Origin of the sequence: Pseudomonas sp. NY15364 (genome assembly GCF_048068235.1) — a bacterium.
Lineage (GTDB): Bacteria > Pseudomonadota > Gammaproteobacteria > Pseudomonadales > Pseudomonadaceae > Aquipseudomonas > Aquipseudomonas mendocina_D.
Window position 1 is genome coordinate 1 of sequence record NZ_JBLUPX010000011.1, and the last position, 57,671, is coordinate 57,671.

The 57,671-nt window shown below is 62.0% G+C and carries 48 protein-coding genes and 1 tRNA gene (1 of these 49 running past the window's edge); 27 read left to right on the top strand and 22 right to left on the bottom strand.

Features of this window, described 5'->3' with window-relative positions:
- Nucleotides 1–172: 172 nt before the first annotated feature.
- The 16 genes from trpC to ACNFCJ_RS11590 all read right to left on the bottom strand — a co-directional run bounded on the left by trpC (nt 173) and on the right by ACNFCJ_RS11590 (nt 19,729).
- Nucleotides 173–1,012, bottom strand: a complete 840-nt coding sequence (trpC, locus tag ACNFCJ_RS11515; RefSeq protein WP_256835725.1) for an indole-3-glycerol phosphate synthase TrpC — start codon at nt 1,010–1,012, stop codon at nt 173–175.
- Nucleotides 1,009–2,055, bottom strand: a complete 1,047-nt coding sequence (gene trpD / locus ACNFCJ_RS11520) for an anthranilate phosphoribosyltransferase (protein ID WP_416771427.1) — start codon at nt 2,053–2,055, stop codon at nt 1,009–1,011. Before trpD ends, trpC begins: the two co-directional genes overlap by 4 nt.
- A complete protein-coding gene (locus tag ACNFCJ_RS11525) occupies nt 2,052–2,648 on the bottom strand; it encodes an aminodeoxychorismate/anthranilate synthase component II (RefSeq protein WP_416771428.1) in 597 nt (198 codons plus the stop codon). Before ACNFCJ_RS11525 ends, trpD begins: the two co-directional genes overlap by 4 nt.
- Nucleotides 2,649–2,661: 13 nt before the next feature.
- A complete protein-coding gene (gene trpE / locus ACNFCJ_RS11530) occupies nt 2,662–4,152 on the bottom strand; it encodes an anthranilate synthase component I (RefSeq protein WP_416771429.1) in 1,491 nt (496 codons plus the stop codon).
- 207 nt (nt 4,153–4,359) lie between these two features.
- Nucleotides 4,360–5,040: a phosphoglycolate phosphatase gene (locus ACNFCJ_RS11535; protein ID WP_416771431.1), complete on the bottom strand. Its 681-nt coding sequence runs from the start codon at nt 5,038–5,040 to the stop codon at nt 4,360–4,362.
- Entirely contained in the window at nt 5,037–5,711 is a 675-nt protein-coding gene (rpe, locus tag ACNFCJ_RS11540; protein ID WP_070886142.1) for a ribulose-phosphate 3-epimerase, read from the bottom strand. The genes ACNFCJ_RS11535 and rpe overlap by 4 nt, the downstream gene beginning before the upstream one ends.
- Before the next feature lie 370 nt (nt 5,712–6,081).
- Complete coding sequence (gene gabD / locus ACNFCJ_RS11545; RefSeq protein WP_416771433.1) at nt 6,082–7,542, bottom strand: NADP-dependent succinate-semialdehyde dehydrogenase; 1,461 nt, start codon at nt 7,540–7,542, stop codon at nt 6,082–6,084.
- A 62-nt stretch (nt 7,543–7,604) separates the two neighbouring features.
- Nucleotides 7,605–8,984, bottom strand: a complete 1,380-nt coding sequence (locus ACNFCJ_RS11550) for a hypothetical protein (protein ID WP_106733187.1) — start codon at nt 8,982–8,984, stop codon at nt 7,605–7,607.
- A 77-nt stretch (nt 8,985–9,061) separates the two neighbouring features.
- Nucleotides 9,062–10,210 (bottom strand): iron-containing alcohol dehydrogenase, encoded by a 1,149-nt coding sequence (locus ACNFCJ_RS11555; protein WP_416771435.1) that lies wholly within the window; start codon nt 10,208–10,210, stop codon nt 9,062–9,064.
- 177 nt (nt 10,211–10,387) lie between these two features.
- On the bottom strand, nt 10,388–11,752 hold the full coding sequence (locus tag ACNFCJ_RS11560; RefSeq protein WP_416771437.1) for a sigma-54 interaction domain-containing protein: 1,365 nt from the start codon (nt 11,750–11,752) through the stop codon (nt 10,388–10,390).
- 103 nt (nt 11,753–11,855) lie between these two features.
- A complete protein-coding gene (locus ACNFCJ_RS11565; protein WP_108234882.1) occupies nt 11,856–12,683 on the bottom strand; it encodes an ABC transporter permease in 828 nt (275 codons plus the stop codon).
- A gap of 203 nt (nt 12,684–12,886) precedes the next feature.
- The gene (locus ACNFCJ_RS11570; protein WP_416771438.1) at nt 12,887–14,134 is read right to left on the bottom strand and encodes an ABC transporter permease; all 1,248 of its coding nucleotides are present in this window, start codon (nt 14,132–14,134) and stop codon (nt 12,887–12,889) included.
- Nucleotides 14,135–14,253: 119 nt separating this feature from the next.
- Nucleotides 14,254–15,285, bottom strand: coding sequence for an ABC transporter substrate-binding protein (locus ACNFCJ_RS11575; RefSeq protein WP_416771439.1), 1,032 nt, complete (start codon nt 15,283–15,285; stop codon nt 14,254–14,256).
- A 53-nt stretch (nt 15,286–15,338) separates the two neighbouring features.
- Nucleotides 15,339–16,436 carry an ABC transporter ATP-binding protein gene (locus ACNFCJ_RS11580; RefSeq protein ID WP_106733191.1) on the bottom strand — a complete coding sequence of 366 codons (1,098 nt, stop codon included), beginning with the start codon at nt 16,434–16,436 and terminating at the stop codon, nt 15,339–15,341.
- A 261-nt stretch (nt 16,437–16,697) separates the two neighbouring features.
- Nucleotides 16,698–17,327, bottom strand: coding sequence for a response regulator transcription factor (locus ACNFCJ_RS11585; RefSeq protein WP_072425039.1), 630 nt, complete (start codon nt 17,325–17,327; stop codon nt 16,698–16,700).
- Complete coding sequence (locus tag ACNFCJ_RS11590; RefSeq protein ID WP_416771440.1) at nt 17,324–19,729, bottom strand: PAS domain S-box protein; 2,406 nt, start codon at nt 19,727–19,729, stop codon at nt 17,324–17,326. The genes ACNFCJ_RS11585 and ACNFCJ_RS11590 overlap by 4 nt, the downstream gene beginning before the upstream one ends.
- 113 nt (nt 19,730–19,842) lie before the next feature.
- Here ACNFCJ_RS11590 and ACNFCJ_RS11595 point away from each other — a divergent pair, with 113 nt between their 5' ends.
- Nucleotides 19,843–20,841 carry an alpha/beta hydrolase family protein gene (locus ACNFCJ_RS11595; RefSeq protein ID WP_416771442.1) on the top strand — a complete coding sequence of 333 codons (999 nt, stop codon included), beginning with the start codon at nt 19,843–19,845 and terminating at the stop codon, nt 20,839–20,841.
- Here ACNFCJ_RS11595 and ACNFCJ_RS11600 read toward each other — a convergent pair.
- From ACNFCJ_RS11600 to ACNFCJ_RS11610, 3 genes are read right to left on the bottom strand one after another with little or no spacing between them, the layout of a single operon-like run.
- Entirely contained in the window at nt 20,838–21,599 is a 762-nt protein-coding gene (locus tag ACNFCJ_RS11600) for a DnaJ domain-containing protein (protein WP_416644486.1), read from the bottom strand. The genes ACNFCJ_RS11595 and ACNFCJ_RS11600 overlap by 4 nt on opposite strands.
- A complete protein-coding gene (gene murU / locus ACNFCJ_RS11605) occupies nt 21,600–22,271 on the bottom strand; it encodes an N-acetylmuramate alpha-1-phosphate uridylyltransferase MurU (RefSeq protein WP_416771444.1) in 672 nt (223 codons plus the stop codon).
- Nucleotides 22,268–23,293, bottom strand: a complete 1,026-nt coding sequence (locus tag ACNFCJ_RS11610; RefSeq protein ID WP_416771446.1) for an aminoglycoside phosphotransferase family protein — start codon at nt 23,291–23,293, stop codon at nt 22,268–22,270. Before ACNFCJ_RS11610 ends, murU begins: the two co-directional genes overlap by 4 nt.
- Nucleotides 23,294–23,417: 124 nt before the next feature.
- Between ACNFCJ_RS11610 and ACNFCJ_RS11615 the strand changes: the two genes are divergently transcribed.
- The 11 genes from ACNFCJ_RS11615 (at nt 23,418) to ACNFCJ_RS11665 (ending at nt 37,580) form a co-directional block, all read left to right on the top strand.
- Nucleotides 23,418–26,219: an LPS-assembly protein LptD gene (locus ACNFCJ_RS11615; RefSeq protein ID WP_416771447.1), complete on the top strand. Its 2,802-nt coding sequence runs from the start codon at nt 23,418–23,420 to the stop codon at nt 26,217–26,219.
- Entirely contained in the window at nt 26,200–27,492 is a 1,293-nt protein-coding gene (locus ACNFCJ_RS11620) for a peptidylprolyl isomerase (RefSeq protein ID WP_280085262.1), read from the top strand. Before ACNFCJ_RS11615 ends, ACNFCJ_RS11620 begins: the two co-directional genes overlap by 20 nt.
- Nucleotides 27,493–27,591: 99 nt before the next feature.
- Nucleotides 27,592–28,587, top strand: coding sequence for a 4-hydroxythreonine-4-phosphate dehydrogenase PdxA (gene pdxA, locus ACNFCJ_RS11625; protein WP_416771449.1), 996 nt, complete (start codon nt 27,592–27,594; stop codon nt 28,585–28,587).
- 113 nt (nt 28,588–28,700) lie between these two features.
- Nucleotides 28,701–29,510: a 16S rRNA (adenine(1518)-N(6)/adenine(1519)-N(6))-dimethyltransferase RsmA gene (rsmA, locus tag ACNFCJ_RS11630; protein WP_416771451.1), complete on the top strand. Its 810-nt coding sequence runs from the start codon at nt 28,701–28,703 to the stop codon at nt 29,508–29,510.
- 29 nt (nt 29,511–29,539) lie between these two features.
- On the top strand, nt 29,540–29,920 hold the full coding sequence (gene apaG, locus ACNFCJ_RS11635) for a Co2+/Mg2+ efflux protein ApaG (protein WP_416771452.1): 381 nt from the start codon (nt 29,540–29,542) through the stop codon (nt 29,918–29,920).
- On the top strand, nt 29,920–30,738 hold the full coding sequence (locus ACNFCJ_RS11640) for a symmetrical bis(5'-nucleosyl)-tetraphosphatase (RefSeq protein WP_416771453.1): 819 nt from the start codon (nt 29,920–29,922) through the stop codon (nt 30,736–30,738). Before apaG ends, ACNFCJ_RS11640 begins: the two co-directional genes overlap by 1 nt.
- A 32-nt stretch (nt 30,739–30,770) precedes the next feature.
- Nucleotides 30,771–31,100, top strand: coding sequence for a thiosulfate sulfurtransferase GlpE (gene glpE / locus ACNFCJ_RS11645; protein ID WP_416771455.1), 330 nt, complete (start codon nt 30,771–30,773; stop codon nt 31,098–31,100).
- 284 nt (nt 31,101–31,384) lie between these two features.
- Nucleotides 31,385–33,307, top strand: coding sequence for a PrkA family serine protein kinase (locus tag ACNFCJ_RS11650; RefSeq protein ID WP_416771457.1), 1,923 nt, complete (start codon nt 31,385–31,387; stop codon nt 33,305–33,307).
- An 83-nt stretch (nt 33,308–33,390) separates the two neighbouring features.
- Nucleotides 33,391–34,662, top strand: coding sequence for a YeaH/YhbH family protein (locus ACNFCJ_RS11655; RefSeq protein WP_416771459.1), 1,272 nt, complete (start codon nt 33,391–33,393; stop codon nt 34,660–34,662).
- A 10-nt stretch (nt 34,663–34,672) separates the two neighbouring features.
- Nucleotides 34,673–36,238, top strand: a complete 1,566-nt coding sequence (locus ACNFCJ_RS11660) for a SpoVR family protein (RefSeq protein ID WP_416771461.1) — start codon at nt 34,673–34,675, stop codon at nt 36,236–36,238.
- Nucleotides 36,239–36,359: 121 nt separating this feature from the next.
- On the top strand, nt 36,360–37,580 hold the full coding sequence (locus ACNFCJ_RS11665; protein ID WP_416771463.1) for a multifunctional CCA addition/repair protein: 1,221 nt from the start codon (nt 36,360–36,362) through the stop codon (nt 37,578–37,580).
- A gap of 108 nt (nt 37,581–37,688) precedes the next feature.
- Here ACNFCJ_RS11665 and folK read toward each other — a convergent pair whose 3' ends face one another.
- Nucleotides 37,689–38,216 (bottom strand): 2-amino-4-hydroxy-6-hydroxymethyldihydropteridine diphosphokinase, encoded by a 528-nt coding sequence (gene folK / locus ACNFCJ_RS11670; protein WP_416771464.1) that lies wholly within the window; start codon nt 38,214–38,216, stop codon nt 37,689–37,691.
- Complete coding sequence (folB, locus tag ACNFCJ_RS11675) at nt 38,207–38,563, bottom strand: dihydroneopterin aldolase (protein ID WP_037000169.1); 357 nt, start codon at nt 38,561–38,563, stop codon at nt 38,207–38,209. Before folB ends, folK begins: the two co-directional genes overlap by 10 nt.
- Before the next feature lie 74 nt (nt 38,564–38,637).
- On the opposite strand from folB, the gene plsY reads away from it, so the two are divergent.
- A complete protein-coding gene (gene plsY, locus ACNFCJ_RS11680; RefSeq protein WP_099525840.1) occupies nt 38,638–39,207 on the top strand; it encodes a glycerol-3-phosphate 1-O-acyltransferase PlsY in 570 nt (189 codons plus the stop codon).
- 54 nt (nt 39,208–39,261) lie between these two features.
- On the opposite strand, the gene tsaD is transcribed toward plsY, so the two are convergent.
- Nucleotides 39,262–40,287: a tRNA (adenosine(37)-N6)-threonylcarbamoyltransferase complex transferase subunit TsaD gene (gene tsaD / locus ACNFCJ_RS11685; protein ID WP_416771466.1), complete on the bottom strand. Its 1,026-nt coding sequence runs from the start codon at nt 40,285–40,287 to the stop codon at nt 39,262–39,264.
- 203 nt (nt 40,288–40,490) lie between these two features.
- Here tsaD and rpsU point away from each other — a divergent pair, with 203 nt between their 5' ends.
- The 14 genes from rpsU to ACNFCJ_RS11755 all read left to right on the top strand — a co-directional run.
- Nucleotides 40,491–40,706: a 30S ribosomal protein S21 gene (gene rpsU / locus ACNFCJ_RS11690; protein WP_003290642.1), complete on the top strand. Its 216-nt coding sequence runs from the start codon at nt 40,491–40,493 to the stop codon at nt 40,704–40,706.
- A gap of 146 nt (nt 40,707–40,852) precedes the next feature.
- Complete coding sequence (dnaG, locus tag ACNFCJ_RS11695) at nt 40,853–42,829, top strand: DNA primase (protein WP_416771468.1); 1,977 nt, start codon at nt 40,853–40,855, stop codon at nt 42,827–42,829.
- Nucleotides 42,830–42,923: 94 nt separating this feature from the next.
- A complete protein-coding gene (rpoD, locus tag ACNFCJ_RS11700) occupies nt 42,924–44,771 on the top strand; it encodes an RNA polymerase sigma factor RpoD (protein ID WP_106733212.1) in 1,848 nt (615 codons plus the stop codon).
- Between the two features lie 156 nt (nt 44,772–44,927).
- On the top strand, nt 44,928–48,662 hold the full coding sequence (locus tag ACNFCJ_RS11705; RefSeq protein WP_416771469.1) for a bifunctional diguanylate cyclase/phosphodiesterase: 3,735 nt from the start codon (nt 44,928–44,930) through the stop codon (nt 48,660–48,662).
- A 16-nt stretch (nt 48,663–48,678) separates the two neighbouring features.
- A tRNA-Ile gene (locus ACNFCJ_RS11710) sits at nt 48,679–48,755 on the top strand.
- A 127-nt stretch (nt 48,756–48,882) separates the two neighbouring features.
- On the top strand, nt 48,883–49,941 hold the full coding sequence (locus ACNFCJ_RS11715; RefSeq protein WP_416771471.1) for a tyrosine-type recombinase/integrase: 1,059 nt from the start codon (nt 48,883–48,885) through the stop codon (nt 49,939–49,941).
- A gap of 409 nt (nt 49,942–50,350) precedes the next feature.
- Nucleotides 50,351–50,560: a DNA-binding protein gene (locus tag ACNFCJ_RS11720; protein ID WP_416771472.1), complete on the top strand. Its 210-nt coding sequence runs from the start codon at nt 50,351–50,353 to the stop codon at nt 50,558–50,560.
- Between the two features lie 12 nt (nt 50,561–50,572).
- Entirely contained in the window at nt 50,573–51,406 is an 834-nt protein-coding gene (locus tag ACNFCJ_RS11725) for a hypothetical protein (protein ID WP_416771474.1), read from the top strand.
- A 559-nt stretch (nt 51,407–51,965) separates the two neighbouring features.
- Nucleotides 51,966–52,304, top strand: a complete 339-nt coding sequence (locus ACNFCJ_RS11730) for a hypothetical protein (protein WP_037025588.1) — start codon at nt 51,966–51,968, stop codon at nt 52,302–52,304.
- Between the two features lie 164 nt (nt 52,305–52,468).
- The gene (locus ACNFCJ_RS11735) at nt 52,469–53,941 is read left to right on the top strand and encodes a type I restriction-modification enzyme R subunit C-terminal domain-containing protein (protein ID WP_416771476.1); all 1,473 of its coding nucleotides are present in this window, start codon (nt 52,469–52,471) and stop codon (nt 53,939–53,941) included.
- A 21-nt stretch (nt 53,942–53,962) separates the two neighbouring features.
- Nucleotides 53,963–54,622 (top strand): hypothetical protein, encoded by a 660-nt coding sequence (locus tag ACNFCJ_RS11740; RefSeq protein WP_416771478.1) that lies wholly within the window; start codon nt 53,963–53,965, stop codon nt 54,620–54,622.
- A 249-nt stretch (nt 54,623–54,871) separates the two neighbouring features.
- Nucleotides 54,872–56,059, top strand: coding sequence for an AAA family ATPase (locus ACNFCJ_RS11745; RefSeq protein WP_416771480.1), 1,188 nt, complete (start codon nt 54,872–54,874; stop codon nt 56,057–56,059).
- Nucleotides 56,056–56,589: a hypothetical protein gene (locus tag ACNFCJ_RS11750; protein WP_416771481.1), complete on the top strand. Its 534-nt coding sequence runs from the start codon at nt 56,056–56,058 to the stop codon at nt 56,587–56,589. Before ACNFCJ_RS11745 ends, ACNFCJ_RS11750 begins: the two co-directional genes overlap by 4 nt.
- 133 nt (nt 56,590–56,722) lie before the next feature.
- Nucleotides 56,723–57,671, top strand: the 5' portion of a protein-coding gene (locus tag ACNFCJ_RS11755) for an N-6 DNA methylase (protein WP_416771483.1). 599 nt of this gene lie beyond the right edge of the window; only the first 949 of its 1,548 coding nucleotides appear in the window; it begins with the start codon at nt 56,723–56,725; the stop codon falls past the right edge of the window.

Below are 57,671 nucleotides of genomic sequence, written 5' to 3' on the forward strand. Positions count from 1 at the left end.
AACCAGCTCTTCCAATGTCGGCGGAAACAGGCTGCTTTGTTGCCGATCTTCACCTTGGATATAGCCCATAAACGACAATGCCCCTATCGACCGATAGAGGCATTGTCTTCAGCTTGCTCTCAGACTGCTAGGTTTTCACACAGTCTGTTGATTGCCGGCTTTTTCATACGTGCTATTCGGGGTCAGTGCCGATCACGGCTGGCCGTCCGCGCTCGGGAAAGAACAGGCACTGCAATTCGCTGCCGGGATTTTCCGCGCGCATGAAGGCTTCGCCGACGAGGAAGGCGTAGACCTCGTTGATCTCCATCAGCTCGACATCGGCGCGATTGAGAATACCACTCTCGGTTACCACCAGGCGATCACGCGGAATACGCGGCAGCAGGTCGAGAGTGGTTTCCAGGCTGACATCGAAGGTGTGCAGGTTGCGGTTGTTGATCCCCACCAATGGTGTGTCCAACGTATTCAGCGCCCGCTCCAGTTCGGCGCCGTCATGCACCTCGACCAGCACGTCGAGGCCGACATCCTTGGCAACAGAGGCCAGCTCGGCCATGCGCACGTCATCTAGGCAGGACACGATCAGCAGCACGCAGTCGGCGCCCAGCGCGCGGGCTTCGACGATCTGGTACGGATCGACCATGAAGTCCTTGCGAATCACCGGCAGCGCACAGGCGGTGCGGGCCTGTTGCAAGTACTGGTCGGCGCCCTGAAAGAAATCGATATCGGTCAGCACCGACAGGCAGGTCGCGCCTCCCGCCTCGTAGCTGCGGGCGATATCCGCCGGGACGAAGTCGGCGCGCAGCACGCCCTTGCTCGGCGAAGCCTTCTTGATCTCGGCGATCACCGCCGGCTGCTTGCGCGCCGCCTGCTCGAGCAGCGCGCGGGCGAAGCCTCGCGGAGCATCGGCGCTGCGCGCAGCGGCTTCGACCTCGGCCAGGCTGACCTGGGCACGGCGCGCGGCCACTTCCTCGAACTTACGGGCGACGATCTTCTCCAGTACGGTTGGTACGCTCACCCTTCGTTCTCCTGTTTGAATACCGCGGTAAAGGACACCAGCTCCTCCAGTTTCTCGCGCGCCAGGCCGGTGTGCAGGGCGTCGTGCGCCAGTTGCATGCCTTCACGCAGGCTGCTGGCATGATCCGCAGCGTAGAGAGCCGCGCCAGCGTTGAGCACGATCATGTCGGCAGCCTTCTGGCCATTATCGGTCTTGCGCCGGCCGAGGGCGTCGCGGATCAGTTCCAGCGATTGCTCGGCATTGTCGACGGTCAGCCCGATCAGGCTCTGGCTCTTGATGCCGAAATCTTCGGGCTGGATACGGTACTCGCTGACCACGCCATTCTTCAGCTCGGCGACAAAGGTCGGCGCGGCCAGGCTGATTTCGTCCAGGCCATCCTGCGCATGCACCACCAGCACGTGCTCGCTGCCCAGGCGCTGCAGCACTTCGGCCATCGGCCGGCACAGCGCCTGGCTGAAAACACCGATGACCTGATGCTTGGCGCCAGCCGGATTGGTCATCGGGCCGAGCATGTTGAAGATGGTGCGCAGGCCCAGCTCGCGACGCGGGCCAATGGCGTGCTTCATCGCGCCGTGATGAGACGGGGCGAACATGAAGCCGACGCCAACGCTCTCGACGCAACGCGCCACCTGCTCGGGCTTGAGCCCCAAGTAGACGCCAGCCGCCTCCAGCAGGTCGGCGCTGCCGCTCTTGCCGGAGACCGCGCGGTTGCCATGCTTGGCCACCTTGCCGCCAGCCGCAGCGACGACGAAGGCCGCCGCGGTGGAGACGTTGAAGATGTTCATGCCGTCGCCGCCGGTGCCGCAGGTATCGACCAGGCGCTCGGCGTCGATTTCCACTGGTGAGGCCAGCTCACGCATGACGCTGGCGGCACCCACGATTTCGTCGATGGTCTCGCTCTTCATGCGCATGCCCATGAGGAAGGCGCCGATCTGCGCCTCGGTGCACTGGCCGGTCATGATCTCGCGCATGACCGCCTGCATTTCCTCGGTGGTCAGGTCGAGCTGGGCGACGATGCGGTTGAGGGCTTCCTTGATATTCATGCGCGCACGCCTCCGGTCTGCTTGAGGAAGTTGGCGAACAGTTCGTGGCCCTGCTCGGTGAGGATGGACTCAGGGTGGAACTGCACACCTTCGATGTTCAGGGTCTTGTGGCGCAGACCCATGATCTCGTCGACCGAGCCGTCTTCATGTTGGGTCCAGGCAGTGATTTCCAGGCAATCCGGCAGGGTTTCGCGCTTGACCACCAAAGAATGATAGCGGGTCACGGTGAGCGGATTGTTGAGGCTGGCGAACACGCCCTTGTCTTCGTGGAACACCGGGCTGGTCTTGCCATGCATCACCTGGCGCGCGCGCACCACGTCGCCGCCATAGGCCTGGCCGATGCTCTGATGGCCAAGGCAGACGCCGAGGATCGGCAGCTTGCCGGCGAAATGCAGGATGGACTCGATGGATACCCCTGCTTCGGTCGGCGTGCACGGACCGGGCGAGACGACGATGCGCTCGGGCTTGAGCGCTTCGATTTCGGCGATGCTCAGTTCGTCGTTGCGAATCACGTGCACATCGGCGCCCAGCTCACCCAGGTACTGCACGACGTTGTAGGTGAAGGAGTCGTAGTTATCGATCATCAAAAGCATGGTACGGCTCCTCTTATTCCTGGGCCTGGACGGCAGTCTGTTCGGCGAGCGCCACGGCCTTGAACATGGCGCGGCGCTTGTTGAGGGTTTCTTCCCATTCCAGCGCAGGCACCGAGTCGGCGACGATGCCGGCGCCGGCCTGCACGTGCAGTTCGCCGTCCTTGATCACCGCGGTGCGGATGGCGATGGCGGTGTCCATGTTGCCGTTCCAGGCGTAGTAGCCGACCGCACCGCCGTAGACGCCGCGTTTGACCGGCTCCAGCTCGTCGATGATTTCCATGGCACGGATCTTCGGTGCCCCCGACAGCGTGCCGGCCGGCAGGATGGCGCGCAGGGCGTCCATCGAAGTCAGGCCCTGCTTCAGCTCGCCGGTCACGTTGGAGACGATGTGCATGACGTTGGAATAACGCTCGATAACCATTTTCTCGGTCAGTTTCACCGAGCCGATTTCCGAGACGCGGCCGGTATCGTTGCGGCCCAGGTCAATGAGCATCAGGTGCTCGGCGACTTCCTTGGCGTCGGCCAGCAGATCCTCTTCCAGCGCCAGGTCCTGTTCCTCGGTGGCGCCGCGCGGGCGGGTGCCGGCGATGGGCCGCACGGTGACCAGGTTGTCCTCGACACGCACCAGCACTTCCGGCGACGAGCCGACCACGTGGAAATCGCCGAAGTTGAAGAAGTACATGTACGGCGTCGGGTTGATGCAGCGTAGCGCGCGGTACAAATCGATGGGTGCCGCCTTGAACGGAATCGACATGCGCTGGGAAATCACCACCTGCATGCAGTCGCCAGCGAGGATGTAATCCTTGATGGCGCTGACCGAGCGTTCGTAGTCCTCGCGGCTGAAGCTGGAGCGGAACGCCGGCTCCGCGCCTGCCGGCTTGTTCAGATCCACACCCAGACGCGGTGTGAACGGCTGACGCAGCTTATGCAGGATTTCCTGCAGTTGCGCCTGGCCAAGCTCGAAGGCGTCCGCCTCGGCCGGGTCAGCCAGCACGATGGCGTGCATCTTGCCCGCCAGGTTGTCGAACACCACCACGGCATCGGAGACGTTGAGCAGAATGTCCGGCGTGCCCAGCGCATCGGGGTTCCCCCCGGCAGCCAGCTTGGGCTCCACGTAACGCACGCTGTCGTAGGCGAAGTAACCGACCAGGCCGCCATTGAAGCGCGGCAAGCCGGCGATGGTCGGCACCCGGTAACGGGCCTTGAAATCCTCGACGAAGGCCAGCGGGTCGGCACATTTGTGACGCTCGACTTCGACGCCGTCGGTGGTGATCACCACTTCGTGACCGTGCACGCGCAGCACGGTGCGCGCCGGCAGGCCGATGATCGAGTAACGACCCCATTTCTCGCCGCCCTGCACGGACTCCAGCAGGTAGGAGTTGGGCGCATCGGCCAGTTTCAGGTAGATCGACAGCGGCGTGTCGAAGTCGGCGATGGTTTCGCAGGCAAGCGGAATGCGGTTGTAGCCTTCAGCGGCTAAACGCAGAAATTCTTCATGGGTCATGATCAGCCTCATGGCTCGGGGTAAACGGTCGGGTGCAAACGGGCCGCGCAGCGGCGGCAGGACGAAATCAGGCGCGCCAGCGCCAACGGGCCAGAGCCTTGATCACTTTCATCCAGAGTTTGCAGCTAACCACCACGGTGCGATCTCGACAGGCGCGGGAATAAGGAGAGCGGCCACGGTAGCGCAGCCGCTCGGGCTAAGCAACTATCAGAGCAGTTCGGCGAGACTATCGACTACCAGCCTCGGTTTTTCTTCGGCAATCGGCCGGCCATGGTTATAGCCGTAGCTCACTGCGATGCACGGTACGCCCGCAGCGCGCGCGGCCAGCACGTCATTGCGCGAATCGCCGATGAACAACGACTGCGCCGCCTCGACCCCAGCCAGGTGCATCACCTGCAGTAGCGCCGCAGGGTCCGGCTTCTGCTGCGGCAGGGTATCGCCGCCAATGATCCAGCGGAAATAACCGCCGAGACCCACCTGCTCCAGCAACGGCGCGACGAAACGCTCCGGCTTGTTGGTCACCACCGCCAGTTCCACGGCTGCAGTGCTGAGCGCCTCGAGCAACTCGTGCACACCGGGATAGAGTGCGGTCAGGTTATGACAGTCGGCGTAGATATCGAGAAAGCGCGCCAGCGCGTCTTCCGTCTCGACCTCAGTCACTGCCGAGTGATCTAGGCTACCGGCGAGGGCGCGACGCACCAACACACGTGCGCCATTGCCAACCCAGTCTCGGACTTTTTCCACGCCAGCCGGCGGGCGCTCCAGCTCTGCTAGCATGCGGTCAACGGCTTCAGCCAGATCCGGCACCGAGTCGATCAGCGTGCCGTCCAGGTCGAACATCACCAGGCGCGGCAGCTCGCCGCCGCACAGCGCGCGCAGCGGTTTCATCCACGCACCTGGGCCAGTTCGGCACGCATGGCATCGATCACCGCCTTGTAGTCCGGCTGATTGAAGATCGCCGAGCCGGCGACGAAAGTGTCGGCGCCCGCCTCGGCGATCTCGCGGATGTTCTGCACGTTGACGCCCCCGTCGATCTCCAGGCGGATCTCGCGACCGCTGGCGTCGATCAGCGCGCGGGCCTCACGCAGCTTGTCGAGGGTGCCGGGAATGAACTTCTGCCCGCCGAAACCGGGGTTGACGCTCATCAGCAGGATCATGTCGACCTTGTCCATCACGTACTTGAGCACGTCCAGCGGGGTGGCCGGATTGAACACCAGGCCCGCCTTGGCGCCGCCCGCCTTGATCAGTTGCAGCGAGCGGTCGACGTGCTCGGAGGCCTCCGGGTGGAACGTGATGTAGCTGGCGCCAGCTTCAATGAAGTCGCCAATGATGCGATCCACCGGCTTGACCATCAGGTGCGCGTCGATGGGCGCGGTGATGCCGTACTTGCGCAGCGCCGAGCAGACCATCGGGCCGATGGTCAGGTTGGGCACGTAGTGGTTGTCCATGACATCGAAATGGACGATGTCCGCACCGGCGGCGAGTACGTTGTCCACTTCTTCACCCAGGCGGGCGAAGTCAGCGGAAAGGATCGACGGGGCGATGGCGAAGGGTTGCATGGCGCACCTCTGAGAACCGATTTGGGATCTCGCGAGCTAGAGCCGGGCTAGGCAAAAACTGGCGAGAACGTAACGAAGTGAAGTAACAGCCGCAGGCTGGCCCGTAGGGGGAGCGCAGCGAATCAAGCGGAGTTTACTGAAGTAAATGAGCATTCCGAGCCTGTTTTTAACGACGGCTGGCCGACGCGCAGCAGATCGCAAACGGTTCGTAGTGCTGGATCACGGTAGCGCGCATTGTAACGGCTGTGGCGCCCTTGATCGACAAGCGCAGAAGACAGGACAGGGACCGTGGGAGGGGCTTTAGCGGCGAGCGTCTGGCTTTGTGCCAAGCCGGTCGCGGCTAAAGCCCCTCCCACAATAGCGACCTGATTCAGATACCGCCGAGGCAGAGGTACTTGATCTCCAGGTATTCATCCAGGCCGTACTTGGAGCCTTCGCGGCCCAGTCCTGAAGCCTTCATACCGCCAAATGGCGCCACTTCGTTGGAGATCAGCCCGGTATTGATACCGACCATCCCGTACTCCAGCGCTTCAGCTACGCGGAAGGTGCGACCCAGATCGCGGGTGTAGAAGTAGCCGGCCAGGCCGAACTCGGTGTCGTTGGCTTGGCGCACTACCTCGGCTTCGTCGCTGAAGCGGAACAGTGGCGCCAGCGGGCCGAAGGTCTCCTCACGGGCCACACGCATATCAGGGGTGACGTCGGTGATGACCGTCGGCTCGAAAAAGTGCCCACCCAGCTCATGCGCCTTGCCGCCCTGCAGCACCTTGGCGCCCTTCTCCAGCGCATCGGTCAGATGAGCCTGCACCTTGGCCACGGCATTGCCGTCGATCAACGGACCAATGACGACACCTGCTTCATCACCCGGGCCAACCCGCAGTTTGGCCACGGCCGCGGCCAGCTTTTCGGCAAAGGCTTCGTAGACGGCATCGTGTACATACAGGCGGTTGGCGCAGACGCAGGTCTGCCCAGCATTGCGGTACTTGGCCACCAGCGCGCCTTCGACCGCTGCGTCGAGATCGGCATCCTCGAAGACGATGAACGGCGCATTGCCGCCCAGCTCCAGCGAAAGTTTTTTCAGGGTCGGAGCGCATTGCTCCATCAGCTTGATGCCAACGCCGGTGGAGCCGGTGAACGACAACTTGCGCACGATGGGGTTAGCGCACAGCTCGGCGCCGACTTCGCGAGAACGCTCGGCATCGGCCGGCAGTACGCTGAACAGCCCGGCCGGGATGCCCGCGCGCTCGGCCAGCACCGCCAGCGCCAGGGCACTGAACGGTGTCTGCGGCGCCGGCTTGAGCACCATGGCGCAGCCAGCGGCCAATGCCGGACCGACCTTGCGGGTGATCATCGCCGCCGGGAAGTTCCAGGGCGTGATCGCCGCGGTCACGCCAATGGGTTCCTTGGTCACGATCAGTCGCTTGTCCGGCTGATGGCCGGGAATGGTGTCGCCGTAGACGCGCTTGGCCTCTTCCGCGAACCACTCGATGAAGGATGCCGCGTAAAGCACTTCGCCACGGGCCTCGGTCAGCGGCTTGCCCTGCTCGGCCGTCATGATCCGCGCCAGATCTTCCTGGTTGGCCAGCATCAGCTCGTACCATTTGCGCAGCCGCGCCGCGCGCTCCTTGGCCGTCAACGCACGCCAGGCGGGCTGAGCAGCCTGCGCCGCCTCGATGGCCTGACGGGTCTGCACGCCACCGATGTTTGGCACGACACCCAGCGACTCGCCGTTGGCAGGGTTGAAGATTTCAGTCACATCGCCATTGCTGGCATCGCACCACTGGCCGTCGATATAGGCCTGATGGCGCAGCAGATCGGGATCATTCAGTTGCATGATTTTCTCCTGCTGCCGAGGGAGGAGATCACCCCTCGGCTGAATTAGGGATTGCACAGGCCTCACTCGCCTGGCGGCAGATCCTTGGTGAAGGTCTGGTCGTTCTCACCGCGGAACATCTGTGCCCCGTAGATCAGCGCGCACAGGCCGACGCCGATGGCGAAGGCCCAGCCGGCGCCTTTGATCGCCAACACTGCGCCGATCACCCCGGCGATGCCCAGATCACGCTGGCTGCGCGCTTCCATGATGCCCAGACGCACGCTGACGTAGCCCTGAATCAGCAGGGTCAGCGCCAGCGCCACGCCGAGAATCGGCTGCAGCAGGGTGACCACCGGCAGCAGCAACAGGCCGGTGTTGGTGCCCCAGCGGAACGAGCCGACACCGCCGTAGATGGACTTCATCGCCTGGGCACCGCCCTTGAAGCGCTCGGTGATCACCACCTGCATGGCCGACCACTGCGGCCCGCACATCGCCACGTCCGGACCAAAGATACTCATCAAGGCATTGCGCCCACCGAAGATCATGTGCGAACGGTTCGGGTTGAAGTCGACCTTCTCGTCACTGCGAATATGGTCGGCCTCGGAGAGGATCGCCCTGGCGCCCAGCACATCGCCGAACACCACCAGGTAGGCGGCGAACACGGTGGGAATGGCAGTGACGAACATCATCAAAGGCGGCATGCCGAGGCCGAACACGGTGTACTCGTTCCACAGGGTGACGAAGTCCGGCTTGCTGATGCCCCACTCGATGTTCGGCCAGGGCGCCTCACCAAAGATCGGCGCGACGAACACCGCCAGCAGGATGATCGGGAAGATGCCCAGCTTGGCGAAGTTCCACCAGAAGCGGCTGCGCTTCTTCAGTTGCTGGAAGTGCAAGGAGAACACCAGGTAGAAGGCGATGCCGACCGCGATGGAAATGGTCCAGGGGAAGCTGTCGAAGCGACCGCCTTCCTTGAATACCGTCACCACCGCGCTGAGGCCGGCGCCCATGATGATCCCGGCCTTGAGCGCCGAGGGCACCAGCGACACCACCTTGCGCGCCATGCCGGTCATGCCCAGGCCGATGGAAAATATCCCCAGCATCAACTGGAAGGCAATCAGCGCATGCACCCGCTCCGGGCCCTCCGGGAACTGGCTGCAGTAGGCCATCAGCAGTGGGATCGCCGGGGTGATCCAGCCCGGAACGACCGGATCGCCCAGCAAATGGTGAGTCAAGTACAGCAGGCCATTGAGCATGACCACTGCCAGCGCCACCTCGAAGGGCATGCCGAGGAACTCGGTCATCAGCGGAATCGCCGCCAGATCCACCGCGCACATGAGCAGGCCCTGCATGTAGTCGGAGATCTCGAAGCGGTAATGAATGAAAGGCAGACGCACCTTGAATGGCCCCACCGGCCAGTAGGGGGCTTCCACACCAAGGTCTTGTTGATGCAGTTCGGACATTTGAGTCACCCAGCTTTATTAGAGTTGTATTTCAGCCGGCCCCAGCACCCTGGGGCCTTTCATCTTCGTTGCGGTAATCAGTAGGCAGCGCGGTAGATCTGTTCGATGTCGCCAGCCGTCAGGCGCCGCGGGTTGTTGCGCATCAGTCGATCGATCTTGCTCGCTTCCTCGGCCATGGCCGGGATGGCGTCTTCCGGCACGCCGAAGCTGCGCATGCCCTTGGGAATGTCGACGCTGGCGCACAGCTCGGCCATGGCCTCGACGGCCAGGTCGGCGGCGGCCTTGTCGCTCAGACCATGGGTTTGCACACCGAGAGCAGCAGCGATCTCGGCCATGCGCTCGACGCAGGCCAGCTTGTTCCAGGCCATCACGTAAGGCAGCAGCAAGGCATTGCTGACGCCGTGAGCGATATTGAAGCGACCGCCCAGCGGATAGGCCAGCGCATGCACCGCGCCCACGCCGGCATTACCGAAGGCCATGCCGGCCATCAGGCTGGCGGTGGCCATGTCTTCGCGAGCGAGCAGGTCAGCCGGATTGGCATAGGCCTTGGGCAACGCCTTGGCGATCAGCTTGATGGCGCCGATGGCCAGGGCGTCGGTGATCGGCGAGGCATTCACCGACAGGTAGGACTCCACCGCGTGCACCAATGCATCGACGCCACTGGCGGCGGTCACGCCACGGGGGCAGGTCAGGGTCATCAGCGGGCTAACCAGGGCCACGTCGGGCAGCATGTAGTCGCTGACGATGCCTTTTTTCAGTTGCGCCTGCTTATCGGAGAGGATCGACACGTTGGTCACTTCCGAGCCGGTGCCAGCAGTGGTCGGAATGGCAATCAGCGGCGGGCCTTTACGCTTGATCTGATCGACGCCGAACAACTCTTCCAATGCACCGTCATGACCGACGTAACCGGCCACGGCCTTGGCGATGTCGATGGCGCTGCCACCACCGACACCGATCAGGCCATCGTGGCCGCCGTCGCGATAGACCTTGGCGCAGGCTTCGACGATGGCAATCTCCGGCTCCGGCTCGACACCGTCATAGATGCCGTAGCGGCGCTCGCCGAGTTGCTTGAGGACATGCTCGACCGTACCGGACTTGATCAGGATGGCGTCGGTGACGATCAGCGGGTTGGTGATATTCAGTCGAGACAGTTCGAGAGCCAGTTGCTCCACGGCACCCTGGCCGGTCAGTAGCTTGTTGGCGATTTTGAATGCGGCAGTGTTCATCAGCAGGCCCCTTGTGCGTTGTTGTGCTGAGCGGGTTCGGGGCTTGCCATAGCCAATCCTGTGCCAGCTCGCTGAAAGCGGCGTGCTAGAAGGCTTGCGTCGATTTGTCACAGCGCGCAGTGGGTTGCGCTTGATCAGAAAATCAATCAAATGAGCCTTTTACGATCCATTTTCCAATCAACTCTGCTCCCAGCGCTTCATCTTCTGCACCAGGGTCGCCTGGCTCAGACCGAGCACCTTGGCCGCTTCACGGGTGGTCTTGTGCTGCATCAGGGCGCGGCGGATGAGGCGTCGCTCGAGGTTCTCCACCTGCTTGCGCAATGGCAGTAGGTCGTCGACATCGCTGCGAGCGACGCGCATTTCCTCCGGCAGATCGCGCAGTTCGATGCGTTCACCACTGCAGGTCACCACCAGGCGCTCGACCAGATTGATCAGCTCACGGATGTTGCCGGGCCAGTCGTAGTCGGTCAGCGCATCGAGCGCCTCGAGCTCCCAGCTCAGCACTCGACCATAACGCTGATTGAATTCGGCCAGGTAGAAATCCAGCAACGGCTGAATTTCCTCGGGGCGCTCGCGCAGCGCCGGAATGTGGATCGGCACGACGTTGAGGCGGTAGTAGAGGTCGGCGCGAAAACGGCCCTCGGCGACCATCGTGCGCAAGTCGTGGTGAGTGGCGGTGATGATGCGTACATCCACCTCCTTCAACTCCAGACCACCGACCGGGATAAAGCGGCTCTCCTCGATAACCTTGAGCAGCTTGACCTGCAGCGGCAATGGCAGATCACCGATCTCATCGAGAAAAACCGTGCCCTGGTGCGCCAGCTCCAGCAGACCGCGCTTGCCCTTGCTGCCGGCGCCGGTGAACGCACCCGGCACATAGCCGAACAACTCGGCCTCGATCAGGTTCTCCGGCAGCGCACCGCAGTTCAGCGCCAGAAACGGCTGCGCCGCGCGCGGGCTGCTCTTGTGGATGTACTGGGCGATCAGGGTCTTGCCGACGCCGGTTTCCCCTTGCAGCAGCACCTTCACGTCGCTGGCCGCGACCTGCCGCGCCTGCATGAAGACTCGCCCCGAAGCGGGCTTGTCGGCGACCGGCGAGGCATCGAGCAGGTCGTCACGCTGGCCGGCATGCAGCTTGGCCGTGCTGTTGCGCAGCTGCTTCAGTTGCTGCAGCTCGTCGCGCTCGTGCTTCATGCGCAGCAGCTCGGTCATGTCGCGCACGGTACTGACCACGTAGCGCACGCGTCCATCGGCGGCGAAGATCGGCGTACCACTGACCAACAGGCGTTTGCCCTGGCTGACGCTCTGCATCAGCGACAGCGCCTTGCCTTCCTTGAGCACACGCAAGGACACCGACTGCGAGATCACACCCTGCTCTACCAGCGCCTGCATGTGCTGGCCGACGACATCCTCGGCACGCAGCCCGGTCAGGCGCTCATAGGCACTGTTGACCTTTAGGGTGATGCCATCGGCGTCGGTGATGTAGACGCCATCGTGCAACGCGTCGATCAGCTCACGAAAACCGGGATCATCGAAGTCCATCTGGCTGCCTTGTTACGAAGGAGAAACTACACATTCTACGCCCGGAAACGAACAAGGCCCCGCCGGTTTCCCGGCGAGGCCCTGAACATGCAGCTGCGGCGACTTATTCCGGCGCTGAAGTACGCAGCTTCTCGCTGCGCCCACGAAGCCATTCCAGGGTCAGCAGCAGCAGGATGGAGAAGCCGATCAGCAGCGTGGCGGCGGCAGCGATGGTCGGCGACAGGTTCTCGCGGATACCGCTGAACATCTGCCGCGGCAGGGTGGCCTGCTCGGGACCGGCGAGGAACAGGGTCACCACCACTTCGTCGAACGAGGTGGCGAAGGCGAACAACGCACCCGAAATCACGCCCGGCGCGATCAGCGGCAGGGTCACCCGGCGAAACGCCGTCAGTGGCGAGGCCCCAAGGCTGGCTGCGGCGCGCACCAGGTTGTGGTTGAAGCCCTGCAGCGTGGCCGACACGGTGATGATGACGAAGGGCACGCCGAGCACGGCATGCACCAGGATCAGCGACAGGTAGCTGTTGCCCATGCCCAGCGGCGCGAAGAACAGGTAACTGGCGACACCGATGATCACCACCGGAACGATCATCGGCGAGATCAGCAGGCTCATCACCAGCGCCTTGCCGCGAAACTCGCCACGGGTCAGGCCGATGGCCGCCAGGGTGCCGAAGACCATGGCCAGCAGAGTGGCGGCCGGGGCGATGATCAGGCTGTTCTTCAGCGAACGCATCCAGTCGGCGGACATGAAGAAGTCCTCGTACCAGCGCAGCGAGAAGCCCTGCAGCGGGTAGACCAGAAAGGTGCCGGAGTTGAACGACAGCGGCACGATCACCAGCACAGGCAGGATCAGAAACAGCAGCACCAGGCCGCAGAGAATGCGCAGGCCGTAGTACCAGAGGCGCTCGACGGGTGACATGTAGGGGCTGAGCATGGCTGTGACTCCATTTAGCATTTAGCTCCCCTCTGCCATTTATGGGAGAGGGGTTGGGAGAGAGGTCGCTCTTCTTGCGCCATCCTCCCGAGTTCGTTTACCGAGAGGCAGTGGTGCCGAAACAAGCACCCTCTCCCGCCCTTCGGGCACCCTCTCCCATAAATGGGAGAGGGGCATCAGGTGGTCTGCTGCGCAGACCGTGTTTATCCAAGCCGCAGTTTGCTGGCGCCGACCAGCCAGCTGTACACCACGTACAGCACCAGCGTCGCGGCCAGCAGCAGACCGCCGAGGGCCGTGGCCATGCCCCAGTTGATGGTGGTGTTGGTATAGAAGGCGACGAAGTAGCTGATCATCTGGTCGTTCGGGCTGCCCAGCAGCGCCGGGGTGATGTAGTAGCCAATCGACAGAATGAATACCAGCAGGCAACCGGCGCCGACACCGGCCAGGGTCTGCGGGAAGTACACCCGCCAGAAGCTGGCGAACGGGTGGCAGCCGAGCGACACCGCCGCACGCATGTAGCTGGGCGAGATGCCCTTCATCACGCTGTAGATCGGCAGGATCATGAACGGCAGCATGATGTGGACCATGGCCACGTACACACCGCTGCGGTTGAACACCAGTTGCAGTGGTTGCTCGATGATACCCAGCGATATCAGCGCGCTGTTGATCAGCCCTCCGGACTGCAAGAGCACGATCCAGGCCGCGACGCGCACCAGGATCGATGTCCAGAACGGCAGCAGCACCAGAATCATCAGCAGGTTGCCCTGCCGCGTCGGCAGGTTTGCCAGCAGGTAAGCCAGTGGGTAAGCAAGCACCAGGCAGATGGCGGTGATCACCAGGCTCATCCAGAAGGTGCGGGCGAAGATATCCAGATAGATGGCCTGATCCGGCGTGGCCTTGGCCAGTTCACCGAGGTCGTCGATGCGGTGATCGAGCGCGGCCAGCAGGTAGTAAGGCGTGACCGACGAGGCATTGCGGCGGATCACCTGCCAGTAGGCATGGTCGCCCCAGCGCTCGTCCATATCAAGGAAGGCCTCCTGGTAGGACGCCGGCTCCTCGCGCAGCGGCAGCTTGCGTGCGGTCGCGCTGACCAGGCTACGGAAGCCCGCCAGCTCCATGTTCAGGCGCTTGGACAGATCACCAAGGCTCTGATTGCGCCGTGCCTCGAGCATATCGCTGGCAATCGCCTGGTATACCGCTTCATCCGGCAGGCCACGGCCATCCCAGGCAGCAATCGCCTCGACGGTGCGCGGCAGGCTGCCAACCACTTCCGGGTTGTCCACACTGCGCATGAGCAACGCGCCGATGGGCAGCAGGAAAGTCAGCAGAAGGAACAGCAACAGCGGCAGGATCAGCGCCTTGGATTTCAGGCGATTGAAACGCTCGGCACGGGCCAGTCGCTGCTTCAGGCTTGGCCCGGGCAAATCATTGGCAGGCAGTACGGCGGCCATGGACAACTCCGCAAGCTAAGGCCGCATCTGGCGGCAGAAATTCGGGGGATACGACAAACATCATTTGGGCAGCTCAGCCCCCTCATCCGGTGAGGGGGCCGGGCTGTGCGACGCTCTGGTTAGCGCGCCGCCCAGGCGTTGAAACGCTGCTCCAGCTGCTCGCCGTAGTCAGCCCAGAAGGTCACATCGATGGCCACCTGGTTGGCGATGTTTTCCGGGGTGGTCGGCATCAGGCTCAGACGCTCCGGCGCCAGCAGTTCGATGGCCTGCTTGTTGGCCGGGCCGTAGGCGATGTTCTCGGAGTAGGTCTTCTGCGCTTCAGGCTTGACCGAGAAGGCGATGAACTCCTTGGCCAGTTCGGCATTCTTGGCGCCACGCGGGATGGCCCAGGAATCGAAGTCATAGATACCGCCGTTCCACACCACCTGCAGATTGCTCTCGCCCTGCACCGCCGCGATACGACCGTTGTAGGCCGAGCTCATCACCACGTCACCGGAAGCGAGATACTGCGGCGGCTGGGCGCCAGCTTCCCACCACTGGATGTTCGGTTTCAGCTCGTCGAGTTTCTTGAACGCGCGATCCTGGCCTTCTTTGGTGGCCAGCACCTTGTATACGTCCTTGACCGGCACGCCGTCGGCCATCAGGGCGAATTCCAGGGTGTACTTGGCGCCCTTGCGCAGGCCGCGTTTGCCCGGGAATTTCGCTACATCCCAGAAATCGGACCAACTGGTCGGTGCGGCGCTCAGTTTGTCGGCGTTGTAGGCCAGCACCGTCGACCACACGAAGAAGCCCACGCCGCACGGCTGGATGGCGCCGTCGATGAAGTTGGACTCATCGCCGAACTGGGCCGGATCGAGCTCCTCGAACAGGCCTTCGTCACAACCGCGGGCCAGTTCCGGCGACTCCACCTCCACCAGATCCCAGCTCACGCTGCGGGTGTCGACCATGGCTTTGACCTTGGCCATTTCACCGTTGTATTCGCCGCCCAGCACCTTGTTGCCGGTGTCCTTCTCGAAGGGTTCGTAGAACGCCTTGACCTGCGCCGCCTTGTTCGCGCCGCCGAAGGATACCGCTGTCAGATCCACCGCCAGTGCCGGCATGGCACAACTAACGCCCAGGGCCAACGCCGCGAGCTTCAGGGATTTCGTCATTCTTATCAGCTCCTCTGTGTTACGGGGTAAAGGTGAAGCACTGCGCGAAAGGCTCACTCGATGTGGAGTGGATCCAGCGCGCGGACATGCTCGACAGACCAGCCGAGCGGAACCAGGTCACCAACCGTCAGCGCCGGATCGAGCTCGGCCACGGGTTGCTTGACGTAGAAATCGGACTTGCCGCAGACCTCCATGCGGATGCGCACGTGGTCGCCCAGATAAATGAACTCGGCGATGCGCCCGGAGAAGCGGTTCGGGCAGGCCTCGCTGTGGCCGTTGAGGCGAATGCGCTCGGGACGAATCGACAGGCTCACGGCCTCGCCAACGGCGCCGACGTTGACCGCCGTGGCGCGCACTTCCTCACCACGCGCCAGGCGCACCACGCACTGCTCGCCATCGCGGCTGACCAGCTCGCCAGCCAGACGATTGTTCTCGCCGATGAACTGGGCAACGAAGGTGTTGTGCGGCGCTTCGTAGAGTTCGCGCGGCGGCGCGATCTGCTGGATCTCGCCCTGATGGAACACAGCCACGCGGTCAGACATGGTCAGCGCCTCGCCCTGATCGTGGGTGACGTAGACCACGGTTACGCCCAGGCGCTGGTGCAGGTGCTTGATCTCCATCTGCATGTGTTCGCGCAGTTGCTTGTCCAGCGCGCCGAGGGGTTCATCCATCAGTACCAGCTGCGGCTCGAACACCAGCGCACGGGCCAGGGCCACACGCTGCTGCTGACCACCGGAAAGCTGGCCGGGGTAACGGTTGCGGAAGCTGTCGAGCTGCACCATCGACAGGGCGCGTTTGACCCGCTCGCTGATATCGGTGCGCGACATGCCACGCACGCTCAGCGGGAAGGCCAGGTTCTCGGCCACGGTCATGTGCGGGAACAGCGCGTAGTTCTGGAACACCATGCCGATGTCGCGCTTGTGCGGCGGCAGTTTGTTCAGCGAGCGGCCATCGAGGAGGATTTCGCCAGCGGTCGGCGTCTCGAAACCGGCCAGCATCATCAGGCTGGTGGTCTTGCCGGAACCGGACGGGCCGAGCAGGGTCAGAAACTCACCCTTGCGGATATCCAGGTTGAGGTCTTTGACGATCAGCGTTTCGCCGTCATAGCTCTTCTGTACGCCACGGAAGCTCACCAGTACATCGTTTGCCATCACACCACACCCTTGTTCTTGTCTCAGGCCGATGAGCCAAGATTAGGTCGGCGAGACAGGGTGAAAAATCGGGCGGGATGACAAGCTGATATCAGGCGCGAGGAGAATCTCGTGTAGGGATCGCCCTACAAATTCCGAGTGATCGCATCGGTTATACACTGCATGAAAACCGTGTGAGCGGCTTCAGCCGCGAAGCTCCGGTGGGCGATTCATCGTGGCTGAAGCGGAGTGCCGCCCAGCCGCTCCTGCGAAAGCGGTCGATCAGACCAGGCGATGCTCCATGGCGTAACGCACCAGATCTGCCATCGAATGCGCGCCAAGCTTCTGCATCAGGCGCGCCTTGTGCGTGCTCACGGTCTTGTTGCTGATTGCCAGGTGCAGGGCAATGTCGTTGACCCCCTCCCCTCGCACCAGGCGCTCGAACACCGAGAACTCGCGCTCGGACAACTGCGCATGGGGCGGCCGAGAATCGGTCAGGCCAACCTCGAAGACCATGCGGTCGGCCAGCGCCGGGTCGATATAACGACCACCACTGGCCACCTTGCGAATCGCCGTGATCAGCAGCGCCGGATCGCTGTCCTTGGTGGCATAACCGGCGGCACCGGCCTTGAGCGCACGCGCCGCCATCTGCGCCTCGTCGTGCATCGACAGCACCAGGATAGCCGGCGCCTCGGTCAGCGCACGGATGCGCGGAATGGCCTCCAGACCGTTGACGCCGGGCATGGAGATATCCAGCAGCACCACGTCGCAAGGCGTGCGCCGCAGCACCTCGATCAGTTGCTCGCCATTGCAGGCTTCGCCGGCAACCTCGAGATCACGCGCCATGCCGATCAGTTGCTTGATGCCTTCCCGCACAATGGTGTGGTCTTCGGCCACCAGTACCCGAATCACGCTGCGATCTCCTCTTCCAGATTGATGCGCGCACACAGGGTAGTGCCCTCGCCCGGCCGGCTGTCAATCTGCAACTGGCCACCGAGCATGAGCATGCGCTCCTGCATACCGACCAGGCCGAAGGATTGTCCCGGCTTGCGCAGCGCCGGATCGAAGCCCTTGCCGTCATCGGTGACCGACAGACACAGGCTGCCGCCCTCCTGCCACAAACGCACCTGAACGCTGTGTGCGCCGGCGTGGCGCATGACGTTGGTCAGGGCCTCCTGGAGGATGCGGAACAGACCGATGGCCTGGGCATCGGGCAGATTTGGAAGATGCTCCGGCACCTCGACCAGGCAGGGAATCTGCGTGCGCTCCTCGAAGCGCCGCACCTGCCACTCGATGGCCGAGGCAATGCCAGCATCGAGGATCGGCGGGCGCAGCGCCGTAGCCACATCACGCACCAGCTGGAACAACTGGGCGATCAGGCGCTTCATGCTGTTGAGGCGTTCATCCAGTTCGGGAATCTGCCCGGCGCAAACCAGCTCGCACATCGCCGTCTCCAGCTTGAGTACGGTCAGCACCTGGCCCAGCTCGTCATGCACTTCACGGGCAATGCGCGCCTTCTCTTCCTCACGCACACTTTCCAGATGCGCCGACAGCTCGCGCAGACGCGCACGCGAATCGGCCAGCGCCAGCTCGGCCAGCTTGTTCTCGGTGATGTCCCAGAGGATGCCATCCCACACCACCCGACCATTACCCAACGGCCGCGCAGTGGTGCGGATGTCGGCCCACAGCACCTCCTGCTCGGCAGTGAGGATGCGTCCCTGCCAATACCAGTCGCTCTCGCCCTCCAGCGCCAGTGTCTGGCTATTGAGGTAGCTGCTCAGATCCTGCGGGTGCACCAGGCTGCGGATGCCACGATCCTCTCGCTGCAACTCGTGCGCCGGCCAGCCGACCATCTCCTGACTGGCCTCGCTGATATAGGCGAAGTTGACCACCGCTCCCGGCCCTGCCCGCTCCAGACGAAACACCAGGCCAGGCACGTTACCGGCGATACCCTTGAAGCGCGCCTCGCTCTCCTCCAATGCTGCACGGGCACGGCGGCGCTCGGTCACATCGCTGAGAAACACCACCAGGTACTCGGCCTGGCGATAACGCAGAAAACTCAGCGAGACGTCAGCCGGCATACGGCTGCCATCGGCACGCAGGCAGTCGACCTCGAAGCTGGGTGAGCCGTCGTCCTGCTCGCGCACGCGTTTCCACAGGTTGAGCCAGCGGTCCATATGCAGGCCCGGCTCCAGCTGGCTCAGCGGCTTGTCTACCAGCTCGCCGGCGGCGTAACCAAGCATGCGTTCGGCGGCGCGGTTGGCGTAGCGCAGGTGGCTATCCCAGTTGACCCAAAGAATGCCCACCGTGCTGTGATCGATAGAGAACTGGCTCAGGCGCAATGCCTCGGCGGCCTGCTGATGGCGATCCAGTTCGCCACGTGCAGCCAACAGCCCACGCTCCAGCGAACGTGTCTGCTGCCGCTGCCGATAAAGCGCTGTCGCACCGAGCATCAGAATCAGGGCGAAAAATAAAGCCAGGGTCTTCCAGAAGCCGACGAAGTCGGTGGATTGCGGATAGCGCAGCGGCATCCAGGTGTCGCGCAACTCCTCCAGTTCACGGGCAGGCAGCGCTTGCAGAGTCCGGTCGACAATACCGGACAGAAGCGGCTGATCACGCCGTGTAGCCAGGCGCAGCAGCTGCGGCAAGCCGATATCACCGACGATGCTCAGGCTGGAGAAACGTGATTCGCGCAGCAGCAGGCTGAGGCTCGCTTCATCCAGCACGGCGTAGCTGACTTCCTGGTTCAGCACCAACAGCAAGGCGGCGCGCTCCGACGGCGTCGCGCGCAGACGCAGGTTGGTGTGGGTGCGCTCCAGGTATTCGGCAGCCTGGCTCGGCGTGCGCAACGCGACCGCCTGTTCCAGCGGCAATTGATCGAGATCCACCGCACCGCTGCCACTGCGCTCGCCGACTACCAGATGCGGTACTCGCAGGTAAGGCATGGAGTAATGCCAGATGCGCAGGCCGGCCGGCGTCTGCTGCAAGCCTGGCGCCAGATCCACCTCGCCAGCACTGGCTGCCCGTTCCAGGGCCTCCAGATTCGGATACAGGCGCCAGTCAGGCGCGACGCCCATGCCTTCGAGCAGACGCTGCATCAGCTCGACATTGGCGCCCGTCAGCTGCCGGTTCTGGCCACGCAGAACCCAGGGCGCCTGCTGGATCAGGCCCACGCGCAGCACGGGATGCTCCTTGAGCCAGGCGCGCTGCTCTGCGTCGAAAGCCGGGCGCAATGGCATGCGCGCACTCTCGGCCCAGACGCCGGATGTCGCCACTATCAACAGGTAAATAAGGGAACGGAGAAGGGACTTCATGCACGGTGAATCCGCTGACGCGATTGCTTACCTTACTCCAGTCTTTTGCTAATGGCCTGACAAAAGCGAAGCTCGGCATTAGGCTCTGTAGCAGACCCCAAGGAGCTTCATCGATGCGCCTGAACTCACTCGCACTGCTCGGTTTCTGCCTGCTCTGCGCCACCACGAGCTGGGCCCAGGAACCGACCGGGGATGCCCAGAGCGCCACGCCCGGCGAAACCGATACGCCGGCGTCGAACGAGCGGCCGTCTCTACCCGAGCGTAGCGTCAGCGATGCGCTGACGCTGGAGCAGCGCCTGGACAAACGTGAGCAGCAGATGCTGCAGGCCGGCGCCGAAAGTTTCCTCGCACTATGGCTGCCGGCCAACGTCGGCGAACCCAGCGGTGCGGTGATTCTGCTACCCGGTGACGTGGAAAACGCCGACGGCGCCGCCGCAGTGGGCCCGCTACGACGCAAGCTGCCTGACGCCGGCTGGCACAGTCTGAGCCTGACACTACCGGACCCGGACGGCGACCCGCTGCCGCTGCGCGATGCAAGCGTCGAAACCGCAGCGGCGCCCGCTGATCCTGCAAGTACCGAGACAGCTCCCGCTGCCGATAGCCCGCCACAGCCACCGGAAACACAAGCCACACAGGCCACGGACAGCGTCACAATCAGCCCGGATCAACGGCGCCAGGCCCATGTCGAACGCGTGATGGCGCGCATCGATGCCGCCATCGCCTTCGCCAGCCAACAGCAGGCCAAGGAAATCGTCCTGCTTGGCCACGGCAGCGGCGCCTACTGGGCCGCGCGCTACCTGAGCGAACGCAAACCCGCGAATGTCCAGAACCTGCTGATGGTGGCGGCAGATGTACCAGCAGGGTTCGCCCCACCGCTGGACGAACTGGTCACCCAACTGCCGGTGGCCACTGGCGACTTTTTCTACAAGGATCAGGCCACCGACCGCACGGCCGCCTTGAAACGCCTGCAAGCCAGCAAGCGGGCAAAGCTGCCCACCTATGTACAGGTAGCGATGAAGGCACTGCCGGGCAACCTGGATGTCCAGGAGGAGCAACTGTACCGCCGTCTACGTGGCTGGTTGAAACTGCATATTCGCGCTGCGGGCAGCTAACGGATTCCGCGACGCTGGCGAATCAACGCATAGGCCTGATGCAGCTGACGCGTGGTGTCAGTGGCCTCGCGAATGCGCTCAGGCGAGGCGCCCGATCCAGCCAGTTTGTCCGGGTGATGCCGGCTGAGCAGACGCCGATAAGCACGCTTGATCTGCTCAGGCTCACTGCCTTCATTGACACCTAGCAGTCGCAAAGCCTCCTGATAACTACCGCCCGCCGGCGCAGGTTGCTGGCTGCGACGTGGCGCGTACTCCTCGCCCAGGCTATCGAGTCGGGCGCTGTCCCAGCCGAGCCACTTGCCCCAGAGCAGGATCAACTCATGCTCGCTGGGCGACACCCGCCCATCGACCCAGGCCATGCGCCAGCAAGCTCGCAGCATGGCATCGGCACGCTCGCGTTGACGCTGCAGCGGGGCACGCAGGTTGTCCCGTCCGGTCTTGCCGCGGGCGAAGGCTTCGATGGCACGGCGTTGGGCAGCGGCATCCAACCCCAGCCGCTGCATTTCCGAACGCGCCTGCTGGATATGGCTCTGTACCACCCGGCCGTCACTCTTGGCCAAACGTCCCAGCATCAGAAACAACAAGTCGTCATCCGTCGGCGCAGCACGACCGCCCAGACGCTCACGCAGATTGTCCCAGCCGTGCAGGCGCAGGCGACGGTCCAGCACCTGCCCAAGTAGACCGCCTAGCAGTGCACCCGGAATGCTGGCCAGGGCGAGCCCAGCCGCCGCCCCGAGCATGGTGGCCGGCCACAACACCTAACGTGCCTCCTGCAGCAAGCGTTCGACTTCAGCCAGGCGCTCGTGCGTGCCGACATCGATCCAGCAGCCGCCGTAATGCTCACCACTGACCTGCCCGGCCGCCATGGCCTCACGCAGCAGCGGCGCCAGTTTGAAGGCGCCCGGCGCAGAGCCGGCGAACAGACGTGGATGCAGCACGGCGAGACCGCTGTAGGTCAGCCGTTCGCCTGTCGCCTCGCCGTCATGGACCTGACCTGCCGCGAGAATGAAATCGCCCTGCGGGTGATGGGCCGGGTTATCCACCAGCACCAGATGCGCCAGACCGACAAGCGGCTGGCGCAGCGCGGTGAAAGCGTAATCGGTGAAAACATCGCCATTGACCACCAGAAACGGCTCAGCACCCAGCAGCGGCAACGCCTTGAAAATACCGCCACCGGTCTCCAGCGGCTCGCCTTCGGCGGAATAGACGATACGCACGCCAAAGCGCGCACCATCGCCCAGGTAATCCTCGATCTGCTGGCCTAGCCAGGCGTGGTTGATCACCAGCTCGGTGAAGCCTGCAGCAGCCAGGGCGCGGATGTGGTACTCGATCAACGGCACGCCCGCCACCTGCACCAGCGGTTTTGGCGTATGCAGCGTCAAAGGACGCATGCGCTCGCCCTTGCCCGCCGCGAGGATCATCGCCTTCATGCACGTACCCCTTCATCTTTCGCCAGGCTGGCGAACAGCTCTCCCAACTCGGCAAGCTCCGGCCGGCGTGCCAGCACAGCCTCTATATAAGAGAAGAAACGCGGCACATCGTCGAGGTACTTGGGCTTGCCATCGCGGTGGCAGATGCGCGCGAAGATGCCGATGACCTTGAGGTGGCGCTGCACGCCCATCAGGTCGCTGGCGCGCAGAAAGTCTTCGAACGATGCCTGTAGCGGAATGCCCGCTGCCTTGGCACGCTGCCAGTAATCCTGCAGCCAGCCTTGCACGCGCGCCTCGGGCCAACTGAGAAACGCATCCTTGAACAGACAAGTGATGTCATAGGTGACCGGGCCGTTGACGGCATCCTGGAAATCCAGCACGCCGGGGTTGGGCGAGCTCTGCATCAGGTTGCGCGGCATGAAGTCGCGATGCACCACCACCTTGGGCTGCGCCAGGGCGCTGTCGATCAACAGGCGACTGATACGCTGCCATGCGGCCTCCTGCTCGGGTGTAAAGGTAAGCCCCAGGTGGCGTTGCACGTACCACTCGGGAAACAACTGCAACTCACGGCGCAGCAACGCCTCATCGTAATGCGGCAGATGGCTGTCGAGCGGCAAGCGCTGCTGCTGCAGCAAAGCCTCGATGGCATCGTCGAACAATTGGTCGGCGTTGTGCTCGTTGATCACGTCCAGATAGGTCTGGCGGCCCAGGTCATCGAGAATCAGGAAGCCCTGCTCAAGATCGGCAGCCAATACCTGTGGCACATGCACACCTGCACTAGCCAGCAAGGCCGCAATACGGACGAACGGTTCGCAGTTCTCCTGAGGCGGTGGCGCATCCATCAGAATCAGGCTGCGCTCACCGGCCTGCCAACGAAAATAGCGGCGAAAGCTGGCGTCGCTGCTGGCGGGAGTGAGCTCGGCCTCCGGGACCGCTCCCCAGTCGCGTGCTGCGAACAGGAGGGGCAGTTGCTCGGCGAGCCAGGTTTGCAGCTGTTGCAGACGTACATCGTGTTCAGACATCAAGGGGTCTCCGACGGCGCTAGCCGTTGCGCGGGTCATGCTTTATTATCCAGCATCTTTTTCAGCCCATCGAGAGGCGTGCGGCCCCTGGGCCGATAGCGCGCAGGAAGCCCGGACTAACAAGATGGCAGTAAAATACCCCGCGTTCCGCAAGAAATTCCCGCTGCTGGTCACCGGCAGCCTCCTGGCCTTACAGCCCGCGTTCAGCCTACAGTCCTTTGCCGCCGAGCAATACGATTGCCAGGCGTCGCCCACGGGCGGCTGGGCCTGCGCGCCGAAATCGGCGGCCAGCGCACTGCCTCCGCGCCCAGTGCACAGCCGCGATGCTGTCAGCTCGGGTGGCACCACCAGCGAGGCGGTAGCCAAGCAGGATGCTGCCCCGGTGCTGGTCACCGAGAGCAAGGGCCGTGCCCTTACCTCGCGCAGCCCCGATTACAGTCACTTGGACTGGGTCCCGCGCGATAAGTTGACTGCCGCGCAGTTGGCCGAGGCTGGCCCTTACTGTGCAGGCGCCTATGTCGAGCCGCTGCGTCCGGGCATGGACGACACCACGCCGCTGGACGAGTCGCCGATGTTCGTTTCCGCCAAAGCCTCGCGCTTCGAGCAGGAAAAGCAGATCGCTACCCTCGCCGGTGATGTCGTCCTGCGTCAGTCCGGCATGCAGGTCGAGGCCGACGAAGCCAGCCTGCACCAGACGGAAAACCGTGGCGAACTGGTCGGCAACGTACGCCTGCGAGACAAGGGTATGCTGGTGGTCGGCGACCGTGCCGAACTGCAGCTGGATAATGGTGAAGCCCGTATCGACAATGCCGAGTACGTGATGCACCAGGCCCATGTGCGCGGTAGCGCGCTCTACGCCAAGCGCGAAGAGACCGCGATCATCCGCCTCAAGGATGGCACCTACACCCGTTGCGAGCCGGGCGACAACGCTTGGCACCTGAAGGGCAACAACGTCACCCTGAACCCGGCGACCGGCTTCGGCACCGCCACCAACGTGACGCTGCGGGTCAAGGACATTCCGGTGTTCTATACCCCGTACATCTACTTCCCGATCGACGACCGTCGCCAGTCCGGCTTCCTGCCGCCGAGCATCGGCACGTCTAGCAGCAACGGCTTCTCGCTGCAAACGCCGTACTACTTCAACCTGGCGCCGAACTACGACGCCACGTTGTACCCGACCTACATGGCCAAACGCGGCCTGCTGATGGAAGGTGAGTTCCGCTACCTGACCGAGAGCAGCGAAGGCCAGGTCGGCGGCGCATGGCTGAACGACAGCGAAGACGAGCGCAAGCTGCAGTCCGAGTATGAAGATCAGCGCTGGATGTACAGCTGGCAGCACAAGCAGGGGCTGAACTCGCGCCTGCTCGCTGAAGTCGACTACACCGACATCAGCGACCCGTACTACTTCCAGGATCTGAACACCGACCTGGGCATCGACAAGCAAACCTACGTAGACCAGCGCGGCACGCTGACCTATCGTGGCGACAGCTATACTGCACGACTGAAGGTGCATGCCTATGAGCTGGCCAACATCACCGACGTAACGCCATATGATCGCCTGCCGCAGATCACCCTGGATGGCAAACTGCCGTTCAATCCGGGCGGCCTGGACTTCACCTATGGCACCGAGTATGTGAAGTTCGATCGCAACCTGCGTTCTGGTTTCTTCACCGACAAGGACGGCGTAACCGGTCGCCCACAAGATCGCTGGTATGACGAACGACTGGTTGGTCTCGCCAGAGCTGACGGTGAACGACTGCACTTCGAACCAGGAGTCAGCTTGCCGCTGGACTGGTCGTGGGGCTTCGTCAAACCTCAGGTCAAGTACCTGCAGACCAACTACGACATCAGCCTGGATCAGCAAGGTAAAAACACGTTGCTGGCTGAGCAAAATTACAAGGGCACACAGAGCCGTGGCGTCGGCCTGTTCAGCGTCGACAGCGGCCTGTATTTCGACCGCAACACCCAGCTGTTCGGCAAGGATTTCCGCCAGACCCTGGAGCCACGTGCTTTCTACCTCTACGTGCCGGAAGAAGACCAGACCGACATCCCGGTGTTCGATACGGGCGAGCCGACCTTCAGCTACGCCTCGCTGTGGCGTGAAAACCGCTTCAGTGGCAAGGATCGCATCGGTGACGAGAACAAGCTGTCGCTGGGCGTGACCAGCCGCTGGATCGAGCCGAACGGCTTCGAGCGCCAGCGCTTCAGCATCGGCCAGGCGTTCTACTTCGAAGACCGCAAGGTTCAACTGCCGGGTATCGACTACCGTACCCGCCAGGAAGCTACCGCCGATGTGTCGCCTTATGCGCTGGAGTACCTGTATCGCTTCAATCGCGACTGGCGTTTCTCGTCCACCTTCAACTGGGATCCGGACCAACACGCCACCCGCTCGGGTAGCGCGATGTTCCATTACCAGCCGGAAGCTAATCCGAACAAAGTGGTGAACTTCGGCTATCGCTATCGTAACGACACCGTGCGTTATGACCGTGACAGCGGTACCTGGACCACCAACCCGGACTACGGGACCCCTACAATTACCGATAGCACTGGCGCCACAATCGCTAACCCCAACTACATCAAGAACTACTACAAGATCGACCAGCATGACTTCTCCGTCATCTGGCCGCTGGCTCCGCAGTGGAGCCTGATCTCGCGCTGGCAGTACGACTATGGCCGCAACCGTACCCTCGAAGCCTTCGGTGGTTTCGAATACGACAGCTGCTGCTGGAAGCTGCGCCTGATCAACCGTTACTGGATCGATTACGACGAAGTCAGCCTCGACCCATCGCGCAACGACGAGCCGGACCGCGGCATCTTCCTGCAGATCGTCCTCAAGGGCCTCGGCGGCGTTGTTGGCAACAAGGTGGAAACTTTCCTCGACCAAGGCATTCAAGGTTACCGTGAACGTGAAGACCAAGCTTTCTGATCGCCTGCGCCCTCTGCTGTTGGGCGCAGCACTGCTGGCGGCAACGGCTCAGGCCCAGGTTCGCCCACTGGATCGCGTCGTGGCCATTGTCGACAACGACGTGGTCATGCAGAGCCAACTCGACGCTCGCCTGCGTGAAGTGCAGCAAACCATCGACAAGCGCGGCGGCTCCCTGCCTCCTGGCAATGTACTCAGCCAGCAGGTGCTCGAGCGCCTGATCATCGAGAACATCCAGCTGCAGATCGGCGACCGCTCCGGCATTCGCATCACCGACGAAGAACTGAACCAGGCCATGGGCACCATCGCTCAGCGCAATGGCATGAGTCTGGAGCAGTTCCGTGAAGCACTGGCACGCGACGGCCTGTCCTATGCCGATGCACGTGATCAGGTGCGTCGCGAGATGGTCATCAGCCGTGTGCGCCAGCGCCGCGTGGCCGAACGCATTCAGGTTACCGATCAGGAAGTGCAGAACTTCCTCGCTTCCGACCTGGGCAAGATGCAGCTGTCGGAAGAATTCCGTCTGGCCAACATCCTGATTCCGGTTTCCGAAGGTGCGTCCTCCAGCGAAATCCAGACAGCCGACCGTCAGGCGCAGGAGGTTTATCAGCAACTGCAGCAAGGCGCGGACTTCGCCCAACTGGCTGTTTCTCGCTCTGCCAGCGAGAACGCCCTGGAAGGCGGTGAAATGGGCTGGCGTAAAGCGGGCCAGCTGCCTCCGCCGTTCGACAACATGATCAGCCAACTGAACCCGGGCGAAGTTACCGAGCCGGTGCGTACGCCGGGCGGTTTCATCATCCTCAAGCTGATCGAGAAGCGCGGCGGCGAAACCCAGGTGCGCGACGAAGTACACGTGCGTCACATCCTGATCAAGCCCAGCGAGATTCGCAGCGAAGAAGAAACCCGTCGCCTGGTCGAGCGCCTGTATCAGCGCATCGTCGATGGTGAAGACTTCGCCGAGCTGGCGAAGAGCTTCTCCGAGGACCCGGGCTCTGCACTCAACGGCGGCGACCTGAACTGGATCGACCCGAACGCCCTGGTCCCCGAATTCCGCGAGGTGATGAACAACACCCCCAGCGGCGAGCTGTCCAAGCCGTTCAAGAGCCCTTACGGCTGGCACGTACTGGAAGTCATGGGCCGTCGCGCCACTGACAGCAGCGCGCAGTTCCGCGAGCAACAAGCCGTTAACGTGCTGCGCAACCGCAAGTACGATGAGGAACTGCAGGCCTGGCTGCGCCAGATCCGCGACGAAGCCTACGTCGAGACCAAACTGTAACAGCGTCATCGCGTACGAAAGCCCGGCCCTGTGCCGGGCTTTTTCGTTATTGGCCCGGCAGCGTAAACTGGCGGCCCCGCGCCTACACAGAGAGCGACCATGACTGCGCAGCAATGCTTTGCCCTCACCCCAGGCGAGCCCGCCGGCATCGGACCCGATCTCTGCCTGCTGCTGGCCCAAGAGGTCCAGCCTGCGCCACTGGTCGCCATCGCCAGTCGCGAGCTACTGGCGGACCGCGCAAAGCAATTGGGGCTGACTATCGAGTTGATGACCGTCGGCCCTCAGCAATGGCCAGACAAGCCCGCAGCAGCGGGCGCTCTTTATGTCTGGGATACGCCGCTGGCAGCTCCCGGAACCCCAGGCAAACTGACACCCGCCAACGCCGCCTACGTGCTGCAGACCCTCACTCGCGCAGGCCAGGGCTGCATGAACGGCACCTTTGCCGGCATGATCACCGCCCCCGTGCATAAAGGTGTGATCAATGAAGCGGGCATTGCCTTCTCCGGCCACACCGAGTTTCTCGCCGAGCTGACCCACACCCAGCAGGTGGTGATGATGCTGGCGACCCGAGGCTTGCGCGTGGCGCTGGTCACCACCCACCTGCCCTTGAAGGATGTCGCGGCCGCCATCACCGCCGAGCGTCTGGAACGCGTCACCCGCATCCTGCATACAGATCTGCAAGGTAAATTCGGTATCGCCCAGCCGCGCATTCTGGTCTGTGGGCTCAACCCGCACGCCGGCGAGGGCGGCCATCTGGGCCGCGAGGAAATCGAAATCATCGAGCCGACGCTGGAACGCCTGCGCACGGAAGGCATGAACCTGATTGGTCCGCTGCCGGCCGACACCCTGTTCACCCCGAAGTATCTCGAACAGGCCGATGCGGTATTGGCCATGTACCACGACCAAGGCCTACCCGTGCTCAAATTCAAGGGCTTCGGCGCCGCGTTGAATGTCACCCTGGGTCTGCCGATCATCCGCACCTCGGTGGATCATGGCACCGCGCTGGACCTGGCCGGCACCGGTAAGGTCGACATCGGCAGCCTGCAGGTGGCGCTGGAGACCGCCTACCAGATGGCCGCCAGCCGCAAGGTGTGAACCGCTGAGTCCACGGCCCGCGCCCGCGGCGCCATTCGCTGGTAGACTGTGCGACTTTCTTTTTTGCATCCAGCCTCGAGCAACACGACTCGGGGCGTTGCGCGGAGCCGTACATGTCCGAATACCAACACCGCGCGCGCAAGCGCTTCGGCCAGAACTTCCTGCATGATGCCGGGGTGATCGACCGCATCCTGCGCGCCATTCGCGCCAAGGAAGACGAACGCCTGCTGGAGATCGGCCCGGGCCAGGGCGCCATTACCGAGGGTTTGCTCGGCAGCGGCGCGCAGCTCGACGTGATCGAACTCGACCTTGACCTGATCCCTATCCTGCAAGGCAAGTTCGGCGACAATCCGCGCTTTCGCCTGAATCAGGGCGACGCACTGAAATTCGACTTCGCCCGCCTCGACGCACCGCCACGCAGCCTGCGCGTTGTCGGCAACCTGCCCTACAACATCTCCACGCCGCTGATTTTCCACCTGCTGGACAACGCACCGCTGATTCGCGACATGCACTTCATGCTGCAAAAGGAAGTGGTCGAGCGCATGGCCGCAGGCCCGGGCGGCGGCGACTGGGGGCGGCTGTCGATCATGGTGCAATACCACTGCCGCGTGGAACATCTGTTCAACGTCAGCCCCGGCGCCTTCAACCCACCACCCAAGGTCGACTCGGCCATCGTGCGCCTGGTGCCGCACGAGACCTTGCCGCACCCCGCCAAGGACCACCGCCTGCTCGAACGCGTCGTGCGCGAAGCCTTCAATCAGCGCCGCAAGACCCTACGCAATACGCTCAAGCAGTTGATGCCAGCCGAGGCCATTGAAGCTGCGGGCGTCGACGGCAGCCTGCGCCCCGAGCAACTGGATCTGGCCGCCTTCGTCCGCCTGGCCGACCAACTGGCTCTACAGCCCTCTGCTGCGCAGGACTAAACTGCAATCACGCCCAACGGATCATTCGCATGTCCGACCCTCGTTATCAGATCGACGTCAGCGTCACCACCCGCTACTTGGCCGCGCAGTCGCAGCCGGAGCAGAGCCGCTACGCGTTCTCCTACACCGTGACCATCGTCAATAACGGCGAGCTGCCGGCTCAGCTGTTGTCGCGCCACTGGATCATCACTGACGGCGACGGTCGCGTGCAGGAAGTGCGCGGCGCCGGCGTGATCGGCCAGCAACCGCATATCGAGCCCGGCGCCAGCCACACCTACAGCAGCGGAACGGTCATGACCACCCAGGTCGGCACCATGCAGGGCAGCTACCAGATGCTCGCCGAAGACGGCAAACACTTCGACGCAACCATCGCCCCGTTCCGTCTGGCTGTGCCAGGGGCCCTTCACTGATGGCGGTGTATGCCGTCGGCGACCTGCAGGGTTGCCTCAAACCGCTCCAGTGCCTGCTCGAGCAAGTGTCTTTCGATCCCGCGCATGACCAACTGTGGCTGGTGGGCGACCTGGTCAACCGCGGCCCGCAGTCGCTGGAAACCCTGCGTTTTCTCTACTCCATCCGTCAGGCGGTCACCTGCGTGCTGGGCAACCACGACCTGCACTTGCTGGCGGTGGCGCACAACATCGAGCGCCTGAAGAAGGGCGATACCCTGCGCGAGATTCTCGATGCGCCGGATCGCAACGACCTGCTCGACTGGCTGCGCATGCAGAAACTGGTACACCACGACGCCGAGCGCAAGGTGACCCTGGTGCATGCCGGCATCCCGCCGCACTGGACACTGAGCAAGGCGCTGCGCCGCGCCGCTGAAGTCGAAGAAGCGCTGCGTGACGATGCTCGTCTGCCGCTGTTTCTCGATGGCATGTACGGTAACGAGCCGGCCAAGTGGAACAAGGAACTGCACGGCGTGACCCGCCTGCGGGTGATCACCAACTATTTTACCCGCATGCGCTTCTGCAAGGCCGACGGCACCCTGGACCTCAAGAGCAAGGAAGGCGTCGGCAGCGCACCTCCCGGTTTCGCCCCCTGGTTCAGCCACCCACAGCGCAAGATGCGCGGCGAGAAGATCATCTTCGGCCACTGGGCAGCACTGGAGGGCAACTGCCCGGAACCAGGCCTCTACGCGCTGGATACCGGCTGCGTCTGGGGCGGCGCGATGACCCTGCTCGATGTCGACAGCGGCGCACTTCACCGCTGCACCTGTCCCAAAGAATAAGCCCGCCACCCACCTGGTAAAGGTCCCCGAACATGAGCGAATTCAAGCGTATCTCACCGCAACAGGCGCAAGAACTGCGCACCCAGGGCGCCGTCGTGGTCGACATTCGCGACCCACAGAGCTTCGCCAATGGTCATATCAGCGGCTCGCGCCACCTGGACAACCACTCGCTGCATGACTTCATCACTAAGGCCGACCTCGACGCGCCGCTGATCGTCTCCTGCTACCACGGCAATTCCAGCCAAGGCGCCGCGGCCTACTTGGTCGGTCAGGGTTTTTCCGAGGTGTATAGCCTCGATGGTGGTTTCGAGTTGTGGCACGCCACTTACCCGAGCGAAACCGCGCAAAGCAACGAAGAATAAATTTCTTCAGCCGGCAGGCCGCGCCCGCTCTGGCCTGCCCCCCTATCCCGACGCACGGAAACATCCCGTTATCGTCGTCCCGCCCTTGACGCTCTGCAGAACGAACTATTCTGTTACTCAGGCCATCCCACTGAAGGTAGAGCCGGCAAACCGGCATCGGGCCATCGGTAACGACTTTTGGGTTTTGGGGGATTCTTCCCGACTTGTATCCGAGCCGGGGTTATCCAGCACCTGCACGCACGACCGATCCCGAGCCAGCTTTCAGCATCGAGCGAGGTGAAGTCATGAGCATTTTCAGTCACTTCCAGCAACGTTTCGAGGCGACCCGCCAGGAGGAGTACTCACTGCAGGAGTACCTCGAACTGTGCAAGCAGGATCGCAGCGCCTACGCCACTGCGGCCGAGCGTCTGCTGATGGCCATCGGTCAGCCGGAGCTGCTCGACACCTCGACCGATCCGCGGTTGTCGCGGATCTTCTCCAACAAGGTGATCCGCCGCTATCCGGCCTTCGCCGACTTCCATGGCATGGAAGAATGCATCGACCAGATCGTCTCCTACTTCCGTCACGCCGCGCAGGGCCTGGAGGAGAAGAAACAGATTCTCTACCTGCTGGGCCCGGTGGGGGGCGGTAAATCCTCGCTGGCCGAGAAGCTCAAGCAACTGATGGAGAAGGTGCCCTTCTACGCCATCAAGGGCTCGCCGGTGTTCGAGTCGCCATTGGGGCTGTTCAACGCCACCGAAGACGGCACCATTCTCGAAGAGGACTATGGCATCCCACGCCGCTACCTCAGCTCGATCATGTCGCCGTGGGCCACCAAGCGCCTACAGGAGTTCGGCGGCGACATCAGCCAGTTCCGCGTGGTCAAACTCTACCCCTCGATCCTCAATCAGATCGCCGTGGCCAAGACCGAGCCGGGCGACGAGAACAACCAGGACATCTCCGCCCTGGTCGGCAAGGTGGACATCCGCAAGCTGGAGGAATACCCGCAGAACGACGCCGACGCTTATAGCTACTCGGGCGCTCTATGCCGGGCCAACCAGGGCCTGATGGAATTCGTCGAGATGTTCAAGGCGCCGATCAAGGTACTGCACCCGCTGCTGACCGCCACCCAGGAAGGCAACTACAACAGCACCGAAGGCCTCGGTGCGATCCCCTACAGCGGCATCCTGCTGGCCCACTCCAACGAGTCCGAGTGGCACAGTTTCCGTAACAACAAGAACAACGAGGCCTTCATCGACCGTATCTACATCGTCAAGGTGCCCTACTGCCTGCGCGTGACCGACGAGATCAAGATCTACGACAAGCTGTTGATCAACAGCTCGCTGGCCAAGGCCCATTGCGCGCCGGACACCCTGAAGATGCTTGCCCAGTTCTCCACCCTGTCGCGCCTGAAAGAGCCGGAGAACTCCAACATCTACTCGAAGATGCGCGTCTACGACGGCGAGAATCTCAAGGACACCGACCCGAAAGCCAAATCGATCCAGGAGTACCGTGACAGCGCCGGCGTCGACGAGGGCATGAACGGTCTGTCGACCCGCTTCGCCTTCAAGATTCTGTCCAAGGTATTCAACTTCGACCCGCACGAAGTGGCCGCTAACCCGGTGCACCTGCTCTACGTACTGGAACAGCAGATCGAGCAGGAGCAGTTCCCCGCCGAAGTGCGCGAGCGCTACCTGCGCTACATCAAGGAATACCTGGCACCGCGCTACATCGAGTTCATCGGCAAGGAAATCCAGACCGCTTACCTGGAGTCCTACAGCGAGTACGGTCAGAACATCTTCGACCGCTACGTGCTGTACGCCGATTTCTGGATTCAGGATCAGGAATACCGCGACCCGGAAACCGGCGAGATCCTCAACCGCGTGGCGCTCAACGAGGAACTGGAGAAGATCGAGAAGCCGGCCGGCATCAGCAACCCGAAGGATTTCCGCAACGAGATCGTCAACTTCGTGCTGCGCGCCCGCGCCAACAACAACGGCAAGAACCCCACCTGGCTCAGCTACGAGAAGCTGCGCGTGGTCATCGAGAAGAAGATGTTCTCCAACACCGAGGACCTGCTCCCGGTCATCAGCTTCAACGCCAAGGGCAGCAAGGAGGATCAGCAGAAGCACAACGACTTCGTCAAACGCATGGTCGAGCGCGGCTACACCGAGAAGCAGGTACGCCTGCTGTCGGAGTGGTATCTGCGCGTACGTAAATCGCAGTAAGCGGCCTCAGGTGACAGGCCGCCGGCTCCAGGCGAAAGCGCTTGCAGCCTGGGGCCTGAAGCCTCAGCGCCCGGAGGGCTTGTATGAGCTACGTAATCGACCGTCGACTCAATGGAAAGAACAAGAGCACGGTAAACCGCCAGCGCTTCCTGCGGCGTTACCGTGAACACATCAAGAAGGCGGTGGAGGAAGCCGTCAGCCGGCGCTCCATCACCGACATGGAGCACGGCGAGCAGATCAGCATTCCCGGCCGTGATATCGACGAGCCGGTGCTGCACCATGGCCGCGGCGGCAAGCAGACCACCGTTCATCCCGGCAACAAGGAATTCACCACCGGTGAACGCATCCCACGCCCGCAAGGCGGCGGCGCCGGCCGCGGCAGTGGCAAGGCGAGCAATTCCGGCGAAGGCATGGACGAGTTCGTGTTCCAGATCACCCAGGAGGAGTTTCTCGACTTCATGTTCGAGGACCTGGAGTTGCCCAATCTGGTCAAGCGCCACCTGACCGGTGCGGAAACCTTCAAGACCGTGCGCGCCGGTATCAGCAACGAGGGCAACCCTTCGCGCATCAACATCGTGCGCACCCTGCGCTCGGCCCACGCGCGGCGCATCGCCCTGTCCGGCTCCAGCCGCGCCAAGCTGCGCGAAGCCAAGGCCGAACTGGAGCGCCTGCGCCGGGAAGAGCCGGACAACTTCGGCGATATCCAGGCCATCCAGGAGGAAATCGAACGCCTCAGTGCGCGCATCCATCGCGTGCCGTTTCTCGACACTTTCGACCTCAAGTACAACCTGCTGACCAAACAGCCCAACCCCAGCTCCAAAGCGGTGATGTTCTGCCTGATGGACGTTTCCGGCTCCATGACCCAGGCCACCAAGGATGTCGCCAAACGCTTCTTCATCCTCTTGTACCTGTTCCTCAAGCGCAATTACGACAAGATCGACGTGGTGTTCATCCGTCACCACACCAGTGCCAAGGAAGTGGACGAAGAGGAGTTCTTCTACTCCCGCGAGACCGGCGGAACCATCGTCTCCAGCGCCCTGAAGCTGATGCAGGAAGTGATGGCCGAGCGCTATCCGATCAACGAGTGGAACATCTACGCCGCCCAGGCGTCGGACGGCGACAACTGGAACGACGACTCGCCGGTATGCCGGGATATATTGATCAACCAGATCATGCCGTTCGTACAGTACTTCACCTACGTCGAGATCACCCCACGTGAGCACCAGGCGCTGTGGTTCGAGTACGAACAGGTGGCCGAGGCCTTCGCCGACAGCTTCGCCCAGCAGCAACTGGTGTCCGCCGCGGATATCTACCCGGTGTTCCGCGAACTGTTCCAGCGTCGCCTGGTGAGTTGAGGGCCAAGCCATGAATGCCAGTACGAGAAAGCGCGAGCCGATCTCCACCGGTTCGGAATGGACCTTCGACCTGATCCGTCAATACGACAAGGAAATCGCGCGCATCGCCGAACGCTATGCGCTGGACACCTACCCCAACCAGATCGAAGTGATCACCGCCGAGCAGATGATGGACGCCTATGCCTCGGTCGGCATGCCGCTGGGCTATCACCACTGGTCCTACGGCAAGCACTTCCTCGCCACCGAAAAGGGCTACAAGCGTGGTCAGATGGGCCTGGCCTACGAGATCGTGATCAATTCAGACCCGTGCATCGCCTACCTGATGGAGGAAAACACCATCTGCATGCAGGCGCTGGTGATCGCCCACGCCTGCTATGGCCACAACAGCTTCTTCAAGGGCAATTACCTGTTCCGCACCTGGACCGACGCCAGCTCGATCATCGACTACCTGGTGTTCGCCAAGCAGTACATCATGCAGTGCGAGGAGCGTTACGGCATCGATGCGGTGGAAGAGCTGCTCGACTCCTGCCACGCGCTGATGAACTACGGCGTCGACCGCTACAAGCGCCCCTACCCTATCTCCGCCGAGGAGGAGCGCCGGCGCCAGAAGGAGCGCGAGGAGCACCTGCAGAAGCAGATCAACGATCTGTGGCGCACCATTCCCAGGAACGCCGACAAGGGCGGCGAGAAAGACAACAAGCGCTTCCCCGCCGAACCGCAGGAAAACATCCTCTACTTCCTAGAAAAACACGCCCCTCTGCTGGAGCCCTGGCAGCGCGAGGTGATCCGCATCGTGCGCAAGATCGCCCAATACTTCTACCCGCAACGCCAGACCCAGGTGATGAACGAAGGCTGGGCAACGTTCTGGCACTACACGCTGATGAACGACCTGTACGACGAGGGCCTGGTCACCGACGGCTTCATGATGGAGTTCCTGCAGTCGCACACCAGCGTGGTCTACCAGCCGCCGTTCGACAGCCCCTACTACAGCGGCATCAACCCCTACGCGCTGGGTTTCGCCATGTACCGCGACATCCGTCGTATCTGCGAGGAGCCCACCGAGGAGGACAAGCACTGGTTCCCCGACATTGCTGGCAGCGACTGGCTGACCACGCTCAAGTTCGCCATGAACAGCTTCAAGGATGAGAGTTTCATCCTGCAGTTCCTTTCGCCCAAGGTGATTCGCGACTTCAAGCTGTTCGGCATCCTCGACGACGACCAGAAGGACGAACTGCTGGTGCCGGCCATTCATGACGAACCCGGCTACCGCACCATCCGCGAGCTACTCGCTGCTCAGTACAACCTGGGCAACCGCGAGCCCAACGTACAGATCTGGAACATCGACCGCCGCGGAGACCGCTCGCTGACCCTGCGCCACCAGCAACACGACCGAAAACCACTGGGCGACTCAACTGGAGAGGTGCTCAAACACCTGCATCGGCTATGGGGCTTCGATATTCATCTGGAGGTCTGCCAGGGCGATCAGTTGATCACCACCCAGCATGTGCCACCACGCGGCAGCTCGGAGGGCGACAGCGAATACCCGCGGCCGGACCTGATCATTCCGCCAATTTGATCGGCAGCTGAAGCGCGCGCCAAGCTGCCGACCATGGACACACCTTGGCGCGATAAGCCTGTGTACACGACGCGCCCCATCTCGATCTTCGGTATCCTCTGCGCTCAGTGGAGGAACACACATGCAGATCTATACAGTCGGCGGCGCGGTACGTGATCGCCTGCTCGGCCGTCCCATCAGTGAAGTGGACTGGGTCGTGGTCGGCGCCAGCGCCGAACAGATGCTCGAACTCGGCTATCGCCCGGTGGGCGCCGACTTTCCGGTATTCCTGCACCCGCAAACGGGCGAGGAATACGCCCTGGCCCGCACCGAGCGCAAGAGCGGGCGCGGCTATGGCGGCTTCACCTTCCACGCCAGCCCCGACGTCACCCTGGAACAGGACCTGATCCGCCGCGACCTGACCGTCAACGCCATGGCCGAGGACGATCACGGCAACCTGATCGATCCCTATGGCGGCCAGCAAGACCTCGAGGCCCGCATCCTGCGCCACGTTTCCCCGGCATTCGCCGAAGATCCGCTGCGTGTTCTGCGCGTCGCCCGCTTCGCCGCACGCTATGCGCCGCTTGGTTTCAGCGTGGCGCCGGAGACCCTCGAGCTGATGCGCCAGCTGGCCGAGTCTGGCGAACTAAGCCACCTCACTGCCGAGCGCAGCTGGAAGGAAATATCCCGCGCATTGATGGAGCCGCGCCCGGATGTGTTCGTCCAGGTGCTGCGCGACTGCGGCGCACTGGCCGCCCTGCTGCCGGAAGTGGACGCTCTATTCGGCGTGCCGCAACCGCAAGCTCATCACCCGGAAATAGATACCGGCGTGCACGTGCTCAGCGTGCTGCGCCAGTGTGCGGAGCATGACCAGCCGCTGAACGTGCGCTGGGCCAGCCTGCTGCATGACGTGGGTAAAGGTCTGACGCCCGAGGATGAGTGGCCACGGCATATTACCCATGAGCACAAGGGGCTGCCGCTGATCCAGGCGATCAATGAACGCTGCAAGGCACCCCGTGACTGCGCCGAGCTGGCACTGCTGGTCGGCGAGTTCCACACCCACGGCCACCGCGCGCTGGAGCTGCGCCCGTCGACGTTACTGGAGCTGCTGCAACGCTTCGACGTGTTCCGCCGCCCACAACGCTTCGCCGAGTTCGTCGCCGCCTGCGAGATGGATGCTCGCGGACGCCTGGGTCTGGAGCAACGCGACTATCCACAGGCCGCTTACCTGCTGGGCGCCGCCGAGGCCGCACGGCAAGTGCCGGTTAAACCGCTGCTGGAGAAGGGATTCAAGGGCGCGGAGCTCGGCGAGGCGCTCAATCGCGAGCGCCTTCAAGCGCTCAAGGCCTACAAGGATCAATAGCCTTGTAGGAGCCGCGCCTCGCGGCGAATCGTGGCCAAGCCGCAGATTTTTCTGAACGGCCACAATCTCTTTCGCCCCGGGGCGGGGCTCCTACACTGATATGCGCGGTTAAACAGAGGCCAGCAACTCTGCCGGCGTCAGCTCGGCGCCACTCCACTGGAAAGCCGCTGGCCACAGTTGCTGATCGATCTGCGCCGAAGCCCACAACTGCGCGAACGAACGGCCGTCGACTGGGTGACACACGTCCGGCGCCAGCAAGGCCAAAGGCCAGAGCACGAAGGCGTTCTTGAGAATTTCCGCGCGCGGCAGGATCAGGCCATTGAAATTGCCGACCTGCTCGCCATACAGCAGCACGTCGATGTCCAGCGGCAAACCCTTGCGGTCCGGCGCGTAGCGGCCATTGTCGGCTTCGATGAATTTCAGCCGGCGGTCCAGCTCCAGCAGCGGCAGTTCCGTCTCGCCGACCACCACCAGATTGAAGAAGTTACCGCTCTTGATGCCCACCGCATGGCTCTCGAATACCGGCGAGCAGCGCATGTCGCTGAGCAGCCCCGCCAACGCGTCGAGGCCCGCGACCAGGTGAGCCTCGCGCTCGATATTGCTGCCGAGGCCGAGAAAGACGCGTGTCAGAGGCATCCGCGCTCGATCTCCACGCCTACGCCGCCGCGTGCGGCTGGCACCGCGCCGGGCTTGGTCAGCTTCAGACGCATCCAGGGAATGTTGAACTCCTCCATCAGGGTCTGCACCAGGCGTTCAGCGAAAGTCTCGACCAGGATGAACTGCGACTCGGCCGCGAAGGCTTGAATGCGCGTGGAGACGCTGGCGTAGTCGAGCGCCAGGTTGAGGTCGTCGCCGGCTGCCGCTGGGCGGTTATCCCAGCCCATCTGCAGGTCCAGACGTAGGCACTGGCGAATGTCGCGCTCCCAATCGTAGGCGCCGATCACCGTGTCGACCTCCAGCCCCTCGATAAATACTCTGTCCACCGCACTCTCCGCGCCACGACAAGGGCGCTGCACCTCGTTAGAATCGGGCCACCCCATGCCCTGGAATGGCCACCATGTTCTGGCTTCTGGCAATCCTTGCCTACCTGCTCGGTTCGTTGTCCTTCGCCATCCTGCTCAGCCGACTTGCAGGCGGGCCAGACCCGCGCGCCAGTGGTTCGGGTAACCCCGGCGCCACCAACATGCTGCGTGTCGCCGGCAAGAAGCTCGCCGTGATGACGCTGATCGGTGACCTGCTCAAGGGCCTGCTACCCATCCTGATCGCCAAGCTGCTTGGCCTGAGCCTGCATCAGCAAGCCTGGATCGGCCTGGCTGCCGTGGTCGGCCATCTCTACCCGCTGTACTTCCGCTTTCGCGGCGGCAAGGGCGTAGCCACTGCCGCCGGCATGCTGCTTGGCCTCTATCCACCGGCGGCGCTGCTCGCTCTGGCGGCCTGGGCGCTGGTATTTCTGCTGACCCGCACCAGCTCGCTGGCCTCGCTGATCGCCACGCCGCTGACGCTGCCGCTGCTGGCCTGGCAACAACCGGCTGCCTTGCTGCCAGCCTGTGTGCTGACCGGGCTGATCGTCTGGCGCCACCGTCACAATCTTCGCGACCTTTTCGCCGGACGCGAGCGGCGTTTTTAACAAAGTTCGGAACGTCAATCGCGGCTGAAGCCGCTCCTACAGGGAGCGAGCTCATCAAATCGCCGGCAGCGACTCCATCGGCCAACGCGCCTGCACCTTGATCGCCAGATCCTCATGCTGCCCGGCCAGCAAACGCTGGCAACCGGCGTAGGCGATCATCGCGCCGTTGTCGGTGCAGAAACGCGGCCGCGCATAGAACACCTTGCCCTTCATCTCGCCCAGCATGCGCTCCAGATGCTCACGCAGCGCCTTGTTGGCACTCACGCCACCAGCGATCACCAGGCTGTTCAGCCCTGCCTGCTTGAGTGCGCGTTTGCACTTGATGGTCAGAGTCTCAACCACCGCTTGCTGGAAGGCCAGTGCGATGTCGCGACGGGCTTGGTCGAGGTCGTCGTCACTATTACGGCACTGCTGCCAGGTATTGAGCGCAAAGGTCTTCAGACCACTGAAACTGAAATCCAGGCCCGGGCGATCGGTCATCGGCCGCGGGAAGACGAAGCGCCCCGGCGTGCCTTGCTCGGCCAGCTTGGCGATTTCCGGACCGCCCGGGTAATTCAGTCCCATCAGCTTGGCGGTCTTATCGAAAGCTTCACCGGCCGCGTCGTCCAGCGACTCGCCGAGCAACTGGTACTGGCCGATGCCATCGACGCGCACCAACTGAGTGTGCCCACCGGACACCAACAAAGCGACGAACGGAAAGGCCGGCGGCTGCTCTTCCAGCATCGGTGCCAGCAGGTGACCTTCCATATGGTGCACACCGATGGCCGGCACGCCCCAGGCAAAGGCCAGCGCCTGAGCGCAGGACGCCCCCACCAGCAGCGCGCCGACCAGGCCAGGGCCTGCCGTGTAAGCCAGTGCATCGATATCGCTGGCCTGCTTGCCGGCTTCATCCAGCACCTGGCGGATCAGCGGCAGCATGCGCTTGACGTGATCGCGAGAAGCCAACTCGGGCACCACGCCGCCGTAAACGCGATGCAGGTCGATCTGGCTGAACAGGGCGTCAGCCAGCAGGCCACGCTCGCTGTCATAGAGCGCGACGCCGGTTTCATCGCAGGAAGTTTCCAATCCCAGTACGAGCATAGAGCCTGAACCTTGGTTTGCCGCGTGGAACAAAGGCGCGCATGATAAGCGCCGCCCGGCGGAGCGACCAGCGCTTTTCGACCTAAGGGCTTTGCATTCCGCGCGACGAGGCGGTAACATCCGCAACCCTTGAAAACCGACGCATCCCGAGCCACCTGCCGGGCACGCGTTGAAACCGGTAATTAAAGATAGGTACGACCTGGATGCCAGCCGTCAAAGTTAAAGAGAACGAACCCTTCGACGTAGCCCTGCGTCGTTTCAAGCGCTCCTGCGAAAAAGCCGGTGTACTGGCTGAAGTTCGCAGCCGCGAATTCTACGAAAAGCCGACCGCTGAGCGTAAGCGCAAAGCCGCTGCCGCTGTTAAGCGTCACGCCAAGAAAGTGCAGCGCGAGCAGCGCCGCAGCGTTCGCCTGTACTAATACAGTACACGCCACGCTCGAATGCCCGGCTCAGGCCGGGCATTGCATTTGAAGACTCCGCCTCGCGCCTTAGCGAGTGAGCGGAGTTTTTGCTTTTCTACCCATCCGTTGTCCAGCGCTTGCGCCGGGCAGTATGCTGAGCGTCTATGGCCGGCCTGATCCCGCAATCCTTCATCGATGACCTGCTCAACCGCACCGACATCGTCGATGTGGTGAGCTCGCGCATCCAGCTGAAGAAGACCGGCAAGAACTACAGCGCCTGCTGCCCTTTCCACAAGGAAAAGACCCCCTCCTTCACCGTCAGCCCGGACAAGCAGTTCTACTACTGCTTCGGCTGCGGCGCCGGCGGCAATGCCCTCGGCTTCGTCATGGACCACGATCAACTGGAATTTCCCCAGGCGATCGAGGAACTGGCCAAGCGCGCCGGCATGGACGTGCCGCGCGAGGAAAGCGGTCGCGGGCGCACACCGCGCCAGCCGGTGGACTCGCCGCTCTACCCGCTGCTCAATGCCGCTGCCGAGCACTATCGCCAGGCCCTGAAAAGCCATCCGCAGCGCAAGTACGCGGTGGATTACCTCAAGGGCCGTGGCCTGACCGGCGAGATCGCCCGTGACTTCGGCATCGGTTTCGCACCGCCCGGCTGGGACAACCTGCTCAAGCATCTGGGCGCCGACGCCCTGCAGCAGAAAGTCATGATCGACGCCGGCCTGCTGATCGAGAACGCCGAAAACGGCCGGCGCTACGACCGCTTCCGCGACCGCATCATGTTCCCCATCCGCGACAGCCGCGGCCGGGTCATCGCCTTCGGCGGCCGCGTACTGGGCGACGACAAGCCCAAGTACCTCAACTCACCGGAAACCCCGGTGTTCCACAAGGGCCAGGAACTCTACGGCCTGTACGAGGCGCGCAAGCACAACCGTGATCTTGACGAAATCATGGTGGTCGAAGGCTACATGGACGTCATCGCCCTGGCTCAGCAGGGCCTGCGCAATGCCGTGGCGACCCTGGGTACGGCCACCAGCGAAGAACACCTCAAGCGCCTGTTCCGCATCGTGCCCAGCGTGCTGTTCTGCTTCGACGGCGACGCTGCCGGGCGCAACGCTGCCTGGCGCGCCCTGGAGTCGACCCTGCCGAGCCTGCAGGACGGTCGCCGCGCGCGCTTTCTGTTCCTGCCAGAAGGCGAAGACCCGGATACCCTGGTACGCGCCGAAGGCACCGACGCCTTCCGCGCACGCATCAACCAGCACGCACAACCGCTGGCCGACTACTTCTTCCAGCAATTGAGCGAAGAAGCCGACCCGCGCTCGCTGGAAGGCAAGGCGCATCTGGTGACCCTGGCCGCGCCGCTGATCGACAAGATCCCCGGCAACAACCTGCGCGCCCTGATGCGCCAGCGCCTGAGCGAAATCACCGGCCTTTCCGGTGAAGCACTGAGCCAGGTCGCCAGCGCACCGCGCAGTCATGCGCCGAGCACCACCAGCCAGGCGCCCAGCAGCGATTACCCGGATTACGGCGACATCCCCGACAGCGCCTACTACGACAACCTGCCGGACGTCGGCGGCTACGAGCAGCCCGCCCCACCTCACCAACAGCACTACGAGCGCAACAACGAAGGCGGCAAAGGCAGCTGGAAAAAAGACGGCGGCGGCAAGTGGAACAAGAAAGGCAAAGGCGATTTCGCGCCACGTGCCCCGCGCACCGCGGTAAGCGTCGAATCACCGCACCTGATCGCCCTGCGCACGCTGCTGCACCATCCGCAGCTGGCGCAAAAAGTCGAAGATGTCAGCCATTTCGCCGACGAAGACGACACCTACGCTCAGCTTCTCGTGGCCTTGGTCGGTGCCCTGCAGAAAACGCCCAACCTGCGTTCACTGCAACTGATCGCCCGCTGGCACGGCACCGAGCAAGGCCGTCTGCTGCGGGCACTGGCGGAGAAGGAATGGCTGATCCAGGGCGACAACCTTGAACAGCAGTTTTTCGACACCATTACTACACTTGCAAACAGTCAATCGCAGAGGCGGCGTGAAAAGGCGCTCCGCAGCATCATTCATAAAAGCCCCAGCGAGCTCACAGACGAGGAAAAGACATTGCTCAGAGAGCACTACAGCCTGGCCTCCTCCTAGAGCAGCAAGTCCCCAACTGGCGCCTAAAGCCAAAACCGAGGTATAATCCTCGGCTTGTTTTCAGCCCGCCAAGACCTTCAGTGGATAGGGTGTTATGTCCGTAAAAGCGCAGCAGCAATCTCGTATCAAAGAGTTGATCACCCTGGGTCGTGAGCAGAAGTATCTGACTTACGCAGAGGTCAACGACCACTTGCCTGAGGACATTTCAGATCCTGAGCAGGTGGAAGACATCATCCGCATGATCAATGACATGGGGATCCCGGTACACGAGAGTGCTCCGGATGCAGACGCCCTGATGCTGGCCGATGCCGACACCGACGAGGCTGCAGCCGAAGAAGCCGCTGCCGCCCTCGCCGCTGTCGAGACCGATATCGGCCGCACCACTGACCCAGTGCGCATGTACATGCGTGAAATGGGCACCGTGGAACTGCTGACCCGCGAAGGCGAGATCGAAATCGCCAAACGCATCGAGGAAGGCATCCGCGAAGTCATGAGCGCCATCGCTCACTTCCCCGGCACCGTCGACGGCATCCTCGCCGAGTACACCCGCGTCACCACCGAGGGCGGTCGTCTGGCCGAAGTCCTCAGTGGCTACATCGACCCGGATGACGGCAGCGTGCCTGACGAAGCCGCCGCTCCCGTACCTGTAAAGGATGGCGCCGCCGCTGAAGAAAGCGACGACGACGAGGAAGACGGCGACAGCGACGACGAGGAAGAAGAAGGCGACGGCGGTCCGGACCCGGAAGAAGCCGCACGCCGCTTTGGTGCCGTCTCCGAGCAGCAGGACAAAGTCCAGAAAGCGCTGAAAAAGCACGGCCGTGGCAGCAAGCAGGCCACCGAAGAGCTGGCCACCCTGGCCGAGCTCTTCATGCCGATCAAGCTGGTGCCCAAGCAGTACGACGCCCTGGTCACCCAGGTGCGCGATGCTCTCGACCGTCTGCGTGCGCAAGAGCGCGCCATCATGCAGCTGTGCGTACGTGATGCGCGCATGCCGCGTGCCGACTTCCTGCGCCTGTTCCCGGGCAACGAAATCGACATGGACTGGTCCGCCGGCCTGGCCAAAGGCAAGGCGAAATACGCCGAAGCCCTGGGCAACCTGCAAGCTGACATCCAGCGCTGCCAACAGAAGCTGGCTGATCTGGAAGCCGAGTGCAGCCTGAGCCTGGCCGAGATCAAGGACATCAACCGTCGCATGTCCATCGGTGAAGCGAAAGCTCGCCGCGCCAAGAAGGAAATGGTCGAGGCCAACCTGCGTCTGGTGATCTCCATCGCCAAGAAGTACACCAACCGTGGCCTGCAATTCCTCGACCTGATCCAGGAAGGCAACATCGGCCTGATGAAGGCGGTGGACAAGTTCGAATACCGCCGCGGTTACAAGTTCTCGACCTACGCCACCTGGTGGATTCGCCAGGCGATCACCCGCTCGATCGCCGACCAGGCGCGCACCATCCGTATTCCGGTGCACATGATCGAGACCATCAACAAGCTCAACCGCATCTCCCGTCAGATGCTGCAGGAAATGGGTCGCGAGCCGACTCCGGAAGAGCTGGGTGAGCGCATGGAAATGCCTGAGGACAAGATCCGCAAGGTATTGAAGATCGCCAAAGAGCCGATCTCCATGGAAACCCCGATTGGCGACGACGAAGATTCGCACCTGGGCGACTTCATCGAGGACAGCACCATGCAGTCCCCGATCGACGTAGCCACGGTCGAAAGCCTCAAGGAAGCCACTCGCGAAGTGCTGGCCGGCCTCACTGCCCGTGAAGCCAAGGTCCTGCGCATGCGCTTCGGTATCGACATGAACACCGACCACACCCTCGAGGAAGTGGGCAAGCAGTTCGATGTCACCCGTGAGCGTATTCGTCAGATCGAAGCCAAGGCGCTGCGCAAACTGCGCCACCCGACGCGAAGCGAGCATCTGCGCTCCTTCCTCGACGAGTGATACCAGAACCCCCGGCCCAGGCCGGGGGTTTTGCTTTCTGGGCAGTGCGCCTAATCACTCGCCAGCCACAGGCAAGCACGGGCACTGCAATCAAACTGCCATCCCGGCAATAGCCGATCTACACTAGAGCGATACTGATCTCGAAACGAGGCTGCTATGCCCCGCTTGCCGGCCATTGTGCTGTTGTGCCTGGCGTATTGGATGACCCCGGCCCTAGCCCTGACACTCAACGAGGACGAGCGCACCTGGCTGGCAGCCCACCCCGAACTACGCCTGGGTGTCGATGCATCCTGGCCACCCTTCGAATTTCGTGACGAACAGGGCAACTACCACGGCCTGACCGCCAACTACGTGCGCCTGATCGAAGAACGCCTTGGCGTCGAGCTGCAACCCGTCGAGCCCAGCAACTGGAGCGCGATACTGGAGCGAGCACGCAGGGGCCAAGTCGACCTGCTTCCCGGTGTGATGTCGACACCCGAACGCCAGGAATACCTGACCTTCACCCGCCCCTACCTGGACTTCCCCATCATCATCCTGGCCCGCACTGGCGGACCACAGCCCAAGCAGCTCAAAGACCTCTACGGCCTCAAAGTCGCCGTCGTCAGCGATTACGCCCCGCACGAACTGCTGCGCCAGCAACACCCTGACCTCAACCTGCTGCCCCTGCGCAATACCGCCGCTGCGCTGCAGGCGCTGGCGACCAACGAGGCTGATGCCATGGTCGGCGACCTCGCCTCCAGCGTCTGGAGCCTGCGCCAGCTCAAGCTCGACGGCCTCTATATCAGCGGCGAGACGCCCTATCGCTATCAGCTGGCAATGGCCGTACCCCGTGGGCAGACCATGCTGGTCGGCATTCTCGACCGCCTCTTCGCCGAACTCAGCGCCGAAGAAATCGCCGACCTGCAGGAACCCTGGGTCGGCAGCGTGCTGGACAAACGCAACGTCTGGCACGAAACCCTGCTCTACAGCCTGCCCGCGGTGCTTGGCCTGCTGGCGATCATCGCCATCATCCTGCGCATCAACCGCCGCCTGAAACGCGAGATGCGCAACCGCGAAGCGCTGGAGCAGGAGCTGCACAACCGCGAGCAGCACTTTCGCGACATGGTCGAAAGCCTCTCGGCCATTACCTGGGAGACCGAGTCCAGCGGGCTCACCTACACCTACGTCTCGCCCCATGCGGAAAAGCTGCTGGGCTATCCCCTGCACGAATGGCTGGAGCCCGGCTTCTGGCAACGCCATCTACACCCGGACGATCACCAGCGCACCCTGCGCAACTGCCTGGAACAATGCGCAAGTGGTTACGACCATGCCCTGGAGTATCGCCTGCTCGCCGCCGACGGGCGCACGGTGTGGGTGCGCGATATCGTTACCCTGCTGCAACGCGACGAACGCCAGGTGATTCGCGGCCTGATGGTCGACATCAGCGACGCCAAGCAGACCGAGCAGGCGCTGCGCCTGTCAGAACAGAAGTTCGCTTCGGTGTTCCAGCAGTGCCCGGACATCCTGATCATCACCCGCCGTGTCGACGGCGTACTGCTGGAGGTCAACAGCACCTTCGTCGAGCAGACGGGGTTCAGCGTCGAGCAGGCCACTGGCAAGACCGCCACCGAGCTCGACCTGTGGGGCGTGCCCGGCATTGGCCCGAGTCTGCTACTGCGCCTGCAGGATGAGAGCCTGCGCAACCTGGAGATGCCCTTCCGCCGCGCCGACGGCAGCCTGTTCACCGGCCTGCTTTCCGCCAGCCCCTTCGTCCTCGACAACACCCCCGCACTGGTCGTGGTGGTACGCGATATCAGTCAGTTGAAGACCACCCAGCAAAAGCTGCAGATATCCGAGGAGAAGTTCGCCAAAGCCTTCCACGCTTCGCCTGACGGCCTGCTGATAACTCGCTTGCGTGACGGCCTGCTGGTGGAGGCCAACGAAGGATTCAGTCACATCACCGGCTACAGCCTCGACGAGATAGCCGAACAAAGCACCCTCAGCCTGGGCATCTGGGCCGACCCGAAAGATCGTGAGCGCCTGGTGCAACGCATTCGCGAGCAAGGCAGCGTGCGCGACCTGATCGCCCCGGTACGTACCAAGAGCGGCCACCTGCGCCTCTGCGAACTCTCCGCGCAGCCGCTGCCCATCGGCGGCGACGAATGCCTGCTGACCATCGCCCGCGACATCACCGAGCGCCAGCAGATGCAGGAAGAACTGCAGCAAGCCGCCACCGTTTTCGAAAGCACCGCCGAAGGCGTGATGATCACCGACCTCGAGCAGCGCATCACCGCGGTCAACCGTGCGTTCACCCAGATCACCGGCTACAGCGAGGCCGAAGCCCTCGGCCAGCGCCCCAGCCTGCTCGCCTCCGGGCAGCACGACCAGGCCTTTTACGCCGCCATGTGGCACAGCCTGGCAGCCAACGGTCACTGGCAGGGGGAAATCTGGAACCGGCGCAAGAACGGCGAACTGTACCCCGAGTGGCTGACCATCAGCGCCGTGCGCAACAGCGATAACCAGACCACCCACTTCGTCGGTGTGTTCGCCGATATCTCCAGCCTCAAGCACGCTCAGGCACGCCTCGACCACCAGGCCCACCATGACCCGCTGACCGGCCTGCCCAACCGCCTGCTGTTCGAGAATCGCCTGCGCAGTGCGCTGGATGGCTCACGCGCCGACGACCAACTGGGCGCCGTGCTGTTTCTCGACCTCGACCGCTTCAAGCAGATCAACGACAGCCTCGGCCACCCGGTCGGCGACCAGTTGCTCAAGGCCATCGCCGCGCGCCTGAAACTGCAGCTGCGCGATATCGATACCGTGGCCCGGCTCGGCGGCGACGAATTCATCATCCTGCTGCCCGGCCTGCAACAGCCACAGGACGCCGAACAGGTCGCGCAGAAACTGCTCGATTGCTTCGGTGCGCCGTTCCAGCTCGACAACCACGAGTTCTTCATCAGCGCCAGCATCGGCATCAGCCTCTACCCCAAGGACGGCCTCGACGTCGCCACCCTGGTCAAGAACGCCGACGCGGCCATGTACCAATCCAAAGCCAAGGGCCGTAACCGCAGCGAGTTCTATACCCGCTCGCTGACCTTCCAGGTCAACGAGCGCATGGCCATGGAACAGGAACTACGCCGCGCCCTGGAACGCGACGAGCTGTGCCTGTACTACCAACCCAAATACTGCCTGCGCAGCCAGAGCCTGGTCGGCGCCGAAGCGCTGGTGCGCTGGCCGCACCCGGTGTTCGGCGACATCCCGCCGGACCGCTTCATCCCCGTCGCCGAAGAAAGCGGACTGATCCTGCCGCTGGGCGACTGGGTGCTGGAGCAAGCCTGCCGCCAACTGCAGGACTGGCAGGAAAGTGGTCGCGGCTTCGGCACCCTCTCGGTCAACCTCGCCGGCGCTCAGCTGCACCAGCCCAGCCTGCTGCCGCGCATCAGCGCACTGCTGCAGCGCTACAACCTGGCGCCGGAGCTGCTGCAACTGGAGATCACCGAAAACTTCATCATGAACCAAGCTGGCGAAGCGCTGGACATCCTCCACCGCCTCAAACAGCTCGGCGTGCAACTGGCCATCGACGACTTCGGCACCGGTTACTCCTCGCTCAGCTACCTCAAACGCCTGCCGCTGGACGTACTGAAGATCGACCAGTCCTTCGTCCGTGGCCTGCCGGACGACCCACACGACCTGGCAATCACCCGCGCCATCATCGCCCTGGGCAACAGCATGCAACTGACGGTGATCGCCGAAGGCGTGGAGACCAAAGCGCAGGAACTCTGCCTGGCCGCTGAAGGCTGCCTGCAGATCCAGGGCTACGTGGTCAGCTGCCCGCTTTCTGCCGAGGCCTTCACCCGGAAATTTCTCCCACCAGGTCAAGCGGTTGGCGCTGGCGAGAACGCGCCGGTATAATCCGCCGGCCTTCTGGGGGCCTATAGCTCAGTTGGTTAGAGCAGAGGACTCATAATCCTTTGGTCCACGGTTCGAGTCCGTGTGGGCCCACCACCTTCAAAGCCGCGCACTGCGCGGCTTTTTCATTTCTGCAGCACAGCCTAAAAAAACAGTCCTATAGTCCAAAGGTACAAATTCGGTACAGTGCCGGTACAGCCGCACGCCTTTGGAGCTCAAAAACATGGCCACGATTGTCAAAACCGAAGCCGGTACCTGGAAAGCCTTGGTGCGCAAAACTGGCTGGCCGACTAACACTAAAACCTTCCGAACAAAACGTGATGCCGAAGACTGGGCACGCCGCACCGAAGACGAGATGGTGCGCGGCGTGTACATCCAGCGCAGCGGCTCAGAACGCCTGACGCTGGAAAAAGCCCTCGAGCGCTACCTGGCCGAGGTGACACCCAGCAAGAAGCCCACCACACGCAAGGCAGAAGCCACCAAGGCCAAACCGCTCATCCAGCACTTGGGCAAATACTCACTGGCTGCCCTCTCCGCCGAGGTCATCGCCAGTTACCGCGACACGCGCCTCAACACGCTGAACAAGCACGGCAGGCCCACCAGCAACAATACCGTGCGACTCGAACTGGCCCTGCTCAGCCACCTCTTCACCGTCGCCATTCAGGAATGGGGACTAGGCCTGACCTTCAACCCCGTGTTGAACATTCGCAAGCCCAGCCCTGGGGATGGTCGTGACCGTCGACTGTCCCCTGACGAGGAAAGGCGCCTGCTGGCCGCCGTGAACAATCACAGCAACCCCATGCTGGGCTGGATCGTCCGCATCGCCCTGGAAACGGGCATGCGCTCGTCAGAGATCACTGGGCTACGTTGCCACCAGGTCGACCTGAAAAAGCGCGTGGTGCGCCTCGCAGACACCAAGAACGACAGCGCCCGCACCGTTCCCCTCACCAAACTGGCCACCGAAGCCTTCAAGGCTGCCCTGGAGAACCCTGTACGCTCCAAGGATTGCGACCTGGTGTTCTTTGGTGAACCGGGAAAAGACGAGCAACGCCGCCCCTATGCCTTCACCAAGGCCTGGGGGCTGCTGAAGAAGAAACTCGGCATGCCCGACCTGCGCTTCCACGATCTACGTCATGAGGCTGTCAGCCGGTTGGTCGAGGGCGGCCTATCCGACCAGGAGGTGTCCGCCATCAGCGGGCACAAGTCGATGCAGATGCTGAAACGTTACACGCACCTGCGCGCCGAGGATCTGGTTGCGAAGCTGGACAAACTAGATCGGTAGCAATAGGACTAATCAGACTTTATTTGCTCAAGCTGGATCGAAAGAAACTATGGCCCCTGCAGCCCGGCGGACAAGTCCACCGAACTACAGGGGCCTTGCCGTAAATGGGTAATGCCGTGCATCGACATACAGCGCAGATCAGGTCCCGGCTTAAAGCCTCATCGCCAAGACCATATCATCCACTCCACATCACCCATACTGTAACAATTTAATTCAGAAAAAATACTAGTGAAATCAACTACCGCCTCGAAACAGGGACAACCAAACAAGGACAGATATCCGCAAAAACACTCAAAGCATGTGTTTGACTGCGTAGATTGACAGCAAATAACCTGAAGCCATCGCCACTTAGCGAAAATAAACGCTAGCTGGAGAAACTAGCATAATCGATGCTTTAGGAGCATATAAAATGAATACAGAACAACTACTACTTGATAAATTTCAAGGCTCCCCTCTACTTTCAATCGAACAAGTCGCAGACATTCTTCATAGAAGTAAAGATGGATTACGTATAACTCTTTCTGGCAACTCTGAGCTCGCCCAAAAACTCCGAGATTCTCGACTTAAAATCGGTCGCCGTGTTTACTTCAAAACTCAAGGCATTGCGCGGGCTGATTGATGAGGCAAGCGCATGAGCAGGCAACGCACTATCAATGATTCTGCATTCTGGCGGTCGCCCAAAATGGCTGGCAGGACTCAGGAAGACAGGTCGACGCTCACCTATCTGCTGACATGCCCTTTCAGCAACATCATTGGCGCCTACCAGATTGTTCCGCGCATTGCTGCGTCTGAAATGGGCTGGGATACCGAATCCCAATTCATGCCGATTTTGCGCCGGCTACAAGATGCAGGCTTCATCGAATACGAACCAGAGCAGAGCTACGTGTGGGTTCACATCTGGTGGGATCACAACTCCCCGCGCATGGCGCTAGGGCCCACGCTTCGGCAGAAGACCTTCAACCAGATTCGGGAGCTACCCGAGCAATGGCGCACGCTTTACACCGATGACCTGATCCAACGGCTCCCCGACAACGGAGAGCTCCGAGAGCTCGTCTCCAACGCATTTGGCCCTTCATCGGCAGCAGATGAAGGCTCCACAGATAGGGTATCGATACCCTATCCATACCCTATCGATAGGGGGCGGGTTAACACTAACAGTAACTATAACTCTAACCCTACTACACCGGAGCCCGAGCCACTTGGGCAGTTACCCACAGGCGAGCGGGAGCAAATTAACGTTTTGCTACGTAACACACAGGATCAGGAAGCAAGATTTCTGCTGGCCGAGCTGTCCAAAGCGATGGCGCGTCCTGGTCACATAACGCAGTCGCCCATTCAGTATTTTCATGGGCTTCTACAGCGCCATCGTAGCGGCGACTTTGTCCCGACTACCCAAGGAGCAAAAACAGCAGCCACTCTCGCAAGAAGCCAGCTTAAGGCGATGGTAGTTAGCGGCAGGAGGTAGGCTTTGTATTCAACGCAGCACCAGACTGTTGCTTTCTTGTTGTCTCCCAGTTGTCTTTCAGCTGCCTACTGTTGCTTTTCTGTCTTCTAAGTGTTCTCTAACTGTTGTCTTTCTGTCTTCAGAATGTATTCATCTTCGACCGGAGTGCTTTGCATCAAAGTTGAGTGATTTCTGCATCATTCCTGGATGATTTTTGCATCATCCCTGCCTGATAAATGCGTGATCTGCTTCTTTCTTGCTATCTAACTGCTACTTAACTGCTACCTGATTGCTACTTTTGAGCTACCTCTGCCAACGGACAAGCCGTTGGGGATTACACAGACCCTCTTGATAGCAGTTTCCCTTAAAAACCGAGGTGTTCTGGGGATGTTGGCTGCCCTTAAAACACAGCTTTTTTGCTATACACCATACGCACCTTGCAGGCGCACTCAAGGCATTGATTTTAATAGAGTTTTCGACAAATAAGCCATTTAAGCTGTATTGCGAGGCGACTACACACCAAGCTGAAACCCCCATTCTACAAGGGGGCAGCTGTATACGGAGGCGACTACGGAGCGATATGAGACTAGCGGACGCAATACCACTCCGCCTGACGGTGGAAAAACGAGAGCTGTACGAGGCCCAGGCGATGGCAGCAGAGCTACCGCTGAGCACCTACCTACGCAACCGGCTGGAACGCGAAGATGCCGTCATGGATGAGTTGCAGATGCTCAGGCGAGCAGTCGAGCGGATGACAGATCTGGCACCTGGAGAGCCCCAAGGCAGTAACGGCCTGCAAGGCATGGATGGCGTACTGCTGGAAATGTTGCTGACCTTGCGACAACTGGGCGGCGCTAAAAACGACCTAGCGCAGAAGGAAATTGCGCGTCAGGGCTATGAGGCATGGAGCGCAAAGTGAAACGCGGCTGAGGAAGGCCCGTGGCCTGCCGCGCACGGGCAAAGCTGAATACTGAGCAACTCAGTGCCATGGCCAAACTCGGCTCACCTTCGTTAAGCTGCAGCCACTTACGCGTAATAGAGCCCGTTTGGCGTAATGAGTGGAACGTAACCGAAGGATCGACCATGGCAGCCAGCAGTAATTTCGCCTTTCTCCAGGAGCACGAGCTGGAAGATGAACTCAGCTTCAACATCGAGTCGTTCAACCGCCGCGTGATCACCCCGGCCTTTGACAAGGTCATCTGTGATGAACTGGCCAAGGAGCTGGACCCGTTTGGCGAAGAGAAGACCATGATCTTCTGCGTCAACCAGGCCCATGCCGAGCGAGTCAAAAACCTACTCGATGAAGCCTTCAAAGAAGCCTACGGCGAGCAGTACAACCAGGCCGCCGTGGAAATCATCACCGGCCAGAGCGACAAGGTTGAAACGCTGATTCGCCGCTACAAGAACGAGCCCACACCCAATATCGCCATCACCGTCGACCTGCTCACCACCGGCATCGACGTACCGAAGATCTGCAACCTGGTGTTTATGCGCCGGGTGCGCTCGCGCATCCTCTATGAGCAGATGAAAGGCCGTGCCACGCGCCGCTGCGACGACATCGGCAAAACCGTATTCCGCATCTATGACCCCGTCGACCTCTACGCCAGCCTGGAAGCGGTCGACACCATGAAGCCCCTGGTGAAGAACCCCAACATCAGCCTGGAGCAACTGGTCAGCGAACTCACCAGCGGCGCCAGCCATGACGCGCCCGGTAGCCAGGACGACAGCAGCCACGCCCATGACGTGCTCGACCAACTGAGCCAGCGCGTCATGCGCATCCTGCGCAAGGCCCAGCACAAGGCCGAGGACAAACCCACGCTGAAGAAAAAGCTCGATGAGCTGCAAGAAGTGTGGGGAGTTGAGCCGGCCAAGTTACATAAACACCTGCACGACCTTGGCCCACAGCAAGCGGCCAATTTCGTCCGCCAGCACAGCCAGCTGCTCAACCAACTAGCCGCCGTCAGCGCCCTGCTCGGCTCGGAGAACTACCCGGTTATTTCCACCCACAGTGACGAACTGCTGGTGCGCGAGCAAAACTACGGACAAAACCAGAAGCCGGCCGACTACCTGGAAAGCTTCAACGACTTTATTCGCAGCCAGCTCAACCAGTCCGCCGCCCTTGGCGTGGTGGTCAACCGCCCCCGCGACCTGACCCGCGAGCAACTGCGCGAAGTCCGCCTGCTGCTCGACCAGCATGGTTTCAGCGAAGCCAGCCTTAAAAGCGCCTGGCGCAATCAGACCAACCAGGAAATCGCCGCCAGCATCATCGGCTATATCCGCCAGGCCGCCATCGGCGAGGCCCTATTGCCCTTCGACCAGCGGGTGGCCCAGGCCATGCAGACCATCTACAGCCTGCAGCCCTGGACGCCCGTGCAACGCAAATGGCTGGATCGTCTGGCCAAGCAACTGGTGCATGAGGTGGTCATCGACCCGCAGCAGGTCAACGATGCCTTCCGTAACGATGGCGGCCTCAAGGCGCTGGATCGCAACCTGGGCGGCAACTTGGATACAGTACTGGACACGCTCAACCAACATCTCTGGCCCCAGGCCAGCTAACCCAACGGCAAGGAAGTCCCCATGCAAAAGCTCCCCCAAACCCTAATTGGCAGCGTGCTGCTCGGCGTCTGCTCCCTGGCCCAAGCAAGCACCGTGGCCGAAGTATTCAACGGTGAAATGCTCGGCACCAACCAGCGCTACTTCGAGTCCATTGCGGGCATCCCTCGCGAGTCCTTTGGCGACGAGCACAAGTTCCGCGTTCAGGGCTGCAACATCACCGCCACCATGACTGAAGGCAGCGTCAGTGCGTTGCGCCTGGAACTAACCCCCCAGTGCCAAGCCGACCTGACCCAGTTCGTTGGCGACTACGCACCGGCCCCTGGCCAACCCCTGACTTTCGGTGCTTTCGAACAAGCCTCCGGCGGCGGCTTGAGCTACCACGCCGATTGCCTGAGCGGTTGCGGCAACTCATATGACCCATCCGTTTACGGCCACTGGGAAGGCCCGCACGCTGTCGATTTTATGGAGGTGCTGCTGGAAGCCGTGCAGGTTGAGGACGCTGCCATTGAGGCCGCCGATATCTGGCGTAACCAGATGATCAAGACCATGGGCGAGGACTGGGTTATGGATGGCCAGTTCAACTGCAACCGCCAGTTCGACCCCGTTGCCCGGCAAGCCCTCAACGCTGTTCAGGTCACGGCCGTCACTGTCGGCCAGCAACTGCGGGTACCCGGCTGCTGAAACGAAACACAGAGCCGGTTAGCCCACACAATTGGCTCACCCAATGAGCCGAATAAACCTGCTAATCGGCTCACAGCTATGCGGCCTGTCGATGTCCCCACCCAGACCCCAGCCGCTCAGCTATCCCCGCTGCGGGAGCACTAAGCGCAGCCCGCCCGCATCGACACGCTAAGGCCTCTCTACTTTTACGCTTGCCAAAAATTCAATTAAAGCCAAGAATCAACGAAATTTCGCTAGAAGTTGAAGAATATGATCAAGTCCATACGTATCTCGAACTTCTACAGCTTTGCTGGCGAAACCGAAGTCGACTTCACCCTCGGCAAGAAACCCACCCCCTCCGGCTTCGATATCGACCTGCCTGATGGCAGCAGGCTGAACAAAGTCATAGCGGTGGTTGGGGCCAATGGTTCAGGCAAGACACAGCTCATCAAGCCACTGGCGTTTCTCAGTTGGTTCATCTGTGATTCGTTTCTGGAGAACGACCCAGACAGCGCGATTTTTTACCGCCCCCATCGTCTGCACGCCTCAGAAGAGACGCTCATAGAAATCGACTTCCTGCTGGCCGGCGTCGAACATCGCTATCAGCTCGCCCTTCAGTCTGGGCTGGTGATCCGAGAAGTCCTGCTACAACGAACCAGCAGCCAGTTCAGTTACCTGTTCCGTCGCGAGCGTAATGGCGAAGGCTTCAGCTTCAAGCAAAAAGGCTTTCCCTTCCCCAAGGCGCAGGCCGAAAGCATTCGTGCCAATGCGTCACTGCTGGCCGCCGCCCACAGCTACGACATTCGCGAAGCGCAACCTTTCATCGAGTATTTCGAGCGGGTGACCAGCAACGTCAACGCCATGGGGCGGCGCCATTTCCAGCATAGCGAGGTGTTTGTCGCTGCGCGGGATTATGAGCAGGTGCCCCAGCTCAAGGTGCGGATGGTGGAAGCCATGCGCGAGTTTGACCTTGGCCTGAGCGACATCGCCATTCGCCCGCGCGTAATTACCCGTGAAGATGGCAGCGCCAGTACGCTACACGAAGCCTTCGGACTGCACCGCAATAACGCTGGCCACGAGTTCGAGCTGAGCTTCTTCGACGAATCCAGTGGTACCCAGTCCGCTTTCGTGCTGCTGGGAAAAGTCCTGCACGCTCTGGAGTTTGGCGGTATCGCCGTTATCGATGAAATCGACAACGACCTGCACCCGCACCTGATGCCACGTATTCTCGACTGGTTCCGTTTCGAACACAGCAATCCGCATCAGGCCCAACTGATCTTCACCTGCCACACACCGGAGCTGCTCAACCATCTGCAGAAGCATCAGGTCTACCTCTGCGAGAAGCGTGACCAGTGCTCCGAAGCCTGGCGCCTGGATGAAGTTCAGGGCCTACGAGCCGACGACAACCTCTATGCCAAGTACATGGCGGGCGCCCTCGGTGGAGTGCCGGATCTATGAAGCGAGCAGTGCGCAAGGCGCAGCGCAACCTTATGCGCAGCACCCTGCTAGTGGTGGGCGAAGGGGCGGATGACCGAGCCTTCATAACCCATATGAAACAGCTCTACTGCCCGCGCGACAGCGGCATGAGCATCAAGGTTGAAGCGGGCGATGGCGGCTCACCGGGCAACGTCATCACCCACGCCATTCGCAAGTACCAGGGTAAGGACTATGACCGCCGCCTGTTCCTGCTGGATGCCGACCTGCCACCTGACGAAGCTGACTACAAACGCGCCGCCAAAGAGGGCTATGAAATCATTCTTTGGCAGCCACAGTGCCTTGAGGGTGCCTTGCTCGATACGCTGGGGGAAGCGGTAGGCCAACACGAGAGCAGCCAACAGCTCAAGGCTCGCCTGCATCCTCGCCTGGATGGCAGACACACTGACGCCTGCGCCTACGCAACGCTCTTCACCCGGCAGATACTGGATGCCGGGCGAAATACCGCCGTCACGCGGGTACGCACAGCATTACAGCCCCCCGCTGGTAACTAAGGCGCGCATGGCCATCCTTGAAAAGCCCCGCCTTGGCCACTACCCTCGGCAACCACATACCCGCCATGCCTCTGACTGCCCCGGCAGCCACGCACAAATCGTGCGGGTTTTTTATTTCTGGTAGGAAGCCACCATGACCAACTCCGATATCGTCCAGAAGCTCTGGAACCTCTGCGACGTACTGCGCGACGACGGCATCAACTACAGCGACTACGTCACCGAACTGGTGCTGCTGCTGTTTATCAAGATGGAATTTGAACAGGCTCAGAGCGGTAACCAGTTCGAGCACAAGCTGCCCGCAGGCGCACGCTGGCCGGATCTCACCGAAAAATCCGGTCTTAACCTGCTCGACCACTATCGGCAGATGCTGCTGGATCTGGGCAAGAACAGCGACCCGCTGATCGCCGCCATTTATGCCGACGCGCAAACGCGCCTGAAAGAGCCGCGCCACCTGGAACAACTGATCAAGAGCCTAGACGGCATCGACTGGTTCAGCGCCCGCCAGGATGGCCTAGGCGACCTCTACGAAGGCCTGCTGGAAAAGAACGCCAACGAAACCAAATCTGGCGCTGGCCAGTACTTCACCCCGCGCCCGCTGATCGACAGCATTATCCGTTGCATCAAGCCGCAGCCCGGCGAAGTGATTCAGGATCCGGCCGCCGGTACCGCGGGCTTTCTGATTGCCGCCGATGCCTATATCAAGCAGCACACCGACGACCTTTACGACCTCGATGAGAAAGCTCGTAGCTTCCAGCGCAACAGGGCCTTTGTCGGCATCGAACTGGTGCCCGGCACGCGCCGCCTGGCCCTGATGAACACGCTGTTGCACGGCATGGAAGGCGATGAAGAAGGCGTGGTGCACCTGGGTAACGCACTCGGCCAGGTCGGCGCCAGCCTGCCCAAGGTCGAGGTGATCCTCTCCAACCCACCGTTCGGCACGGCCAAAGGCGGCGGCGGCCCGACTCGCGACGACCTCACCTACAAGACCAGCAACAAGCAGTTGGCCTTCCTGCAGCATATCTATCGCGGTCTGAAACCGGGTGGCCGTGCGGCCGTGGTTCTGCCGGACAACGTGCTGTTCG

Bases quoted from the DNA above. Each gene is read 5' to 3' on its own strand.
- trpD (WP_416771427.1), bottom strand. From the start codon at position 2,055: ATGAATATCAAGGAAGCCCTCAACCGCATCGTCGCCCAGCTCGACCTG.
- ACNFCJ_RS11525 (WP_416771428.1), bottom strand. From the start codon at position 2,648: ATGCTTTTGATGATCGATAACTACGACTCCTTCACCTACAACGTCGTG.
- trpE (WP_416771429.1), bottom strand. From the start codon at position 4,152: ATGACCCATGAAGAATTTCTGCGTTTAGCCGCTGAAGGCTACAACCGC.
- ACNFCJ_RS11535 (WP_416771431.1), bottom strand. From the start codon at position 5,040: ATGAAACCGCTGCGCGCGCTGTGCGGCGGCGAGCTGCCGCGCCTGGTG.
- rpe (WP_070886142.1), bottom strand. From the start codon at position 5,711: ATGCAACCCTTCGCCATCGCCCCGTCGATCCTTTCCGCTGACTTCGCC.
- gabD (WP_416771433.1), bottom strand. From the start codon at position 7,542: ATGCAACTGAATGATCCCGATCTGCTGCGCCATCAGGCCTATATCGAC.
- ACNFCJ_RS11550 (WP_106733187.1), bottom strand. From the start codon at position 8,984: ATGTCCGAACTGCATCAACAAGACCTTGGTGTGGAAGCCCCCTACTGG.
- ACNFCJ_RS11555 (WP_416771435.1), bottom strand. From the start codon at position 10,210: ATGAACACTGCCGCATTCAAAATCGCCAACAAGCTACTGACCGGCCAG.
- ACNFCJ_RS11560 (WP_416771437.1), bottom strand. From the start codon at position 11,752: ATGGACTTCGATGATCCCGGTTTTCGTGAGCTGATCGACGCGTTGCAC.
- ACNFCJ_RS11565 (WP_108234882.1), bottom strand. From the start codon at position 12,683: ATGCTCAGCCCCTACATGTCACCCGTCGAGCGCCTCTGGTACTACGGC.
- ACNFCJ_RS11570 (WP_416771438.1), bottom strand. From the start codon at position 14,134: ATGGCCGCCGTACTGCCTGCCAATGATTTGCCCGGGCCAAGCCTGAAG.
- ACNFCJ_RS11575 (WP_416771439.1), bottom strand. From the start codon at position 15,285: ATGACGAAATCCCTGAAGCTCGCGGCGTTGGCCCTGGGCGTTAGTTGT.
- ACNFCJ_RS11580 (WP_106733191.1), bottom strand. From the start codon at position 16,436: ATGGCAAACGATGTACTGGTGAGCTTCCGTGGCGTACAGAAGAGCTAT.
- ACNFCJ_RS11590 (WP_416771440.1), bottom strand. From the start codon at position 19,729: ATGAAGTCCCTTCTCCGTTCCCTTATTTACCTGTTGATAGTGGCGACA.
- ACNFCJ_RS11595 (WP_416771442.1), top strand. From the start codon at position 19,843: ATGCGCCTGAACTCACTCGCACTGCTCGGTTTCTGCCTGCTCTGCGCC.
- murU (WP_416771444.1), bottom strand. From the start codon at position 22,271: ATGAAGGCGATGATCCTCGCGGCGGGCAAGGGCGAGCGCATGCGTCCT.
- ACNFCJ_RS11610 (WP_416771446.1), bottom strand. From the start codon at position 23,293: ATGTCTGAACACGATGTACGTCTGCAACAGCTGCAAACCTGGCTCGCC.
- ACNFCJ_RS11615 (WP_416771447.1), top strand. From the start codon at position 23,418: ATGGCAGTAAAATACCCCGCGTTCCGCAAGAAATTCCCGCTGCTGGTC.
- pdxA (WP_416771449.1), top strand. From the start codon at position 27,592: ATGACTGCGCAGCAATGCTTTGCCCTCACCCCAGGCGAGCCCGCCGGC.
- rsmA (WP_416771451.1), top strand. From the start codon at position 28,701: ATGTCCGAATACCAACACCGCGCGCGCAAGCGCTTCGGCCAGAACTTC.
- apaG (WP_416771452.1), top strand. From the start codon at position 29,540: ATGTCCGACCCTCGTTATCAGATCGACGTCAGCGTCACCACCCGCTAC.
- ACNFCJ_RS11640 (WP_416771453.1), top strand. From the start codon at position 29,920: ATGGCGGTGTATGCCGTCGGCGACCTGCAGGGTTGCCTCAAACCGCTC.
- glpE (WP_416771455.1), top strand. From the start codon at position 30,771: ATGAGCGAATTCAAGCGTATCTCACCGCAACAGGCGCAAGAACTGCGC.
- ACNFCJ_RS11650 (WP_416771457.1), top strand. From the start codon at position 31,385: ATGAGCATTTTCAGTCACTTCCAGCAACGTTTCGAGGCGACCCGCCAG.
- ACNFCJ_RS11655 (WP_416771459.1), top strand. From the start codon at position 33,391: ATGAGCTACGTAATCGACCGTCGACTCAATGGAAAGAACAAGAGCACG.
- ACNFCJ_RS11660 (WP_416771461.1), top strand. From the start codon at position 34,673: ATGAATGCCAGTACGAGAAAGCGCGAGCCGATCTCCACCGGTTCGGAA.
- ACNFCJ_RS11665 (WP_416771463.1), top strand. From the start codon at position 36,360: ATGCAGATCTATACAGTCGGCGGCGCGGTACGTGATCGCCTGCTCGGC.
- folK (WP_416771464.1), bottom strand. From the start codon at position 38,216: ATGCCTCTGACACGCGTCTTTCTCGGCCTCGGCAGCAATATCGAGCGC.
- plsY (WP_099525840.1), top strand. From the start codon at position 38,638: ATGTTCTGGCTTCTGGCAATCCTTGCCTACCTGCTCGGTTCGTTGTCC.
- tsaD (WP_416771466.1), bottom strand. From the start codon at position 40,287: ATGCTCGTACTGGGATTGGAAACTTCCTGCGATGAAACCGGCGTCGCG.
- rpsU (WP_003290642.1), top strand. From the start codon at position 40,491: ATGCCAGCCGTCAAAGTTAAAGAGAACGAACCCTTCGACGTAGCCCTG.
- dnaG (WP_416771468.1), top strand. From the start codon at position 40,853: ATGGCCGGCCTGATCCCGCAATCCTTCATCGATGACCTGCTCAACCGC.
- rpoD (WP_106733212.1), top strand. From the start codon at position 42,924: ATGTCCGTAAAAGCGCAGCAGCAATCTCGTATCAAAGAGTTGATCACC.
- ACNFCJ_RS11705 (WP_416771469.1), top strand. From the start codon at position 44,928: ATGCCCCGCTTGCCGGCCATTGTGCTGTTGTGCCTGGCGTATTGGATG.
- ACNFCJ_RS11715 (WP_416771471.1), top strand. From the start codon at position 48,883: ATGGCCACGATTGTCAAAACCGAAGCCGGTACCTGGAAAGCCTTGGTG.
- ACNFCJ_RS11720 (WP_416771472.1), top strand. From the start codon at position 50,351: ATGAATACAGAACAACTACTACTTGATAAATTTCAAGGCTCCCCTCTA.
- ACNFCJ_RS11725 (WP_416771474.1), top strand. From the start codon at position 50,573: ATGAGCAGGCAACGCACTATCAATGATTCTGCATTCTGGCGGTCGCCC.
- ACNFCJ_RS11730 (WP_037025588.1), top strand. From the start codon at position 51,966: ATGAGACTAGCGGACGCAATACCACTCCGCCTGACGGTGGAAAAACGA.
- ACNFCJ_RS11735 (WP_416771476.1), top strand. From the start codon at position 52,469: ATGGCAGCCAGCAGTAATTTCGCCTTTCTCCAGGAGCACGAGCTGGAA.
- ACNFCJ_RS11740 (WP_416771478.1), top strand. From the start codon at position 53,963: ATGCAAAAGCTCCCCCAAACCCTAATTGGCAGCGTGCTGCTCGGCGTC.
- ACNFCJ_RS11745 (WP_416771480.1), top strand. From the start codon at position 54,872: ATGATCAAGTCCATACGTATCTCGAACTTCTACAGCTTTGCTGGCGAA.
- ACNFCJ_RS11750 (WP_416771481.1), top strand. From the start codon at position 56,056: ATGAAGCGAGCAGTGCGCAAGGCGCAGCGCAACCTTATGCGCAGCACC.